Source organism: Porphyrobacter sp. TH134, from assembly GCF_002855495.1.
Lineage (GTDB): Bacteria > Pseudomonadota > Alphaproteobacteria > Sphingomonadales > Sphingomonadaceae > Erythrobacter.
Genome location: NZ_PKRO01000027.1, coordinates 1 through 41,932, shown reverse-complemented (window position 1 = coordinate 41,932; position 41,932 = coordinate 1). Strand labels below are relative to the sequence as shown.

Here is a 41,932-nt window from a genome sequence, read left to right as displayed (position 1 = left end):
CCGGAAGACCATCCGCCGGGAAATCGATCAGGCCAAGGCGACACCTCGTAAAGCTGGATGTCGCCTTACGGCTCCTGTGAACTGTCCTTCAACAGCGTGATCTTGTAAACGGTGGGGGTCACCTGTTCATACGAGAAGGGCACCTGGTCCTTGTCCATCACGCCGGTTTTTGATCCGGCGATATTCAGGCTGCCAACGCGCGCTTCGCGGCGTTCTTTCTTCTCCATCAGGTTGATCAGCGAAAATTCGTTGGGGCTGATGACCGCATTGCCGAAGCCGGTTGAAAACACGGCCGACTGGTTATCACCGGGCGCATCGAAGAAGACATAGAAGGTCGGCTTACGCGCGCCTGTCTGGGTCTGCGCGGTCGCACCGGGCAGCACGGCCTTGAGACTGGCCGAAGCGATCCCGCCCGTCAGCGCATAGCCCAAAATCCCGCCGGTCTTGGTCTGGGTCGAAGCGATCGGATCGATCTTCAGCATTCTGGGCTGGCCCGCGGCCTCGTCCAGCATGTAAAACCCCGGCGTGTGCGGCACCGTAGGATCGGGCGAGGTATCGTTGTAACGGATTGTCCCGTTCGCACTTTTCACCATCGCCGCAATCACCGGGCTTGGCACGCCCTTGGCCCGCAGCGCGAGCAGGGTCTTGGTGTCGGTCACAAAATCGCCGTCGCTGGTTTCGATCTTGGCGATCACCGCCTCTTCGCCCAGCCCTGCTTCAAGCAGTGCAACCACATCATCGTTGCGCAGGGTTTCAGCCCGCGCGGTGCCTGCCAGACACAGCGCAAGGGCTGCTGCAACACAGCGCAATTCCACAGAAAATTTCATTCGCCCCTCCCAATCGGCGCGGCTCGATCGCGTGCCGCACCGTCTGTTCCGTCAACTTACTGCTCCAAACCACAATCCTATACAAGGTGGTTAATCCAGCGCAGTTAAGCCCATGCCAGCAACGCTCTGACTGACCGCAGACCTGCCGCACAAGTGTTCGACGATTATCCGATTGAACGCAGGCGGCAGCGCGTCCAAGGCGGCGACGGTCCCCTCGCACCAGCTGAGATTTCCAAACGCATGACCACCAAATTGCTGACCGGCTTGCTTGCCAAGCAAAGCGACGCCAACTTGGCTGCGCGCCGCACGCGCGGCGAGCAGGTGTTCCAGATTGCCTTTGGCCTGGTCCAGTGGCCGTGGCTGCTGCGCAGTCTCTATGGCGGCACGCAGGCCCAGAAGCAGGCCCTGCTGGAACGGCTGGGGCTGGCACCGGACGCGCTGCCGCATCTGGGGAGCTGGAAGGCGGATACCTATCTGCTGCACCGGATCGTCGACACCATCGAGACCACCCGGCCCGCCACCGTGCTGGAGCTGGGATCGGGCGCAACCTCGCTGGTGATCGCCAAGGCGCTGGCCCAGCACGGCGGTGGACGGCTGCATTCCTACGACAGCTACGCGCCGTTTGTTGCAGCAATGGATGGCTGGCTGGCCGAGAATGATTGCACCGCCGCGTTCCACCACGCGCCCTTGGTGCAGCGCGATGCCCGTTGGCCGGGGCTGTGGTATGATCTTGCCGATGTGCCCGGTTCCATCGATCTGCTGGTGATCGACGGCCCGCCCTGGGCCGTCCACCCCTTTGCCCGCGGCATGGCCGAACGCCTGTTCCCCCGCATTGCGCCGGGCGGCATGGTGCTGCTGGATGATGCCGCGCGCCCGGGTGAGCGTTATGTGGCGCGGCGGTGGAAGAAGGCCTGGCCCGACTTTGCATGGCATTATGAAGGCGCGGGCACCAAGGGCCTGCTGGTGGGCCGCCGCGCGCAAAGCCCGGACGCCTAGAGCTTGCCTCTCAGCGCCTGATAGGCCGCCGCCGACACGGTGTTGGCAAGGTTCAATGACCGGATCACATCGGAACGCATCGGCAGCTTGAACAGGCGGTCCGGGTGCTGCCCGATGATCGGTTTGGGAATGCCCTTGGTCTCCTGCCCGAAAACGAGGAAAGCATCCTCGGGATAGTCAGGCTCGTAGAAAGACCGCGCACCGAATTCCTCGAACAGGAACAACTGGTCGGGCCGCGGGGCGCGCGCTTCGAGAAACGCGGCCCAGCTGGCATATTCGGTCAGGTGGACGTGCGGCCAGTAATCGAGGCCCGAGCGCTTGACCCGCTTGTCGCTGATGTCGAACCCGAGCGGGTGGATCAGGATCAGCTCCAGTCCCAGCGCCACACAGGTGCGCCCCACCGCCCCGGTGTTGCCGGGGATTTCGGGCTGGATCAGGACGATGGAGAGCCCCACGCGGGCGCTTCGCCTCAGCCCAGCTTGTCCTTGAGCAGCTGGTTCACCACCGCCGGATTGGCCTTGCCCTGCATCGCCTTCATGGTCTGGCCCACGAAGAAGCCGAACAGGGCCTCCTTGCCGCCGCGATATTGTTCGACCTTGTCGGCATTGGCGGCGATGATCGCGTCGACCGCGGCTTCGATGGCGTCGGTGTCGCTGACCTGCTTGAGGCCTTCCGTATCGGCGATCTCGTTGGGGTCGCGGCCGGTCTTCAGCACGATCTCGAAGATCTCCTTGGCCTGACCGCCGCTGATTTCGCCTTTGTCGGCCATCGCGAGGATGCTCGCCTGCGCGGCGGCTGTGGCGTTGGCGGGGTCAGCGTCATCGCTGAGCGCCTTCATCACGCCCGGCGCGACCGAGAGCGACCAGTTGGCGACCTGCGTGGCGACCTTGGCTTCATCCTTGCCCGTGACCGTAGCGGTTTCAGCCAGCAGCGTTTCGAAGCGCGCAAAGGTCTCGACCTCGGCGGTCAGCTCGCGCGCGTTGTAGGGCGTGAGACCCAGCACTTCGACGTAACGCTTGCGCTTGGCATCCGGCAATTCGGGCAGCGAAGCGCGGCATTCGGCGAGGAAGTCTTCCTCCAGAACGAGGGGCAGCAAATCAGGATCGGGGAAGTAGCGGTAATCGTGCGCGTCTTCCTTGCTACGCATCGTGCGCGTGGTGCCGGTGCCGGGGTCGAACAGGCGGGTTTCCTGCACGATGGTGCCCCCGCTTTCGAGCACATCGACCTGGCGCATCGCCTCATGCTCGATCGCCTGCATGACGAAGCGCACGGAGTTCACGTTCTTGGTCTCGGTCCGGGTGCCGAAGGGCTCGCCCGCCTTACGCACCGAAACGTTCACGTCGGCGCGCATCGAGCCTTCTTCCATGTTCCCATCGCAGCTTCCGACATAGCGCAGGATGGCCCGCAGCTTGCGCAGGTAAGCCCCGGCTTCGGCGGGCGAGCGCATGTCCGGCTTGGAAACGATTTCCATCAGCGCCACGCCCGAACGGTTGAGGTCGACATAGGACATGGTCGGGTGCTGATCGTGCATCAGCTTGCCCGCGTCCTGTTCCACATGGATGCGCTCGATCCCGATGACCTTGTCCTCGGGAATGCCCGCCTTCTCGTCCGCTTCAATCAGCAGCGAGCCTTCGCCCACGATCGGGTGGTAGAGCTGGCTGATCTGGTAGCCCTGCGGAAGATCGGCGTAGAAGTAGTTCTTGCGGTCGAAGCGGCTCCACGCGTTGATCTGCGCCTCGATCGCCATGCCGGTGCGCACCGCCTGCCGGATGCATTCGGCATTCGGCACGGGCAGCATCCCCGGCATCGCAGCATCGACGAGGGAGACCTGCGAGTTCGGCTCCGCGCCAAACGCGGTCGCCGCGCCCGAGAACAGCTTGGACTGCGAGGTGACCTGCGCGTGGACTTCAAGGCCGATCACGACCTCCCATTCACCCGTGGCACCCTGAATGCGGTAGTTGCTCATTTCGTTTCCTCGTCCTCGATCACCTTGCCGTCAGGCCCGAAGCGCATTTCGCCGTGATCAACGTGTTTTCTGACCCAGTTGGCGACCATGAAAGTCACCGGCACCGCGAGGGCGATGCCGATCCCGGCAAGCCACAGCGCGGTATCGGGGGTCACCACCACTTCTCCGGTTTGGCCATGAACCCGGCACGCTGCTGGATCGCGAGGCCTGCGTTGAGCACGCCCTGCTCGTCGAACGGGCGGCCGACCAGCTGGAGGCCGAGCGGCAGGCCATCGGCGTTGATCGTCGCGGGCACGCTCATCGCAGGCAGGCCCGCGAGGCTGGCAGGCACGGCGAAGACATCGTTGAGATACATCGTCAGCGGGTCTTCGTTCATCGAACCCAAGGGGAACGAGGCCGTCGGCGTGGTCGGGGCGAGGATCACGTCGCACTGTTCAAAGGCCAGCGCGAAATCGCGGGCGACCAGTGCGCGGACCTTCTGCGCCTGGGTGTAATAGGCGTCATAGAACCCGGCCGAGAGCACATAGGTGCCGATCAGGATGCGGCGCTTGACCTCGTCGCCGAACCCGGCGGCGCGGGTGGCAGCGTACATGTCTTGCAGGCCCACGCCCTCAGGCAGATCGCGCAGGCCATAACGCACCCCGTCATACCGGGCGAGGTTGGACGACGCTTCGGCGGGCGCAACGATGTAATAGGCGGGCAGCGCGTATTTGGTGTGCGGCAGCGAGACATCGACGATCTCGGCGCCTGCGTCCTTCAGCCATGCCTTGCCCTGTTCCCAGCAATCGAGGATCGCCTGATCGGTGCCCTCCATCCGGTATTCGCGCGGGATGCCGACCTTCTTGCCGCGCAGGTCGCTGCTGAGCGCGGCTTCCCAATCGGGCACAGGCATATCGAGGCTGGTCGAATCCTTCGGGTCGAACCCGGCCATCGCGCCCAGCATGATCGCGCAATCCTCGACGCTGCGCGCCATCGGCCCGGCCTGATCGAGCGAGGAGGCGAAAGCGACGATGCCCCAGCGTGAACACCGGCCGTAAGTCGGCTTGATCCCGCAGATGCCGGTGAAGGCGGCGGGCTGGCGGATCGAGCCGCCGGTATCGGTCCCGGTCGCGGCAGACGCAATGCGCGCGGCAACGGCGGCGGAGGAACCGCCCGAGGAGCCGCCGGGCGACATGGCGGCGTTTGAGCCGGCCTTCTTCCACGGCGAGGTGACGTTGCCGAAATAGGACGTCTCGTTGGACGAGCCCATCGCGAACTGGTCAAGGTTGAGCTTGCCCAGCATCCCCGCGCCTGCATCCCACAGCTTTTGCGAAACAGTGGATTCGTAGCGGGGGGTGAAGCCTTCAAGGATGTGGCTGGCAGCCGTGGTCTGCACGCCATGGGTGGCGAACAGATCCTTCATGCCGATCGGCACGCCCGCCATCTTGCCCAGCGGCTCGCCCGCAGCGCGTGCGGCGTCGACTGTGTCGGCGGCAGCCAGGGCGTGATCGGGCGTGGTGACGATGAAGGCGTTCAATGCGGCGGCATCAGCCACGGCAGCGTTGAACGCGGTTGCCACTTCGCGCGCGGTGAAGCTGCCGTCGCGCACACCGTCGCGGAGGTCTTTTACGCCGAGAGAGGTCAGTTCGGTCACTAGCAAACTCCGTTCGTGCTGAGCTTGTCGAAGCCCTGTCTTTTATCCTCGACCGTCGCACGGAAAGAAAGGCAGCCCTTCGACAAGCGCAGGGCGAACGGGAAGAAGCGCAAGCGCTCGCCCCTTATTCGATCACCTTGGGCACGCCAAAAAAGCCGTGCTCTGCCGCGGGCGCATTGGCGAGAACATCGCTTTGCCGCCCGCCGCCTGTCAGCGGATCGGCGTCGATCACATCGGCGCGCAGGCGCAGCGTGTTGGGGATCACTGCCGCCATCGGCTCGATCCCGGTCACATCCACCTCGCCCAATTGTTCGACCCATTGGAGGATGCCGTTCAGTTCCGGCACCATCTGTTCGAGCGCCGCATCATCCATGCGGATGCGCGCGAGGCTGGCGATCTTGGCCACGGTTGCCTTGTCCACCGACATGCTCAGCGCGCCCCTTACTGGCCTGGAACAGGCGCGGGCGCAGCCTGAGGCGCCGGTGCCCCCTGCGGCGCGCCCTGCGGTGCACCACCTTGCTGGCCCATCTGCGACTGCATGGTCTGCTGAAGCAGCTTGAGATTGCGGTCGAAGGTATCGCGGCTCATGATGTCGATCACCTCGATCTCGAACTCCAGATCGGCGTTGGCCGGGATCGGGGAACCGGGCGGCGGCGTGGCGCCATAGGCCAGATCGGCCGGGATGAAGAGCGTGTACTTGCCGCCCTTCTGCATCTGCTGAAGCCCCTGGAAGAAACCCGGCACGGTCGCGCCTTCTTCCAGCGGGAACGGCGTGCCTTCGGGGAACAGGCCTTGCACGGGGAGCGGAATGTTCTGCGATTCGTCGAACATCGTGCCGTCAGCGGCCAGCTTGCCCTTGTACTTGACCCACACGACCTCGCCCATCTGCGGCAGCGGCCCGGTGCCGGCGACCTCAGTATCGATATTCAACCCGCGCGGCACGGCGGCCCAGGCGAGACCCGCCCCCACCAGCACGGCCAGGATCACGCCGATCCACAGCTTGGTCAGCGAGCCCTTGGCGACGGGCTTGATCGGAACGCGGGTAATCTCGGTCATGGTACGGTCCTGCTGGGCGGCGACATGGCGCCGGATAATGACGGCAAAAGGGCGCGGGAATTAGCCGCGCCCTGATGACTGATCGGAAAAGGGGATTCAAGCAGTTCCGTATCCGGAAACCTGCCTGGCAACGGGATTACTTGCTCCCGTCGCGCTCCATCCGCTTGCGCTCCATCTTGCGGGCGCGGCGCACGGCAGCAGCCTTTTCGCGGGCGCGCTTTTCCGACGGCTTTTCGTAGTGGCGACGCAGCTTCATTTCGCGATAAACGCCTTCACGCTGCAGCTTCTTCTTGAGCGCGCGCAGGGCCTGATCGACATTGTTATCGCGAACCATGATTTGCATAAACGACGACTACCTCAATTTTCCAAACGCCAGAGCCCGCCCGAATCATGCGGGGATACGCGGTGAATTGCCTGTGAAACACCAATGATACGCGGGCGATTCCTTTGCAGGACCGCCCACCAAACCGCGCCCCGATAGTCCAACACCGCCGCAAAGGCAACCCGCCAGCGTGCCGTGCCCGGCGCAATCGTTCTTCGGCTACGCTAGGCAGATCGCCTGAGGCTCGCTAAAGGCCGGGCGATGGCCGGTGAAATCTCCCCCCTGGTAGCAAGTCTCAACGTCGCTTTCGGCGGCGCGGTCGGCTCGGTGCTGCGTTATCATGTCGGCCGGGTGGTGACCAATCTTGCCGGGCCGGGCCATGCGTTTCCGTGGGGTACGCTGGCCGTGAACATCTTCGGCAGCTTGCTGATGGGCGCGCTGGTGGGCTGGCTGGCGCGCGGCAGTATGGCAGCGCCTCTGGCCGATTCCATGCGGCTGCTGCTCGGCGTCGGTCTCTTGGGCGGCTTTACCACCTTCAGCGCCTTCAGTTCCGAGCTGGTTACCATGCTTCACCGCGGGCAGGCGCTGATGGCGCTGGGTTACGGTGCGGCCTCGCTCATCGCCGGTATGGCGGCAATCCTTATCGGCCTTGTCGCCGCACAGAGTGTTCAATGACCCAAACATCCGCCGACGAACCCGCTGACCTTTCCGCCGATAAGGCCGCCACCGATAACGTGCGCCAATTCACGGTATCCGAGGATGACGGTGGCATCCGGCTGGACCGCTGGTTCAAACGCAATCTGCCGCAGATCGGCTTTGCCACGGTATCGCGCTGGGCGCGCACTGGGCAGATCCGGGTCGATGGCAAGCGGGTGAAGCCGGAAGATCGCGTGGAAGCCGGGCAGGTGCTGCGCGTTCCCCCCGGCGGCGAAGATGCGCCGGCGGCCAAGAAAGCCGCGCCCCGCGTTCGCACCCTCAGCCCCGAACAGATCGCCGAGGCCAAGGCGATGGTGATCCGCGAAACGGCGAGCGCGATCGTGCTGAACAAGCCCCCCGGCCTCGCCACGCAAGGCGGCAGCAAAACCACCAAGCATGTCGACGGGCTGCTCGATGCCTTTGTCGAGACCGAAAAGACCCCGCGCCCGCGCCTCGTCCACCGGCTCGACAAGGACACGAGCGGAGTCCTGTTGATCGCCCGCACGCCGGGGGCCGCGGCGAGCTTCTCGAAGCGCTTCGCCGGTCGCAGCGCACGCAAGGTCTATTGGGCGCTAGTGGTTGGCGTGCCGAAACTGTCCGAAGGCGTGATCGATGCCCCGCTCGCCAAGCAGCCGGGCACCGGCGGCGAGAAGATGCATATCGACGAGGAAAACGGGGCGGCGGCCAAAACCCGTTACCGCGTGGTGGAACGGGCGGGCCAGCGCGCCGCCTGGGTCGAGCTTGAGCCGCTGACCGGCCGCACCCACCAGCTGCGCGTCCACATGGCCGCGATCGGCCACCCGATTGTGGGCGACGGCAAGTATGGGGGGCCGGACAGCTTCCTGACCGGCGCGGTCAGCCGGAAGATGCACCTCCATGCGCGCCGCCTTATCATCTCCGAACCCAAGGTGGGTGAAGGAACCGGCGGCAAGCTGGATGTGACCGCCGAACTGCCCCCGCACTTTGCCATGAGCATGGACGTGCTGGGCTTCGATCAGAGCCTGTCCGATGCGTCCCCCATGGGCGACGAAGCACCGGAGCGGACGGGCGAGGAAAAGAAGCAGGCCGCCCGCCGCCACTTCAAGCAGGCGCGCAAGGAAAGCCGCGCGCCGCGCCGTGCCCGCGGTGATGCGGCGGCCAAGCCCAAGGCGAAGGGCAAACCCAAGAGCAAGGGCGCCAGGCCCGTTGGCAAACTCGCCGGAAAGCCGGTTGTCGGGAAGGGTAAGCTTGCCTCCAAGGGACCGGGCAGGAAGCCCGCACGCTGATGCATCCCAATCCGCTGTTCCGAGGCGATGATGCCGCGGCTGACGCTGCGCTGGTGGGCCAGATCGGCTTCGGCATGGTCTTCGCCGCAACGCCTGATGGCCCGCGTGTGGCGCATACCCCGCTGCTGATGACGCAAGATGGCGCCGTGCAGTTCCACCTCGCCCGCGCCAACGCGCTTGTCCGCCACCTTGACGGGGCGACGGCGCTGATCGTGGTCAATGGCCCTGACGCCTATGTCTCCCCGCGCTGGTATGATGATCGCAACACCGTGCCGACCTGGAATTATGTCGCGCTGGAGCTGGAAGGCCCCGTGCGGCGGATGGACGATGATGGGCTGGAAGCCTTTCTCCACGCTGCCATCATCAAGCATGAAACACATCTGGGCGGTGAGCCGTGGCGGGCGGAGGAATCCTCGGAAAAAATGTGGGCGGGCCTGTTTCGCGGGATTGCGGGCTTTGAACTGACGGTGGCGGCCCGGCGGCCGACGCACAAATTGTCGCAGAACAAGCCGCCCGAAACGCGCACGCGGATCGCCGACGGGCTGGCCAATACCGGTGCCAGCGCGCTCGCCGAGTGGATGCGGAGCATAGCTGAATGAGGCTGGCTGTCTTCGATTGCGACGGAACACTGGTCGATGGGCAGGCCGATGTTTGCTGGGCGATGGACCGCGCCTTTGCCCGCGCAGGTCTTGCAGCGCCTGATCCATCGGCGGTGCGGCGTATCGTCGGATTGAGCCTGCCGGCCGCCGTGCGCGCACTGGCCCCGGCGCTGACCGACGATCAGAACCAGGCCGTGACCGAATATTACCGATCGAGCTTTCGGGCGCGGCGCGAAGAAGGTCTGCTCGACGAGCCGCTCTATGATGGCATCGCCGATCTGCTGCGGGATTTGCGCAGCACGGGCTGGCACCTGGCGGTCGCCACCGGCAAGTCCGACCGCGGACTCGCCGCGTGCCTTGCCACCCACGGGATCGCCGATCTGTTCGTCTCGCTCCAGACCGCCGACCGCCACCCATCCAAGCCGCATCCGGCGATGCTTGAAGCTGCCTTGTTTGAGGCCGGGGCGAGCCGCGAAGAGGCGGTCATGATCGGCGACACCAGTTTCGACATGGTGATGGCGCGCAGCATTGGCGTGGCGGCGATCGGGGTGGGCTGGGGCTATCACGCCCCGCCCGAACTGCTGGCAAGCGGCGCGGCCCGCGTCGTGGCCACCCCCGCCGCCCTGGCCGCGGCGCTGGAGGAGACCCTGCCATGACCAGGTCCGAACGCACCACCGCCGAAACCCGCGCGCGCAATGGCTATATCATCGTCACGCTGGTGCGGTTTGGCGGGATTGCGCTCATCATGCTGGGCTTTGCGATTGTGCGCGGCGTGATTGATCTGCCGCGCGCAGCCGGGGCTGTCCTGGCGGTGGCGGGGTTCTTTGAATTCTTCTTCCTGCCGCGCTTTATCGCGCGCCGCTGGAACGCCGGAGCCGATACGCACCCATGATCCGCCGATTTTACAAGGACGTAACGCTGGGCGCGCAGCCCGGTGGCTGGCAGGTCTTGCTGGACGGGCGCGGGGTGAAGACGGTGGGCGGCGCGGTCCAGCTTGTCCCCACCCGCGCGCTGGGCGAGGCATTGGCTGCCGAATGGGCGCGGCAGGGCGAAAAAATCGACCCGGCCAGCCTGCCGCTGCGCGATCTTGCCGATTACGCCATCGATATCGTCACGCCCGGCGCGGCCGCAATCGCGCAAGGCCTCGTCGCTTATGCCGAGACCGACACCCTGTGTTACCGCGCCGATCCGGATGAGCCGCTTTACGCGCGCCAGATGGACGTGTGGGAGCCGCTGCTATCCGCCTTCGAGGCTGCGCATGGGATCGCGCTGGTGCGGGTCAGCGGCGTGCTCCACCGCCCGCAGCCCGCGCCGGCTTTGGCGGTGTTGCACCAGCGGCTGCTGACGCTCGATCCCTTTGCGCTGGCCGGGGTGGAGGCGATGACGAAGCTTGCCGCCTCGCTCGTCACCGCGCTCGCCGCGCTGGATGCGGCTCACGAAGACGAACCGCGTGCGCTGTGGCAGGCGGTGTGTCTGGAGGAAGAATGGCAGGCAGACCTGTGGGGCCGCGACTGGGAGGCTGAAGAACGCCGCGCCCGGCGCGAAGCTGATTTCCTGCGCGCCTGTGCCTTTGCAAAAATGGCGCAGGGCTAGATCAGCCCCCCGCCACCCAATCGGCCACTTCGGCAGCGACCTTATTGGCCGCGCCGTTCAGTGCGGCACCCACAGCCTTGGTTTCTGCCGGAATGCCCGCTTCACGCGCTTCAAACCGGCGGGTGGTGACCGCACCATCCTTGCCGATCTTGACCGCATCGAACCGCACAATGGCCTGCGAGTTTTGCGCATCATAGCCCATGTCGATCAGCGTTCCGCGCAGCGTCATCGTCGCCAGCGTTGCGGTATCATCGCCGTCCACCACCATCGCATTGCCGCGCGCGCGGATCGTCTCGCCCACCAGCCGCCGGAACAGACGCGCGGGCTTTTCCACCCAGAAGGCTTCTTGCAAGTAAGCCAGTTCAGTCTCGCTCACGGCCACGGGCACGCGCAGCACATCGAGCTTGGCGGGCGTGTCGATCGTCAGCACCGCGATCACGGGGCGCTGGGCGCCGCTCACCCCCGGCCCGGCCGGCGCGGTGGCCGCCGGGCTGAGCGTAAGCAGGCTGGCCGGCGGCTCTCCGCCCAGACTGATGCATCCGGGCAGCGCCAGCAGCAGCGCAGGCAGCATGAGCGACCGGGTGGTGATGGTCATGCGAACAATCCCTCTATTCAGGCTTGTAATCGGGCAGCGACTTGCCGCCGACCAATGCGCCTGCGCCTTCGCTTTCGAGCTTTTCGGTGATCGAGCGCAGCGCCCGGCTGGTAGCACGCAGATCTTCCAGCGTGGCTTCGGCATTGGGCAGCGTGCTGGTGCGCAACTGGCGCGCGGCCGGGCGGGTGTCCTCCAGCGTCGCAGACAGCGAAGCGAGCGCGGCATTGGCCGATTTCAACGTGCCGCGCAGTTCCTGCGCCAGTGAACCGCCTTCCTTGCCAAGCAGCGTGTCGGTGGTGGCCACCAGCTTTTCCACCGCATCCAGCGTCTGGTTGAACTCCGCCATGGTGGTGCGGAATTCCTTGAGGTTCTGCGTGATTTCCGGGCTCGCGTCCGCCAGCCCGCCGGTCAGGCGGTTGGTGTTGCGCAGGATCCCGGCGATCTCGGCCTGATTGTCCGGACCCAGAATCGTGTTCAATTGTTCGGTCAGGGTCGCCAGGCGTTCCAGCAGCAGCGGCGCATTGGCGACGATTTCGCCAAAGCCGCCGCGGCCCGGCGGGATTACCGGGCGGCCTTCGGGACAGGCCGTGGTCTCGCAGGTGATCGCCGGATTGTCCTTGCGCGCGCCGTCCAGCAGGATGGTCGACACCCCGGTAAAGCTCGCCTGAATGGTCGCCTGCGTGCCCACCAGAATGGGCACATCATCCTTCACCTTGATCCGCACCCGCACAAATTCGGGATTGTCCTTGGCCAGCGCGATTTCCGTCACCTGCCCCACCGGCACCCCGGCAAAGGTGACCTGGCTGCCATTGGCAAGGCCCGAGACCGACTGGCTGTAGAAGATGTCGTATTCGTCCTTGGCGCCCTCGCCCAGCCGGGCGATCCAGACGATGAAGGCCGCCAGCATCGCCATAAGCAGCAGCGACACCGCACCGACCCACAGATGATTGGCTCTGGTTTCCATGTGCGTTCCCTATGCCGCCCGCAGGCTGCGCTTGTCCATTGCTGTGTGGCTCATGACGCGCCTCGCAAGTGGCTGTCCTGGGCGGCGCGGCCGCGCGGACCGTTGAAATATTCCTCGATCCACGGATGCCCGGTGGCAATCAGTTCCGGGATTGTCCCGACCGCGATGATCTTTTTCTCGGCAATCACCGCCACCCGGTCGCAGATTTCGTAAAGCGTATCGAGATCATGGGTTATGAGAAACACGGTAAGACCCAGCGTTTCCTGCAATTCGCGGGTCAGCCGGTCAAACTTGGCCGCGCCGATGGGGTCAAGGCCCGCGGTGGGTTCATCCAGAAACAAGAGTTCCGGATCAAGCGCGAGCGCGCGGGCCAGCCCTGCGCGCTTCTTCATCCCACCCGACAATTCGGAGGGATATTTTGCCACCGCATCATCCGGCAAGCCCGACAGGATCACCTTGTAACGCGCGATTTCAGCCCGCAGCACCGGATCAAGATCGGGGTAGTATTTTCGCAGCGGCACTTCGACATTTTCGCCCACGGTCAGCGTCGAAAACAGCGCTCCGCCCTGAAACAACACGCCCCAACGGCGGCGCACGCCGATACCCTGATCGAGGTCTGATTCAGTGATGCAGCGCCCCAGCACATCGATCCGCCCCGCGCTGGGCCGTTGCAAGCCGATGATCGAGCGCATCAGCACCGATTTGCCCGTGCCGGAACCGCCAACCACGCCAAGGATTTCGCCGCGCCGCACTGTCAGATCAAGGCCTTCATGGACCGTGACATCGCCAAAGCGGTTGACCAGCCCCTCGATCACGATGGGGGCGTTCTCGTCGTCGGGATGATGGTGTGCCTGCATCGCTCAGCCCCACCCGATTTCTGTAAAGAACACCGCAAAAAACGCGTCGAGCACAATCACGGCAAAGATCGCCGAGACCACCGCCATGGTCGTGCGCCGACCGACCGCTTCGGAATCGCCGCGCACCTGCATCCCGTGATAACAGCCCGCCAGTGCCACGATCAGACCGAACACCGGGGCCTTGATGAGCCCGACCCACAGGTCGTGGATCGGCACGACTTCCTGGATCCGGATCAGAAAGGTCAGGAACGGGATGCCCAGCGTCATGTCGCCGACCACCGCGCCGCCAATAATCGCCACGACCGAGGCATAAAAGCCCAGTAGCAGCATCATGAAGGTCGCTGCCAGAATGCGCGGAATTACCAGCACTTCGACCGGCGACACGCCGATCGTGCGCATCGCATCGATCTCCTCGGTCAGCTTCATGGTCCCGATCTGTGCAGCAAAGGCGCTGCCCGAACGGCCCGCCACCATGATCGCGGTCATCAACACACCCAGTTCGCGCAAGGTGATGCGGCCGACCAGGTTCACCGTCAGCGCCTCGGCCCCGAATTGCTCAAGCTGGACCGAGCCCTGCTGCGCGATGACGATCCCGATCAGGAAGCTCATCAACCCGATGATCGGCAAGGCCGAAACGCCCACCAGTTCCATCTGGTGCACCAGCGCCTTCACTGGAAACCGCGAGGGGTGACGGGCCAGACTGGCGATGCCCAGCAAGATCTGCCCGAAGAAACCGACCACGCCATAAACGCCTGAGCGCGCGGCAAAGACCTTGTCGCCCACCGCCGTTGGCACCCGTTCCCAAAACGGTGGGCGCGGCGGACGCATCGGGCCGGTTGCGTCGATGTCGCGCACCGCGCTTAGCAACCGCTGCGCTGCCTCGCTGGCGCCGGTAATGTCGCAATTGTGCTCGCGCGCGAGGCGGCAAACCACCCATGCGCCGACGGTATCGATGTCGTCCACGCCGGCCAGATCGATGCTGTCCAGCGGCCCTTCAAGGCGGCTGAGGCTGTGTTCCAGCGGGCCGATATGCGCCAGCGTCATATGCCCGGACAGCACCAGCCGGTCGGTATTGGCGCCGGCCTTTTCCAGCGAATATTGCGCGGCGTCCTGCATCGGAATGAGGCTATGGGGAGATTTTTGCCCCCCGGCAAGGCTCTCGCGGCGAACCGCCGCACGCTGGCAGGCCTGTCCGTCATTGCATCGCAACATCGGTGCTGGCATGGCGCAAGGCATTATGACCGACACGCCGCACCCCGCTCTGCCCACCACCTTCGACCCCGCCGAAATCGAGGCGCGCTGGTATCAGCATTGGGAGACGAGCGGGCTGTTCCGCCCGGACCGTCCGGAGGCGGAAGCCTACACCATCGTCAACCCGCCGCCGAACGTCACCGGCTCGCTGCACATCGGCCACGCGCTCGACAACACCTTGCAGGACGTAGTGATCCGCTACGAGCGGCTGCGCGGCAAGGACGCGCTGTGGGTGGTCGGCATGGACCACGCAGGGATCGCGACGCAGATGGTGGTCGAGCGCCAGATGGAAGCTCAGGCGGACAAGCGCACCAACTACTCGCGCGAAGCTTTCGTCGACAAGGTGTGGGAATGGAAGGCGGAAAGCGGCGGCAGCATCACGCGCCAGCTGCGCCGGCTGGGCTGTTCGATGGACTGGAGCCGCGAACAGTTCACGATGGACCCGCATTTCACCAAGGCGGTGATCAAGACCTTCGTCGACCTGTATAATGATGGCCTGATCTACCGCGACAAGCGGCTGGTGAACTGGGACCCGAAGCTCAAGACCGCGATTTCCGACCTTGAGGTCGAGACCCGCGAAATTCAGGGCAACTTCTGGCGTTTCCGCTATCCGCTGGCTGATGGTGTGCGCACCGATGCCGGAGACGATCACCTGATCGTCGCCACCACTCGGCCCGAAACCATGCTAGCCGACATGGCCGTGGCGGTGAACCCGGCGGACGAACGCTTTGCCAGCGTCGTGGGCAAGCACATCGTGCTGCCGATCACCGGGCGGCGCATTCCGATCATCGCCGACGAACACGCCGATCCGGCGCTGGGGTCAGGCTGCGTGAAGATCACGCCGGGCCATGATTTCAACGACTTCGAAGTCGGCAAGCGCGCCGGGATCGCGGCGGGCGAGATGCTCAATATGTTCAACGTCGATGCGGCGGTGGTGCAGGTGGCCGATGGGCTGATCCCTGACGCCTTCCTCGGCCTTGACCGGTTCGATGCGCGCAAGGCGGTGGTCGAGCGGTTGAAGGCCGATGGCTACCTCGTCCCCCACATCACCAAGACCAAGGACGGCGAGGAGATCGAACACGACGCTGAACCGCGCGTGATCCAGACCCCCTTCGGCGACCGCGGCGGCGTGGTGATCGAGCCGTGGCTGACCGACCAGTGGTATGTGAACGCCGCCGAACTCGCCAAGAAGCCGATCGAAGCGGTGCGCTCGGGCGATATCCAGATCGTTCCCAAGACGTGGGAGAAGACCTTCTTCAACTGGATGGAGAACATCCAGCCCTGGTGCGTCAGCCGCCAACTGTGGTGGGGGCACCGGATTCCGGCTTGGTTTGCCGATGATGGCCGCTGCTTTGTCGCCGAGGACGAAGCCGCCGCGCAGGCGCTCGCCGGTGAAGGCATTACGCTGCGGCAGGACGAGGACGTCCTCGACACGTGGTTCTCCTCCGCCCTGTGGCCCTTCGCCACGCTCGGCTGGCCGGAAGACCCTACCTCCGTTCGCCCTGAGCCTGTCGAAGGGCTGCACTTCACTTCATCCGACAGCGCCGAAAAGAAAGACAGTCCTTCGACAAGCTCAGGACGAGCGGAGTTGGAGGATGGTGCCCGAACGGGTCTCTTGCAAAAGCACTTCCCCAACAGCCTCCTCATCTCCGGCTTCGATATCCTGTTCTTCTGGGATGCGCGGATGATGATGATGGGCTTTTACAACATGGGGCAGAAGCCCTGGGACACGCTCTATCTCCACGGCCTTGTGCGCGCGGCGGATGGGGCGAAGATGTCGAAGTCCAAGGGCAATGTCGTCGATCCGCTCGGCCTCATCGACCAGTACGGGGCCGACGCGCTGCGGTTCTTCATGGCGGCGATGGAAAGCCAGGGCCGCGACATCAAGATGGATGAAAAGCGGGTCGAGGGTTATCGCAACTTCGCCACCAAGCTGTGGAACGCGGCGCGGTTCTGCCAATCGAATGGGATCGGGGCGTCGGCTAGCGTCAAGGCTCCTCCTGCACGCCTCGCCGCCAACCAGTGGATCATCGGCGAGGTAGGGTCTTGCGTGACCGAAATCGAAAAGGCGATGGCCGACCTGCGCTTCGACGCGGCAGCCAACGCGATCTACCAGTTCACGTGGAGCAAGTTCTGCGACTGGTATCTTGAACTCGTAAAGCCGGTCTTTTCGGGCGAAGCTGATAGTCCGGCTGCGGCGGAAACCCGAGCGGTCGCCGGCTGGGCGCTCGACCAGATCCTCGTCATGCTCCACCCCTTCATGCCCTTCATCACCGAAGAGCTGTGGCACAAGCTGGGCGCGCGCGAGTACGAGCTGATCGTGGCGCAGTGGCCCAAGCCGGAAGCGGAAGTCAGCAAGGAAGCAACCGACGCCATCGACTGGGTGATCGACCTCACCACCAGCACCCGCAGCGCGAAGAACGAGCTTGGCATTGCGCCCGGCGCGAAACTGGCGGCGTTCCTTGCCGCGCCGTCGGACGTCGCCGCGCGCACCATCGAGCGCTCAAGCGCGGCAATCGAACGCCTCGCGCGCCTGACGCCGGTGACCATCGGCGAAGCGCCCGCAGGCCCCGCCATGCAGGTGACAGCCGGCGAAGACGTGTTCGTCATCCCCTTGGAAGGCATCGTCGACATCGCAGGCGAAAAGACCCGGCTGGAAAAGGCGCTGGCGGCGTCGGAAAAGGAAGCGAAGTCGCTGGGCGGCCGCCTGGCGAACCCCGCCTTTGCCGAAAAGGCCAAGCCCGAAGCGGTCGAAAAGGCCCGCGCCGATCTCGCCCATCATCAGGGCGAGGTGGAACGGCTGACGGCGGCACTCGCGCGGCTGGGATAGCCCCCCCCTGCACCCGTCCGCGTGATTTCCTTTGGGCAGCCAGCGATAGGCTGTTAAGGGCGCGCGCATGCTTACCATTGACGGTGTCACAGTGCGGCTTGGCGGCCGGGCCATTCTTGAACGCGCCAGTGCGACGGTGCCGGTGGGCGCGCGCGTGGGGCTGATCGGCCGCAACGGCGCTGGCAAATCCACGCTGATGAAGGCGCTGATCGGCGAGATCGAGCCTGATGACGGCGAAATCAGCAAGCCATCGCGCGCCAAGATCGGCTATATCGCGCAGGAAGCCCCCAGCGGCAGCATGACGCCTGAGGAGGTGGTGTTGGCGTCTGCCACCGAGCGCGCCGCGCTGCTCGCCGAGCTGGAAACCTGCACCGACATGGACCGGATGGGCGATGTGCACGAACGCCTGCTCGCCATCGACGCCTACAGCGCCCCGGCGCGCGCGGCCAAGATCCTCAATGGTCTGGGCTTTGATGACGAAATGCAGCAGCGCCCGGTCGACAGCTTTTCGGGCGGCTGGAAGATGCGCATCGCCCTGGGCGCGCTGCTGTTTTCCGAACCTGACATCCTGCTGCTGGACGAGCCCAGCAACCACCTCGACCTTGAAGCGACGTTGTGGCTGGAGAACTTCCTCAAATCCTATCCCGCCACGCTGGTCGTCATCAGCCACGAACGCGACCTCCTCAACAAGGTCGTCGATCACATCCTGCACCTGCAAGGCGGGCAGCTGACGCTCTATCCGGGCGGGTATGACGCATTTGAGAAACAGCGGGCCGAACGCGCCGCGCAGCTCGCGGCGGCGAAGGCCTCGCAGGATGCGCAGCGGGCGCGGCTTCAGGATTATGTCGCCCGCAATTCCGCCCGCGCCTCGACCGCCAAGCAGGCCCAGTCGCGCGCCAAGATGCTCGCCAAGATGCAGCCGATTGCGGCAATGATGGAAGACCCGACGCTAAGCTTCGATTTCCCTGATCCGGCGGAAATGAAGTCGCCGATGATTACGGTGGAACAGGCAGCGGTGGGTTACGGCGAGGCGCCGCCGATCCTCAAGCGGCTGAACTTCCGGATCGAGGCCGATGATCGCATCGCCCTGCTGGGCCGCAACGGCAACGGCAAGACCACGCTGGCGCGGCTGCTGGCCTCGCAGCTGACCCCAGCCGAGGGCGCAATCAACGCGCCCGGCAAGCTCAAGGTCGGATACTTCACCCAGTATCAGGTGGAGGAACTGGCGGGCGAGGATACCCCGCTCGATCTGATGAACCGGGCGATGGAAGGGGCCTCGCAAGGCGCGATCCGCGCGCAATTGGGGCGCTTCGGCTTTTCGGGGCCGCGCGCGCAGCAGCGGGTCGACAAGCTTTCGGGCGGGGAGCGCGCGCGGCTGGCGCTGGCGCTGATCACGCGCGATGCGCCGCATCTGCTGATCCTGGACGAGCCGACCAACCACTTGGATGTCGACGCGCGTGAGGCGCTGATCCAGGCGCTCAACAGTTATTCGGGGGCGGTGATCCTCATCAGCCACGATCGCCACATGGTCGAACTGACCGCCGACCGCCTGATCCTCGTCGATAATGGCACCGCGCGCGAATATGCCGGGAGCATGGAGGATTACATCGACTTCATCCTCGGCCGCAATCAACCCAAGGGTGGCGGGGCCAAGGGCAAGGGGGCGCGCGGCAACGCGGGCAGTGACATGCGCAGCGCGCAGTCCGATCTCACCAAGGCGGAAAGCGCCATTGCTCGCCTGTCAGCCGAGGTGGAGCGGCTCGACCAGCAGATCCTTGCCCAAAGCACGGCGCCCAGCGGACCGCAGGGCAGCGCGATGCAGCGGCTGGTTGCCCAGCGGGCCGAAGCCGCCGATGCGCTGGCCAAAGCGGAAGAAGCCTGGCTGGCGGCCAGCACCGTGCTCGAAGCGATCGAGGCGGCGTAAGCCCGGCATGAACCTCACCCTTGCCACCGATGACAACGGCGGGCCGGAGATTTTCGCCAGCCTGCAAGGCGAAGGGCCGTCTGCCGGAATGCCGGTGGCGTTTGTGCGGCTGTCACGCTGCAACCTCGCCTGTACGTGGTGCGACACGGCTTACACTTGGCGGTTTGAAGGCGATAACCGCCCGCACCGCGATGGGATCGCGTTTGATCGCCGCGCCAATCAGGTGACGCTGACCCCTGCCGAAACGGCGGAGCGGATCGCCGCGCTGGGCCAGAAGCGCCTTGTCATCACCGGGGGCGAGCCGCTGTTGCAGGCGGGCGCGCTGGCGGAGATGCTGGCGTACCTGCCGGATATCAGTGTGGAGATCGAAACCAACGGCACCGTCGCCCCGCCAGCGCGGCTGGATGTGCGGGTCGATCAGTACAATGTCAGCCCCAAACTGGCGCACTCGGGCAACCCGGCCGATCTGGCGCTGATCCCCGAGCGGCTGGATGCTTGGGCGACTGATCCGCGCGCGTTCCTGAAGTTCGTGATCGCCGCGCCGGATGATGTCGCAGAGGTTCTGGCGCTTCAGCAGCGCTACCGCTTCAGGCCCAAACGCGTGTTTCTGATGGCCGAAGGCACCGACAGCGCGGCCCAGCGGGAACGGCAGGTGTGGCTGTCAGACCTTTGCCTGAAGCACGGGTTCCGCATGAGCGACCGGCTGCATATCCACCTTTACGGCGATACGCGCGGAACGTAGCTTGTTTGCGCGCCCGCCTCCGCGGGCACGTCCTCGGCGCGTTTCGCACTTCGCGCGAGCGCCTGCGGGCGGGCGGTCGCCCTTGCGGCCCGTCCGTTGGCGGGCCGAGCCAGTTCGCAAGTGTGAGTGTGTGGCGCCTCCCGCAGCGACGCGGCCTTTAGGCCGAGTGAGCGAGGGTTCCGCGCCGCTGACGCGGTGCGGAACACAAATACTCAACCCTGCGATCTCCAGCGCATCACCACGCGTTCGACCAGTTCTTCCTCGCCGCCGTCGGTGCTCCACAATTCAGCGAAGCTCGGGTCTTCGGAAGCGGGGCGTTTGTGTTCTTCAAGGTTGTCGAAGCTGACCCGGATCGGAATCGCCACGCCTTCGCCGCAGATGATGCATTCGCGGTTGCGCAGCGCCGGGATCGAATCCAGGAACCCGCGCGCGCCTTCGGGCATGGCGGACCGCACGAAAGCCTGGTCGCGGTCGTTGTTGAGCCGCATCGCGATAATCGTGCCGCACTGCGACAGCACGCCTTCGGCAAGGTCGGAGGGGCGCTGGGTAATCAGGCCAAGGCTGATGCCGTATTTGCGGCCTTCCTTGGCGATGCGGCTGAGGATCTTGCCGACCGATGATCCATCGGCGTTCTTTTCATTGGGCACGTAGCGGTGGGCTTCTTCGCACACCAGCAGCACCGGCCGGGTCTTTTCCTCGCGGCCCCAGATCGCAAAATCGAACACGAGGCGCGAGAGCACCGCAACCACGGTCGAGGTGATGTCGGACGGCACGCCCGACACATCGATGATCGAGATCGGTCTGCCATGACCCGGCATCCGGAAAATCTTGCCGATGAAGTCGACCATGGTGTCGCCCACCAGCATCCCTGAGAACATGAACTGGTAACGCGGATCGGCCTTGATCTCGTCAAGCTTGCCCTTGATCCGCATATAGGGCGCGGACGAGGTTGCCTTGTCGAGCTTGCCCATTTCGTCTTGCAGGATGTTGCCGAAGTCGGACAGCAGATAGGGGATGGGCGAATCCACGGTGATCTTGCCCATCGTCTGGGCCAGCCGGTTCTTCGAGCGTGCGGCCAGCAGGCACTTGGCCAGAATGTCGCTATCGACCTGGCGTTCGTTGCCGCTGCTCGACAGCAGCACTTCGCAATGCTCCTCGAAGTTCATCAGCCAGTAGGGCATTTGCAGGTTCGACACGTCGAGGATCTGCCCCGTCGTGCGGAACGCGGCAGAGTATTCGCCGTGCGGGTCGATCATCACGATGTGACCCTTGGGCGCGGCTTCGCAGATCCTGTGCAGGATCAGCGCGGCGCTGGTCGACTTGCCGGTGCCGGTCGATCCCAGCAGCGCGAAGTGCTTGCCCAGCATCGCGTCGATATACAGGCCGGCGCGGATATCCTTGGTGGGGAAGACCTTGCCGATGGTGATGCTGGCGCGCCCATCGCTCGCATAGATCTGTTCCAGATCGCGGGTGGTGGCGGGATAGATCATCGCACCGGGGATCGGATAGCGGGTGACCCCGCGCCGGAAGCCGCTGATGCGGCCTGTCAGCTTTTCCTCGCCGCCTTCGCCAAGGAAATCGATATGGGCGATGATCCCGCCGTCGGTGCGGCGGTCCTTGCGCTGATCGCGCACATTGGCCAGCAGCCAGCTGTCGCCAACGCGGATCTTGATCTGGCTGCCCACCTGCCCGGCCATTTGCACCGAGGGATCGGCATCGGCCATGCATTCGTTGATGCGTTGCAGGTCGAGCGCGATTTGCGAGCCTGAGCCGGAGATTTCCAGCACCACGCCAATCGGCAGGCGCGAATTGTCGTGGGCGCCAGTGGCATAGGCCGATGCCACTTCTTCGGCGCCGGTCGGATTGGGTCCGGTGAAGCGCTCAAAATCCTGCCTGCCGTGATCGGTCATTTGCGCCTTTCCCCTGCGCCGCCTTATGCGAGGCCGGGGGGTACGATGGGTTGGGTTAAGATCGGGTCAACGTCTTTGCGGCCCGCTCCGGTTCAGGTGCGCGCAAACAGCCGCCCAGCCAGCCACCCCATCCCCAGCGAAAGCGCGATCGCGCCAAGCCCGTAGAAGAACGACCAGCGCTGTGAGGCAGTGACCACGCGACCTTCCAGCCCGGCCTTCACCACTTCGATCCGGGCCGTCGCACTGGCCAGCACCCGGCCCCGGGCAATCGCAAAGGTTTCCGCGGTGTAGCGTCCGGTGGTGACGTTGGAAGGCAGATCGATGCGGGCCTGATAGAGCACCTTTTCGGCAATGCTCACCCCGCGCGGGTCTTCCTGATACAGCCCCTGGCGCCGCCGCAGTTCGACCAGCCCCCGGGCGAAGCGGGCCTGTTCTTCCGGCTCGATCTGGCCGGACGGCGATAGCTGGATGAAGTCGGTTCCCAGTTCATAGATTGCCGCGGTGCGTTCATCGACGATTTCGCGCACCGGGCGCGAGGATGCTACCGCAAAGAACGCCGGGGCTGACCGGAAATCGCTGGATCCGGCATTGGCCCAGATCCCGGCAACACGTTCCTTTTCGCGGATGCGGACGGCCTCGGACGGGCCTTTGAGCACGACGACGATGTCATAATCCGCGCTGCGCGCGCCCGCCCCCGCCGGATCGATCACCGCACCGTAAAGCAGCAGCCGTGCGCCGGTGAAACCCTGTTGCACCTCGATCAGGGATTGGCTGACCGCCGGCACCAGCACCGGCTCGCGTTGGGCAGAAAGGGTAAGCCACGCCAGCGCGGCCAGCGCCGCCCGCTGCGCCAGCCTCACCGCGCCGCCCTCAAAGCGGCACCACGGTGTAGATCTCGTCCGGCTGCACCCCGAGCCCGTAGAGCATCCGCAGCGCGATCAGCAGCACGAGCGCGGCCAGGGCAAGGCGCAGCAGTTCGGGCCGGGCCTTCAGCGCGATCTGCGTGCCGAACTGCGCGCCCAACACCGATCCCAGCAGCAGCAGCGCCGCCAGCACCAGATCGACCGCCTTGGTCGTCAGCGCGTGGGTCATGGTGGTCACCATCGTCACGAACAGGATCTGGAACAGCGAAGTGCCGACCACCACATTGCCGCTCATCCCGAGGATATAGAGCATCGCGGGCACCAGCAGAAAGCCGCCGCCCACCCCCATCAGCATGGTCAGGATCCCCACCAGCATCCCCAGAATGGCCGGCGCCAGCGGGGAGATATACAGGCCCGAGGCATAGAACCGCCAGCGATAGGGCAGGTTGGCCACCAGCGGGTGGTGGCGGCGTTTCTTGACCTGTGTGCCCATCTTGCCGAGCAGGCCGGGGCGCAGCGTGCTCACCGCCTCGCGCATCATGAGCATCCCGATCGAGCCGAGCATCAGGACATAGAGGATCGAGATGACAACATCGATCTGACCGAGCGATTGCAAAGCGCTGAACAGGCCTGCCCCGATCAGCGCGCCAACAATCCCGCCGCCCACCATCACCCCGCCCATCCGGTAATCCACCCCCTTGCGGCGCGAATGGGCGAGCACGCCCGAAACGCTGGCACCGGTGACCTGGGTTGCGGCCGAGGCGGCGGCGACCGTGGGCGGGATGCCGTAAAAGATCAGCAGCGGCGTGGTCAGAAAGCCGCCGCCCACCCCGAACAGGCCTGACAAAATCCCCGTCAGCCCGCCCAGCAGCACGATGTAGAGGCCATTGACCGACAGATTCGCGATGGGCAGGTAAACGTCCATGCGTGCAGGCCTAGCCCACCGCGCCGCGGGATTAAAGCTGCGCTTGTTCCCGATCCCCGTTTGTCTTTGCCTGTTGGCGTCGGCGCATGGACAGCGGGCTAGAAGCTGGTCGAGAGCGTCGCTGTCAGCCCCGAATAGGGCGCGGCCTGTCCCGCGATCCGTTCGCGCCAGTCAACCGACACGCGCGCAGGCACCGCGCCGATCGCCATATCGAAGCGCAGCGTCGGGCCGATATCCAGCCGCTGTGCATCGCGCTGTGCCCCGCCCCAGGCCGCGGCCCCCAGGCTGACGCGCAGCGTGTTGTCAGTGACCCGCGTGATCTGCGGCAGGGCGGCGGTGATGCTGGCTTGCCCGTCGGCAAAGGCGGTGCGCCCAGCCCCTCCGACCCAGCCCGCCTGTCCATAGGCCTCAAGCCGCGCACCGTGTGGCAGCGGCACCGGCGCGATTTCGGTCACGACATAGGCGGCCGGGCGCAGCGATGTGCCAAAGGGCGTGTCGGTATAGCGCACTTCGCCCGCCAATCGCAGCGGCACAGCCGGCACCGGGCGCAGCGATGTGCCCAGCGCCAGCTCGCTTTCGCCGCCTTGCACCAGCGCGCGGTAAGCGCGGGCATACAGCCGCAGATCGCGCCGGTCGCTAGGTACAAGCCGAAATTGCAGCACCGCGCCGGCCTGACTTGCGCCATAGATCGGCACCCGCCCCTGCGATACCGGCGCCGCATTCGACCCCTGCCGCCAGAACGCCCAGGCATCCAGCGACCAGCGACCGGGCGCAGCGCCCGCCGACCGGGGGGGCGGCATTGGCAGGAACGGGGGAGAAACCTGTGCTGGATCCGGGGCTGAAGCTTGAGCGCGAGCAGAAGCTGACGAAAAGGCAGGGCCGGAAAGGTCACCCATCGCACCGCCCCCCTCAGCCTGCACGCCCGCCAGACGCCCTGCCACGCGGGATCGCCGGGAGCGCACGTCAGCCATCTGCAACAGCGCGGTCATGCCGCCCCGGCCTGGCGCGGTGCCTTGGCGGCGAACGGTTGGCGCTGCATCGCGGCTCGTACCATTGGCGATCATTATGGCAGCCGGCCGCACCGGCGCGATCACGACAAGCCCCTGCTGCGCCAACGCTACGGTGGCAAAGGGATTTTCCCACCAGACCACACGGCCCACGCTCCAACCGCCAATCAGAAGCGCCAGCATGACCAGCGGCCCCCCCTTGGGACGGCTTGCGGGCGGCCCTGTTTTCACCGCCGCGCCTTCATGGCTGGGCCTGGCCCAGCAAAGCAGTTTGCGCCGGGTGTGCGTCGTGATCGGTCTTGTCCCACAGCGCGGCATGCCCGCTCAGCGTTTGGACATAGGCGAGTATCGCGCGCCGTCCCGCGATGATCGCAATGATATTGGCAAGCGGCACCCGCAGCACCGCACGCATGCCTTCGGCAAGACCGTATTCGCGGGCGGTGAAGGCAAACCGCATGGCAATCCGCCAGGCAAAAGCGACGCCATTGGCGATCAGCACCCCCTTGAGCAGCGGGGTCAGCGGGACAGGGCCAGCCACCCCGGTCACGACCATCACCCCCATCACGCCGGTCAGCAACACCAGCCCATAGCCCACCAGCAGCACCAGCGCCGTCATCGGCCCGCGCCGGTCGCGCGCGCGCATCCAGTATTCAGCCACTCCGCCCGCCCAGCCGACCCGGTCCCAGCCCTGCAAGGCGATCCCCAGCACCCACCGGCTTTTCTGCCGCACTGCGGTATCAAAGCGATGCGGGAAAAAGGCGCGGGTCGCGACCAGCCGGCCATCCTCTCCCCGCGCCCGGACAAACCGGCAGCGCCCGCCCGCTGCGGCAATCGCAAGGCCAAGCTCGTAATCCTCGGTCAGCGAATCGCTGGCGAATGGCAGACCCCCGCTCTGGCGCGCCACCAGCCGATCGAGCGCCCGGCGGGACGCTGCACAGCCGACCCCAGCGCCTGGCAAGCCTGCCCCCAACGCATCACGCACCATCATCGCCTTGCCGTGGGCCTCGGCGAATTCTTCGCAATAGTGACTGCCGATCTGCCGGGCGATCCAGCTGCGCTGACGGGGCACGAGGGGCTCGACCGGCAATTGCACGAAATCCGCGCCGGCTGCGATGGTTTCATCAAGCAAGCCCAGCGCGCCGGGATCGACCATATCCTCGGCATCGTGAAACACCGCAAAGGCGAAACGGCGCCCGCTGCGTTCCTCGTCCAGCGCCAGCGCCGCATAGAGCCGGTTGAGGCAATCGGCTTTGGTGGTCGGCCCGTCGTGCCCGAGGATGACCAGCCGCAGGCGCGGATCATTGCGCGCTGCCGCCACGCCTGCGCCCAACGTGGCCGGATCATTGCGATAGCATCCGACATACAGGCGCATGTCAGGCTGCGGCCAGGTTTCGAGCAGATGGCGAATGGTCTGGCCGATCACCGCGGCTTCCTGCCAGGCAGGGATCAGCACGGCGACGGGGCCGGACAAGCTGTGCTGACGCAGCGCGATGCGGCTGCAATGAACGGTCATGGTCCGGCCAGTGGCCCGCAACCACATCCACGCAACATCGACCGCGACATCGTCGAGCGCACCGATAAGGAAGAACACCCCGGCAAACAGCAAGAGTTCGTGCTGTAGCAGTGAAAGCCACTGCCACAGTTCATGCTCCAAGATGGACAAGGCGACCCCCTTCCCCAAGTAAGGCAACAAGTTACCTTGACCGGGGCCGCCATGCAACAGCACTCAATATTTTGTTGGTTTAAATCGCTTTAATTTCAAACCCTGGGTTAATCAGCCAGTTCACCAGCTGCCGATATTGGGCATGCTGACCCACGGTTCTGCCGGTTCGAGATGGCCGTCCTGCAACAATTCGACCGAAATCCCGTCCGGCGATTTGACGAACGCCATATGCCCGTCGCGCGGGGGGCGATGGATGATGTGGCCGGCGGCGGCCAGCGCGGCGCAGGTCTCGTAGATATTCTCGACCCGGTAAGCGAGGTGCCCGAAATTGCGCCCGCCGTCATAGGCCGGCGCCGGACTGCCGTCTTCGGGCGGCCAGTTGTAGGTAAGCTCCACCTCAGCCACGCCCGCCTGTCCCGGTGCTGCCAGGAAGATCAGCGTGAACCGACCCGCCTCGACATCGAACCGCCGGACTTCTTCCAGCCCGATTAGCTTGAAAAACGCGACCGTGGCGTCCGGATCGGTGACCCGGATCATGCTGTGGAGATATTTGACCATGCGAACTTCCATTCAAAAACGGTTCATCGACGTTGATGCACAACTCGTCGCGCCAACGCCTTCAGGGGGAACATGGGATGAGCAGCGATGATGTGCAACCGGTGACTGCGACGAATGGCGCGCTGCGCGAGCCTGCAAGCCTGCGCTGGTTTGGCACGGCAGCAATTCTGGCGGTCGGCATGATTGCGGGCGGATATCTGCTGGGCAACGGCCTGCTGCGCGCCAAGGATGCCGAGCGCGCTGTTACCGTGCGCGGGCTGGCTGAACGCAATGTCACCGCTGACCTTGCCACCTGGACAATCTCATACTCCGCCGCCTCCACCAGCCTTGCCGAAGCGCAAGCGAAAGTGCGCGGCGATACGGCCAGCATCGAGGCCTTCTTCAAGGACTTGGGCTTTCCCGCCGATGCGCTCCAGCCGACCGGAGCGAACGTGACCAGTTTCACCAATGAAGGCATCACCACCTACACCGTGCGCCAGCGCCTGGCCTTGCGCACCACCGATATTGCCCGCGCGCAAAAGGCAGTCGCGCGCCAGTTCGATCTGGTCGGGCGCGGGGTGTTTCTCGAAGAAGGATCCGGCATGGCCTACACCTTCACCAAGCTCAACGACATCAAGCCCGAAATGGTCGCCGAAGCCACCAAGGATGCCCGCGCGTCGGCCCAGCAATTTGCGCAGGATTCCAACTCCGGCGTCGGCAAGATCAAGGACGCGACGCAAGGGTATTTCGAGATCGAAGCGCGTGACGGCGAGGCGGGTGGCTGGGGTTCTGCCGATAGCCCCTACAAGAAGGTCCGCGTGGTCACGACCGTCAGTTTCACGCTCGATTAAGACGGGACCTTTAGCCACTGAACGACAAAATCGCACCACTTGTCGCGCATATCGGAGGGCGAGTTGCACCCGTGCGTGTTGGTGGGTATGCGCGCGGGTCCGCAGGGGAGAGCGGAAGTGCCTGCCCCCTTGCCGCCCCTGTCTGGGCCAATTATCCGGAAAAACGAACTGGTCATGCTTCAGAAATTGCGCGACTTTTTCAGGCCCCCGCCGCCGCCCAAGCTACCGGCCGTGCCCGACGGCACCCGGTATTATGCGATCGGCGATATCCATGGGCGGCTGGATCTGTTTGACGCGATGATTACCGCGATCGAGGCGGAAATTGCGGGCGCTGCGGGGATCGAGCATCGCATCATCCTGCTGGGCGATCTGGTTGACCGCGGCGCCGACAGCGCCGGCGTGGTCGAACGCGCCCGCACCTGGCAACAGTCCCGCGATGTCCGGATCCTGGCAGGCAATCACGAGGACATGTTTCTGCAAGCCTTCGAAAAGCCCGAAGCCTTGCGGCATTTCCTCAAGCATGGCGGGCGCGAAACGATGCTCAGCTACGGTCTGTCGACCCGGCAGCTGTCCACGCTCAGCCTCGAAGACATTTTTGCCCGCCTGCCGCATCTGGTCTCGCAAGCCACCCGCGATTACATCGCCGGGTTTGAAACCATGATCCGCGCGGGCGATTATGTGTTTGTCCATGCGGGGATCGATCCGGCCCGCTCGCTCGATGACCAGAAGCGCAGCGATCTGCTGTGGATCCGTGAGCGGTTTCTGAACCATGAAGGTCCGCTCGAAAAGGTCGTGGTGCACGGTCATACGATCTTCAATCAGGTGATGGATTGCGGCAACCGGATCGGAATTGACACTGGCGCTTTCCGTTCGGGTGTGCTTACCGCGCTCGTGCTGGAGGGCGACCAGCGGCGCATCTTGCAGGCCAGGGCAGGCGACAGGGGCGTGGTGGAGGTATTCCACGGCGACCGGCCGCAATAAGCGACGCGCCTGGCAGCACCGGCGGGCGCCGGATTTCTCGTGAGGGCAGCAGCTTATGAAGATTGCGATGGTGGGTTCGGGCTATGTCGGGCTCGTATCGGGGGCGTGTTTTGCCGATTTCGGGCATGATGTGGTCTGCATCGACAAGGATCAGGACAAGATCGACCGGCTGCACGCCGGCGTCATGCCGATCTACGAGCCCGGCCTTGATGCGCTGGTGGACAGCAATGTGAAGGCCGGACGGCTCAGTTTCACCACCGACCTGGGCGAAGGGATCGCCGGTGCGGCGGCGATCTTCATCGCGGTTGGCACCCCGAGCCGCCGGGGTGATGGCCACGCCGATCTCACCTTCGTTTACGAAGTCGCCCGCGAAGTCGGCGAAAAGCTGAGCGGCCCTGCGGTCATCGTCACCAAATCGACCGTTCCGGTCGGCACCGGCGACGAGGTGGAACGGATCATCGGCGAAACCGGCGCAGCGCACAAATTTGCGGTCGTCTCCAACCCCGAATTTCTGCGCGAAGGCGCGGCGATCGGCGATTTCAAGCGCCCCGACCGCATCGTGATCGGCGCCGAGGACGACTTCGGCCGCGAGGTGATGCGCGAGGTCTATCGCCCGCTGTTCCTCAACGAATCGCCGATCCTGTTCACCAGCCGCCGCACCAGCGAGCTGATCAAATACGCCGCCAACGCCTTCCTTGCGACCAAGATCACCTTCATCAACGAGATGGCGGACCTGTGCGAAAAGGTCGGCGCGAATGTGCAGGACGTCTCCCGCGGGATCGGCATGGACAACCGCATCGGTGCCAAGTTCCTGCACGCCGGCCCCGGCTATGGCGGCAGCTGCTTCCCCAAGGACACGCTCGCCCTGCTCAAGACCGCCGAGGATTACGACAGCCCGACCCGGATCGTGGAAGCCGTGGTCAAGGTCAACGACAGCCGCAAGCGCGCGATGGGCCGCAAGGTCGTCGACGCGCTGGGCGGGTTCGAGGAAGCGCGCGGCAAGAAGGCAGCGCTGCTCGGCCTGACGTTCAAGCCCAACACCGATGATATGCGCGACAGCCCCGCGATTGCGGTCGCCCAGACGCTGATGGACGCGGGCGTTGACGTGGCCGCCTATGACCCCGAGGGCATGGAACAGGCCCGCCCGCTGCTGCCCGGCGTCACCATGAGCGCCAATCCCTACGCCGCTATTGAAGGCGCGGATGTGGTGGTGATCGTAACCGAATGGGACGCTTTTCGCGCGCTCGATTTCGGCCGCGTGAAGGAACTGGCCAATGCGCCCGTGCTGGTTGACCTGCGCAATATCTACAAGCCCGAGGACATGCGCGCCGCCGGGTTCACCTATGTGAGCGTCGGCCGCGCCTGACCGCCGAACCAGTGGCGGCGGTTGGGCCTGTCCGACAGCTGCCACACCGTCACCGCCAGCACCAGCGCGATGCATCCCAGCGCGGTCCAGCCGAGCAACGACGATTGCTGCCCGCCTGCCGCATAGATCGCGATCAGCGCCCAGGCGAATACCAACCCGTAAAGCGGTGCGCCGCGTGACCGGACGGCTGCGATGGCCGCGATAGCGGTGCCGATCACGATCATCATTGTGGCCACCACCGGCGCGGGCTCTCCGCCGCCGATCCCGTAATATCGCAGGCTGGCCGCAATGTTGACGATGCTCGCAGCGGTCAGCCACGCGGCCAGCGCGCTGAAGGCCGGGGCTGCGAAGACCCGCTCCGCCCGCGACAAGGCGGGGGCAGCCACCAGCGCGCGCAGCACGATCAGCAGGCCCGCCAGCGAGACGAGGATGATCATCACCGAAATGGCCGTGAGGTTCGCCACCTGGGTGTAGGCCGACCATACGCCCTGCGCGGCCAAGGCAATGGCTGCCGGCCAGCCGATCCGGGCGAGCAGGGCATTGTTGCGCTGGGCCGGCAGCGCCTGCCACACCGCAAAGGCCACCGACAGGCCGAACAAGGGCCCCCAGATCGCAAATGCCCAGCCCGCCGGCGTAATCAGCGTGCGAACCGCATCGGACCGGTCGCCGATAAACTCGCCGATCCCCAGCCTTGGCAAAAAGCCCGCGCCGATCTGCATCACCACCGCCAGAAGAATGGCGAGGCGCTGACCAAGCGGACGGACGGCAGAGGGGCGCGGCGTGATCGTCGATCCGATGACCTGCATGAGGCTTGGTTCTTTCTCTAAGGCGGCGGGGGATGCCCACCGCCAGAATCATATCAGGGGGCCATCATAAGCCGGGTTCTGTCTCCGCGCACGGTATCCCCAGGGGACCTGCCGCACGGTGGCAGCCATTCATCTGCTCGCCGGATTGCTCCGGCGCTCTAGCAGCCAACCCGGGCCGCTCGGGGCGAAACTCCCCTACCCTGCCATTGCTGACGGGCGCGCGGCCCCTATTCGGCCTTGCTCCGGGTGGGGTTTGCCATGCGGTTGCTGTTGCCAGCCCCCCGGTGCGCTCTTACCGCACCCTTTCACCCTTGCCTGTCCGTCGCCTTTCGGCAGACGCCATCGGCGGTTTGCTCTCTGTGGCACTTTCCCTTGCGCCCCCGAAAGGACGCCGGCGGGCGTTACCCGCCACCCTTGTTTCGTGGAGCCCGGACTTTCCTCGCGCCCCCTAAAGGACACGCGGCTGCCTCAGGCCCCCTGACGGAAGCGCCTATAGGCTTGCACTGCGACAATAGCTAGCGGGTGCGCCCCTGATCCCGGTCGAGCAGCAATTGCCACAGGATGGCCGCGATCTCGCCGTCGGGCACCCCGGTGATATGTTCAGGCCGCCAGCGCCGCTCAAACGCTTCGACCGCCTTGACCTGATCGGTGATATCATAGCCAAACCGTTCCAGCGCGAGGAAGAACGCGCCTTCATTGTGGAACGGATTGCCCGCCGCAAGGCAGGGCGGACGGGGCAGGCACAGGTTGACTTGCGCCAGCCGGTCCCACGGAAACAGCTCGCCCGGATCAACTTTCCGCATCGGCGCGACGCAAGAATGGCCGACCACGTTGGCGCGCGGGATGTCGTAACGCTTCACGATCCGCGCCAGCAGCGGGATCAGCGCTTCGATCTGGCTATCGGCAAAACCGCGATAGCCTCCGTTTTCAGGTGCATGGCCCGGGTGATCGAGTTCGATCCCGATGCTCGCCGAATTGACATCGGGAATGCCGCGCCAATAGCTCGCGCCCGCATGCCAGGCCCGCCGGTCTTCCGGCACCAGCCTGATTACCTCGCCTTCCTCGGTAATGCAATAATGCGCGCTGACCGAGGCGGCCGGATCGCACATGCGGGCCAGCGCTGCCTCGACCGGCTTCATCTCGGTATAATGGAGCACTACCATGCTGACAGGCGCCGTGCGCTCGCCGTGGTTGGGCGAGGGAACTTCGCGGTGCACCAATTCTGCGTCGTCGCCCCCCAACATCAACGCGGCCCTAGCCGATCATGCCTTCAGGTTCAGGCAGCACCGCGCCCAAAACCAGCGCGCCGTCCCCCAGCTTGTACTGGAGCCCGCCCTCCATTTCCTCGGCCAGCACCGCGATCATGTATGCGGCGGCGGTGCGGCTGGTGATCTCGCTTTCGTCCAGATCGCCTTGCAGCGCCCGGCCGATGGTTTCGTCAAAGGCAATCCGGTCACCCCGCGCCCGGGCCACGATCTCCACCGCCCCTTCGCGCCGTTCCGCGCCGATATCGAGCGTTCCGCCGCGCACCAGCGCGTCGAGCGCGATCTGCGCCAGATTGAGCAGCACCTTGACCGCCGGCTTGGGCAGGCTGGCATCGGCAATCGCCCACTGCACCTCAACCCGCTTGGCATCGGAAGCCAGCGCATTGATGACCGCTTTGGCCTCGTCCACAGGGATCGCTTCGCCAAAGCCGCCCGCCGCACCAAAGGCGAGGCGGAAGAACTTCAGCTTGTCCGTGCTGATTTTGGCCGATTGTTCGAGCAGCTCGACAACCTTGGTCCGCATCTGCGGGTCGGTCTCGTCGGCGAGCAGCTCCAACCCATTGGCGAGCGCGCCGACGGGGGACAGCATGTCATGGCACAGGCGCGAACAGAGCATCGCGGCAAGATCGGTCTGGGAAATCATCGCGCTGTCCTAGCCATCGATCAGGCATAAGGGAAGTGCGGCAAAGCCCTGTTCCCCGTCGATCCAGAACCGGACATCGTCTCCGGCGATGATGGCCCACACCTTGCCATCGCGCGCGGCGCAGGCACGGTCGGTGGCCGATGGTGCGGGCGGGCCGTGCGGGTGGGAATGAAAATAGCCGATCAGCTCAGGCCCGCCCGCCCGCGCGGCGCGGTGCGCGCCGATCAGGGCCTGCGGGTCGATCTCGAAATGGGTTTCGGGAGAGGGATGGAGGTTCGCGGTCGGCTGCGCGTCGGTGATGCGTCCGCCCGCGCCCAGCAACAGCCCGCACGCCTCACGCGGATACGCGGCACGGGCCGCCGCGCGCATGGCGGCGATGGCATGAGCGGAAACCTCCAAACCCGTTCGCCCTGAGCTTGTCGAAGGGTCGTTCTTCCTTTTGGCGTGACGCGAAATCGCATCCCAATCGCCGCGGATCAGAGCGAGCTTTTTTGCCCGCGACCAGCCCTTGATCTGCCTCTCCGCCGAGAGCGCCTCGTGCCGGCTGGGAAAATCCTGTGACCACACCAGTTCAACTGGCAGCTTGTTACTCGTGAAGCCTTTGACCAAGCCCGACTGATGTTCACCAATCCGCCGCTCCAGATCATCGGTGTGACCCGTGTAGAACTTGCCGCCGCGGCAATGCAGCATGTAGGCCCAGAACGACATGCCAGACAGCTAAGTGAAAGACGGCCCTTCGACAAGCTCAGGGCGAACGGTTAGAGGCGTGCCATGTCACAGCCCGAAATCATCACCGGCACCATTGCCAGCCACGCCCGTCTCGACAAGGCGCTGGCCGAGGCGACGGGCCTCAGCCGGGCGCGGGTGCAGGGGTTGATTGATGAAGGCCGGGTCGATGTTGCGGGCAAGACCGCCGCGTCGGCCTCGATGAAGGTTGCCGAAGGCGCGCCGTTCCGAATCATCATCGCCGCCGCCATGCCTGCCGAGGCTCTGCCCGAGAACATCCCGCTCACCATCGCCTATGAAGACGCGCATCTGATCGTGGTCGACAAGCCCGCGGGCATGGTCGTGCATCCGGCGGTGGGCAATATCACCGGCACGCTGGTCAATGCCGTGCTGCACCATTGCCGGGGCAATCTGTCGGGCATCAACGGCGTCGCGCGCCCAGGCATCGTCCACCGGATCGACAAGGACACATCGGGCCTGCTGGTGATCGCCAAAAGCGACGCCGCGCACGAAGGGCTGGCCGTGCAGTTCGCCGCGCACACCGTTCACCGCCGCTATATCGCGGTATGTGCCGGACACCCCAGCCCGGGCGAAGGCACGATCAATGCGCGGGTGGGCCGGTCGGACGGTGACCGAAAGAAAATGACCGTGCTGCCCAACAATTCCTCACGCGGCAAAACCGCGGTCACCCATTATACGGTGCAGGAACGGCTGGACGACGCCGCCGTGATCGAATGCCGGCTGGAAACCGGGCGAACCCACCAGGTTCGCGTTCACTGCGCGTCAATCGGTCATCCGCTATTGGGAGACCCTGCTTATGGCCGCACCCCCAAATCCTTGCGCCCCGTGCTCGAACAGCTCGGTTTTGCCCGGCAGGCGCTGCACGCGGCGGAATTGGGTTTCGTCCACCCGATCACGGGCGAATCCATCCGCTTTGGCAGCAATCTTCCGCCCGACATGGCGGAACTGATCGACCAACTGCGACATTGTAATCGATGAAACGCGCATACTTTGGCCGCAAATTCGCGTATATCCCAGACCCGTGGCCCAGTTCGCGGCGATGCCCATCAGGGGTCCCGCGCAGGCGGCTGACACAAGAAAGGTTAGGCAAATGGTGACCAAGTCCCAAACCGTGCGAAAGAAGTCCTCCACGCTCCCGGCCCTGAACGGTGAGCAGAGCCTCAATCGCTATCTCTCGGAAATCCGCAAGTTCCCGATTCTCACCGCCGAGCAGGAATATATGCTCGCCAAGCGGTATCAGGAACACGAAGACCCGGAAGCTGCCGCTCAGCTGGTTTCGAGCCACCTGCGGCTCGTCGCGAAAATCGCGATGGGTTACCGCGGCTATGGCCTGCCGGTCGCCGACCTGATTTCCGAAGGCAATGTCGGCCTGATGCAGGGCGTCAAGAAGTTTGAGCCCGATCGCGGCTTCCGCCTCGCGACCTACGCGATGTGGTGGATCAAGGCGTCGATGCAGGAGTTCATCCTGCGCTCGTGGAGCCTCGTGAAGATGGGCACCACCGCGGCGCAGAAGAAGCTGTTCTTCAACCTGCGCCGGATGAAGAAGCAGCTCGAAGCCTATGAAGACAGCGACCTGAGCCCTGAGGACGTCACCAAGATCGCCACCGATCTGGGCGTGCCGGAGCAGGAAGTCATCAACATGAACCGCCGGATGATGATGGGCGGCGACGGCTCGCTCAACACGCAGATGCGCGGCGGCGAGGAAGGCTCGGGCGAATGGCAGGACTGGCTGACCGACGATCGCCCGTTGCAGGACGAAACCGTGGCCGAGGCTGAGGAATCGCAGATGCGCATGGCAATGCTGGCCGAAGCCATGGGCAGCCTGAACGAGCGCGAACGCCACATCCTCACCGAACGCCGCTTGACCGAAAAGCCGCAGACATTGGAAGAACTGAGCCAGGCTTACGACGTCAGCCGCGAACGCATCCGCCAGATCGAGGTGCGCGCGTTTGAAAAGCTGCAAAAGGCCATGCAGCGCATCGCAGGCGAGCGGCTGCTGCCGGGGATGGCGTAACTGCCCAGCTGCCGTGGCGGCGTAGTTGGTCCGTCATTGCATGATAATCGCGCAATCACGGCGCGGTTCTGAAGGGGCGCTGCGGGCAATCGCAGCGCCCTTTTCCGTATCAGGCCAGCCAATGTTTCACGTGGAACATTTGCGGAACGATTACTTCGCCGGTGCCAGATCCAGCACCGCGGCGACCATCGCCCGCGTGCCCAGCACCACGCTTTCGCGCGGGGCGATCTGGAACAGGGGCGAATGGTGTCCGGCAATCGGCGGGCCGCCGGCCGCGGCCGCGGCGAGGCGTTCCGGCGTCGTCCCGCCGACCGCGAAGTAATAGCCCGGCACGCCCGTATCGGGGCCGACGAAATAGGTGAAGTCTTCCGCGCCCATGTTCTTCTGCTCGAACGGCTGGAACGCGGCGTCACCCAGCTCGCGTTGCATCACCGCATTGAGGCGGCGGGCAAGCGCGGTGTCGTTGATGGTCGTCGGCGTGCCCGACAGGCGCGTCACCGTCACCGGCATGTTATCGGGCAGGCCGTGCGCCTTGCCGATATTGACCGCGATCCGTTCAACCGTGGCGATCACCTGTTCGCGGGTTTCCTCGTCATTGGCGCGCACCGTGACTTGCAGCTTCGCCTCGTCCGAAATGATGTTGTGCTTGGACCCGGCATGGAAAGAGCCGACCGTCACCACCAGCGGCTTGGTCGGCGAAATCTCACGGCTGTCGATGGATTGCAGCGCGGTGACGACCTGCGCAGCGATATACACCGGATCGCGGCCCAGATGCGGCGCTGCCCCGTGGGTGCCGATGCCCGGCACACGGATGTCGAGCGAATCCGAGGAGGAATACTGGATGCCTTCGGACGCGGAAACCTTGCCAGTCTCCAGTTCCGCCGCCACGTGGAATGCGAGCGCATAATCGGGCTTGCCGAAGCGGGTGTAGAGCCCGTCCTCCATCATCGCCTTGGCCCCGCGCACGCCTTCTTCGGCGGGCTGGACGACGAACATCAGCGTGCCCTTCCACTGGTCTTTCATTGCCACCAGCCGCCGTGCGGTGCCGACCATCGATGTAATGTGCACATCATGCCCGCAGGCGTGCATCACGGGATATTCCTTGCCGTCTTCGCCCACCTGCATCGCTTTCGAGGCGTAATCGAGGCCGGATTTCTCCTCCACCGGCAGCCCGTCCATATCGGCGCGCAGCAGGATCAGCGGGCCTGTCCCGTTCTTGAGGATGGCGACCACGCCGGTCTTGCCGACGCCGGTGGTGACCTCCAGCCCGGCGGCCTTCAGCTCCGTCGCCATCTTGGCCGCCGTGCGGTTTTCGAGGAAGGACAGTTCCGGGTTCGCGTGGAAATCGAGGAACAGCGGGGCGAGGTAATTGTCATACTCCGCCTCGATTGCGGCCTTGGTGGCGGGCGCTTCGGCCAGCGCGGGCTGGGCAGCAAGTACGAGCGCGATCGCGTTGGTGGCGGCGCTGGCGGCGGCGGCGTGGAACAGGCGCATGAAAATCTCCCCGGTTGCAGACCCCGTGGTAGCCCCGCCGCTGCCCTGCCTGCAAGCGCCGATGCTTCCCACACGCACCGCCCTGCGCTAGAGCGGCAGGCGTGTTCACTGTCCTGCGCGTCCTGGCCAAAGCCTTTGGTGCCTTCATCGCCCTGACGCTGGTGCTGGTGATTGCCTATAAGTTCGTCCCCGTCCCCGTCACCGCGACCATGCTGATGGACGAAAACGGCATCACCAAGGACTGGGAAAGCCTCAGCAACATCGACCGCAATCTGGTGAGCGCCGTGATCGCGGCCGAGGATTCGCGCTTCTGCGAGCATTACGGCTTCGATGCCGAGGCGATCGAGCAGGCGATGCGGGAAAACATGGAAGGCGGGCGCATCCGCGGTGGTTCCACCATCAGCCAGCAGACCGCCAAGAACGTGTTCCTGTGGCAAAGCGGGGGTTTTTTCCGCAAAGGTCTGGAAGCCTGGTTCACCTTCTGGATCGAGACGATCTGGGGCAAGCGCCGGATAATGGAAGTCTACCTCAACGTCGCGGAAACCGGGATCGGCACTTACGGCGCCGAAGCCGGATCGCAGCGCTATTTCGGCCACTCCGCCGCGCGCCTTTCCGCCGATGAGGCGAGCCGGATGGCCGCGGCGCTCCCCAGCCCCAAGAAACGCAGCGTCAAGAACCCCGGCGGGTGGCTCTCGCGCCACGGTAACCGGATTGAACGCCGGATCGGGATCGTCAGGCGTGACGGGCTCGATGCTTGCGTCTACAACTGATCGCCAATGCACGCCCACGCCCATCATCATCATGGCCGCCCCGCCGGGGCCAGCGACTGCCACGGGCTGCATGATGCCCATGGGCACCATCATGGGCCGCACAATTTCGGCAACGCCTTCCTGATCGGGATCGGGCTGAACATCGTCTTCGTGGTGGTCGAGGCAGCAGCGGGTCTGATCTATGGTTCGATGGCGCTGATCGCGGATGCGGGGCACAACCTGTCCGATGTGCTGGCATTGGCGCTCGCCTGGGTTGCCAGCATCGCCGCCCGCCGCCCGCCGCAGGGCCGCTTTACCTATGGCTACAAAAGCTCGACCATTCTGGCCGCGCTGGCCAACGCGCTGCTGCTGGCCGTGGCGATCGGGGCGATCTTGTTCGAAACCGTCCACCGGATGATGACCCCGCAAGAGCCGCAGGGGATGGCGATGGCCATCGTCGCCGGGATCGGGATCGCGATCAATGCGTTGACGGCCATGTTGTTTCTCAAAGGTCAGGAAGACCTCAACATCCGCGGGGCCTATCTCCACATGGTTGCCGATGCGCTGGTATCGCTGGGCGTGGTGGTGGCGGGTCTGGCGATTGTCGTCACGGGCTTCACGTGGATCGATCCGGTGGTGAGCCTTGTCATCATCGCGGTGATCGCCTGGGGCACCTGGGGCCTCGCGCGCGACAGCCTGACCATGGGCCTGCTGGCGGCACCCGCCGGGATCGATCTGGCTGCGGTCAAAACGCATCTCGCCAGTTTTGACGGGGTGACAGCGGTGCACGATCTCCACGTCTGGCCGATGTCCACCACCGAGGTCGCGCTGACCGCCCATCTGGTGATGCCCGGCCGCCCTGCGCCCGACCGAACTTTGCGCGAAATCGCCGCCTCGCTGGAGGCCCGCTTTGGTGTGGGCCATGCCACGATCCAGGTCGAAAGCGGCGAAAATCCTTGCGCGCAGGGCTGCGGAGGCAGCGCCTGATGGCCGCGCGGCCCCGCCCGACCAGCGATGAAGCGCGTGAGGCGCTGCGCGATGCCATGATCCGGCTGGCCGCAGGCGACCAGTCTGCGCTGGAAGAAATCTATCGCGCCACACGGGTGAAGCTATTCGGCATAACCTTGCGTATCTTGGGCGATCAAAAGGAAGCCGAGGACGCCTTGCAAGACGTCTATGTCAATCTGTGGCAGCGGGCCGACCGCTACGACCCGACCCGCGCGAGCCCGATTGCGTGGCTGGCGGCGTTCGCGCGCAACCGCGCGATTGATCGTCTGCGTACGGGCAAGGTGCGCGGGGGATCGGTCCCGGTGGAGGAAGCCGCCCCCCTGCCCGATGAAAGCCCCTTGGCCGACATCTTGCTGATCGACGCGCAGCAAGCCGCGCAGATCCACAAGTGCCTCGGCGCCCTTGATGCCCGCACGCAGAGCCATATCCGCGCCGCCTTTTTCGACGGCCAGACCTACGCTCAACTGGCCGAAGCGGCCGATGTTCCGCTGGGCACCATGAAAAGCTGGATCCGCCGCGGGCTGCAACGCCTGCGCGCCTGCCTTGAGGCGAGCGAGGCAGCATGAACGGGGCTGACGATACCGTGACCGAACCGGCCCGCGACGATCCGATGATCGCTGCCGAATGGGCGCTGGGCCTGCTCGAAGGCGAGGAACTGCTGGCCGCGCGCGGCAAGGCGGCGACCGACCCTGACTTCGCCTGGCGCAAGCAATGGTGGGATGATTGGTTCGCCCCGCTGACCGACGCCGTGCCCGGCGCCGAGCCAAGCGATGCGGTGTGGGACGGTATCGCCGCCCGCATCGCCGCCCAGCAGGCCACTGCCGATGTTCAAGCCGCATCGCCCGAGGCACCTGCCGTCAACGTGGCCGCGCTCGAAGCGCGGGTGCGGCACTGGCAGTGGGTGGCGGGGATTTCGTCGATGGCGGCTGCGGTGGCACTGGCGCTGTTCCTTTCCTCACCCTTGGGCTCGCCCGTCGCGCCGCCCGTTCAGGTTGCCGCCGCCGAACCGATGGTCGCGACTGTCCCGATCGGGGAGACCGGGCTGCGCCTTGATGTGACCTACATCCCCGAAAGCGAGCGGATGCTGGTCGCCGCCATCGGCCTGACCGCTGACGGCGTGCACGATCACGAATTGTGGCTGGTGCCGGCCGATGGCACCGCGGTGCAATCATTGGGCGTGGTTGCGCCGGGCGAGGTACGCAGTATGACGCTGCCCGCGGCTATCACTGCCAAACTCGGCGACGGGGCGAGCCTTGTGCTCACCCGCGAACCGATTGGCGGCAAGCCTGAAGGTGTGGATGCTGGCCCAGTCGTGGCCAAGGGCGCGTTCACCCGCGTTTGACCTGCCTGCGGCTCATCCCGCAAAAACGGCAATTCATCCGCAATAGCGCCGGATCCGACATCCACTTCTCCGCCTCGGGCGTAGGTCATCATGCAAGCACCTGCTTGCTGAGATACTATAATCCTTTCCGGAGATCCCACCGTGAACCCCAAGAACACCCTGACCGCCGTTGTCGCCGCCGCTCTGGCTGCCACCACTGGCCTTGTTGCCGCCCCCGCGCTGGCCGATCATCACAAGGCGTCGATGGCTGCTGAAGCGAACATCGTCCAGACCGCGCAAAGCACCGGCATGCACAACACGCTGGTCGCCGCCGTGCAGGCCGCGGGCCTCGTCGAAACGCTGAGCGGCCCCGGCCCCTTCACCGTCTTCGCGCCGACCGATGATGCCTTCGCCAAGCTGCCCGCCGGCACGGTAGAAACGCTGGTGAAGCCGGAAAACAAGGCCACCCTGACCACGATCCTCACCTACCACGCGGTTGCCGGCAAGGTGACTGCGGGCGATCTGGTCAAGCTGATCAATGACAATGGCGGCAAGGCCACCATCACCACCGTGGCCGGCGCCACGCTCACCGCGATGCTGGACGGCGACAAGGTCGTGATCACCGACGCCAAGGGCGGCAAGACCACCGTGGTGAAGGCCGACGTGATGACGTCGAACGGCGTTGTCCACGTAACCGACGGCGTGTTCCTGCCCGCCTGAGTGTAAGAACAAGCTAGCGCTGCCGCTCAAGCCCCCATCCCCTTCCACCCGAGGGGCAGCGCTTTTCCTGACCCCGTCCGGCCTTCCTCCAGGGCCGGGCGGGGTTTTGGCTTTTCGGGGTCACCCTGTGATCGGCAGCCACCCAATATCTATCAAAAAGCCATTGAGCCTGTTAGAATAAAACAATCGCATTATTGCACCCGCGCTTGCTAAGAAGACCGCAAGCCAAACCAACCAGAAATCGTATATTAAGAAGAATGCCTTTTCCCAGCGAGTAATAGTTGACGACCAGCTTGATAGGCCTGAAAATGTATCACGCACCTGCCTCGGCAATTCAGGGTCATTTTTGTTGACTATCTTCTGAATCTTTTCGTCATAATATTGGGGGCTCAAAATGAAAGATCCTATCTTTTGCGGATCCTCACTCGCAAATCGAGCCGATCGGTCGCGCAAATTGGGTACTTCGCTAAGGACCCCTTTCAATTGATCCAAATCATTAATCGAAATTTTACTTTCGTTACACAGCTCTTGAATTTTTTCTTGGGCTCTTAAATGAGCGCCGTCGATCTGATCGCGATGCTCAACGAGAATTCGGCGCGCGCTCACAAAATCTTCAAAAGCGCTTTTGTATTCCGATGAGAGATTTTGCTTCAATCCTGCCAACTGATCATCCGGAAAAACAAAATGCTTTGACCAATTTTTCAAGCTCAAGGTTGTCTCTTTTATGGTCTCTTGTAGTTCTGCCGCCGAGGCGCCGTAAACCGCTTGCAAGTTTACGTATCGCAACCGCGCGGCAGCTCGCAAAAACCCAATCATCATAAAAACCATGACGATAGCAGATGAAGTAACTAGGCTCAGGACTCATTGCGGCAGCCAGAAGATGACGATTGCGGCGATGCAGATGGCGGACATGAAGGTATGGGCGCATCGATCGTAGCGGGTGTGG

44 protein-coding genes, 1 other RNA gene and 1 pseudogene are annotated in these 41,932 nt (G+C 64.7%); 20 read left to right on the top strand and 26 right to left on the bottom strand.

Annotation, left to right across the window (positions count from 1 at the left end; all coding sequences use genetic code 11):
• Positions 1-65 precede the first annotated feature (65 nt).
• Entirely contained in the window at positions 66-827 is a 762-nt protein-coding gene (locus tag C0V72_RS11740; protein ID WP_101794326.1) for a hypothetical protein, read from the bottom strand.
• A 240-nt stretch (positions 828-1,067) separates the two neighbouring features.
• On the opposite strand from C0V72_RS11740, the gene C0V72_RS11735 reads away from it, so the two are divergent.
• Positions 1,068-1,823 (top strand): class I SAM-dependent methyltransferase, encoded by a 756-nt coding sequence (locus C0V72_RS11735; protein WP_101794325.1) that lies wholly within the window; start codon positions 1,068-1,070, stop codon positions 1,821-1,823.
• Here C0V72_RS11735 and C0V72_RS11730 read toward each other — a convergent pair.
• From C0V72_RS11730 to rpsU, 7 genes are all read right to left on the bottom strand, one after another.
• Positions 1,820-2,278 carry a tRNA (cytidine(34)-2'-O)-methyltransferase gene (locus tag C0V72_RS11730; protein WP_101794324.1) on the bottom strand — a complete coding sequence of 153 codons (459 nt, stop codon included), beginning with the start codon at positions 2,276-2,278 and terminating at the stop codon, positions 1,820-1,822. The two genes, C0V72_RS11735 and C0V72_RS11730, sit on opposite strands and share 4 nt — an antisense overlap.
• Positions 2,279-2,292: 14 nt before the next feature.
• On the bottom strand, positions 2,293-3,789 hold the full coding sequence (gene gatB / locus C0V72_RS11725; protein ID WP_101794323.1) for an Asp-tRNA(Asn)/Glu-tRNA(Gln) amidotransferase subunit GatB: 1,497 nt from the start codon (positions 3,787-3,789) through the stop codon (positions 2,293-2,295).
• A complete protein-coding gene (locus tag C0V72_RS11720; protein WP_233999919.1) occupies positions 3,786-3,944 on the bottom strand; it encodes a glutamyl-tRNA amidotransferase in 159 nt (52 codons plus the stop codon). The genes gatB and C0V72_RS11720 overlap by 4 nt, the downstream gene beginning before the upstream one ends.
• On the bottom strand, positions 3,941-5,422 hold the full coding sequence (gene gatA / locus C0V72_RS11715; protein WP_101794321.1) for an Asp-tRNA(Asn)/Glu-tRNA(Gln) amidotransferase subunit GatA: 1,482 nt from the start codon (positions 5,420-5,422) through the stop codon (positions 3,941-3,943). Before gatA ends, C0V72_RS11720 begins: the two co-directional genes overlap by 4 nt.
• A gap of 124 nt (positions 5,423-5,546) precedes the next feature.
• Positions 5,547-5,849, bottom strand: a complete 303-nt coding sequence (gene gatC / locus C0V72_RS11710) for an Asp-tRNA(Asn)/Glu-tRNA(Gln) amidotransferase subunit GatC (RefSeq protein WP_101794320.1) — start codon at positions 5,847-5,849, stop codon at positions 5,547-5,549.
• A gap of 14 nt (positions 5,850-5,863) precedes the next feature.
• Positions 5,864-6,478, bottom strand: coding sequence for an FKBP-type peptidyl-prolyl cis-trans isomerase (locus tag C0V72_RS11705; protein WP_101794319.1), 615 nt, complete (start codon positions 6,476-6,478; stop codon positions 5,864-5,866).
• Between the two features lie 136 nt (positions 6,479-6,614).
• Positions 6,615-6,821, bottom strand: a complete 207-nt coding sequence (gene rpsU / locus C0V72_RS11700; RefSeq protein WP_017664771.1) for a 30S ribosomal protein S21 — start codon at positions 6,819-6,821, stop codon at positions 6,615-6,617.
• A gap of 240 nt (positions 6,822-7,061) precedes the next feature.
• Here rpsU and crcB point away from each other — a divergent pair, with 240 nt between their 5' ends.
• From crcB to C0V72_RS11670, 6 genes are read left to right on the top strand one after another with little or no spacing between them, the layout of a single operon-like run.
• A complete protein-coding gene (crcB, locus tag C0V72_RS11695; RefSeq protein WP_101794318.1) occupies positions 7,062-7,475 on the top strand; it encodes a fluoride efflux transporter CrcB in 414 nt (137 codons plus the stop codon).
• Complete coding sequence (locus tag C0V72_RS11690) at positions 7,472-8,761, top strand: RluA family pseudouridine synthase (protein WP_101794317.1); 1,290 nt, start codon at positions 7,472-7,474, stop codon at positions 8,759-8,761. Before crcB ends, C0V72_RS11690 begins: the two co-directional genes overlap by 4 nt.
• Positions 8,761-9,360, top strand: coding sequence for an FMN-binding negative transcriptional regulator (locus C0V72_RS11685; RefSeq protein WP_101794316.1), 600 nt, complete (start codon positions 8,761-8,763; stop codon positions 9,358-9,360). The genes C0V72_RS11690 and C0V72_RS11685 overlap by 1 nt, the downstream gene beginning before the upstream one ends.
• The gene (locus C0V72_RS11680) at positions 9,357-10,016 is read left to right on the top strand and encodes an HAD-IA family hydrolase (protein WP_101794315.1); all 660 of its coding nucleotides are present in this window, start codon (positions 9,357-9,359) and stop codon (positions 10,014-10,016) included. The genes C0V72_RS11685 and C0V72_RS11680 overlap by 4 nt, the downstream gene beginning before the upstream one ends.
• Positions 10,013-10,252, top strand: a complete 240-nt coding sequence (locus C0V72_RS11675; protein WP_101794314.1) for a hypothetical protein — start codon at positions 10,013-10,015, stop codon at positions 10,250-10,252. The genes C0V72_RS11680 and C0V72_RS11675 overlap by 4 nt, the downstream gene beginning before the upstream one ends.
• Positions 10,249-10,953: an ATP12 family chaperone protein gene (locus tag C0V72_RS11670; protein ID WP_324761539.1), complete on the top strand. Its 705-nt coding sequence runs from the start codon at positions 10,249-10,251 to the stop codon at positions 10,951-10,953. Before C0V72_RS11675 ends, C0V72_RS11670 begins: the two co-directional genes overlap by 4 nt.
• A 1-nt stretch (position 10,954) precedes the next feature.
• Here C0V72_RS11670 and C0V72_RS11665 read toward each other — a convergent pair whose 3' ends face one another.
• Genes C0V72_RS11665 through C0V72_RS11650 form a run of 4 tightly spaced genes read right to left on the bottom strand, consistent with a single transcriptional unit; the run spans position 10,955 to position 14,485 of the window.
• The gene (locus tag C0V72_RS11665; RefSeq protein ID WP_101794313.1) at positions 10,955-11,548 is read right to left on the bottom strand and encodes an ABC-type transport auxiliary lipoprotein family protein; all 594 of its coding nucleotides are present in this window, start codon (positions 11,546-11,548) and stop codon (positions 10,955-10,957) included.
• Positions 11,549-11,561: 13 nt separating this feature from the next.
• Entirely contained in the window at positions 11,562-12,512 is a 951-nt protein-coding gene (locus C0V72_RS11660) for an MlaD family protein (protein ID WP_101794312.1), read from the bottom strand.
• A gap of 50 nt (positions 12,513-12,562) precedes the next feature.
• Positions 12,563-13,369, bottom strand: a complete 807-nt coding sequence (locus C0V72_RS11655; protein ID WP_101794311.1) for an ABC transporter ATP-binding protein — start codon at positions 13,367-13,369, stop codon at positions 12,563-12,565.
• A 3-nt stretch (positions 13,370-13,372) separates the two neighbouring features.
• Complete coding sequence (locus C0V72_RS11650) at positions 13,373-14,485, bottom strand: ABC transporter permease (protein ID WP_101794310.1); 1,113 nt, start codon at positions 14,483-14,485, stop codon at positions 13,373-13,375.
• A 121-nt stretch (positions 14,486-14,606) separates the two neighbouring features.
• On the opposite strand from C0V72_RS11650, the gene C0V72_RS11645 reads away from it, so the two are divergent.
• The 3 genes from C0V72_RS11645 (at position 14,607) to C0V72_RS11635 (ending at position 20,116) form a co-directional block, all read left to right on the top strand.
• Positions 14,607-17,450 carry a valine--tRNA ligase gene (locus C0V72_RS11645; RefSeq protein WP_101794330.1) on the top strand — a complete coding sequence of 948 codons (2,844 nt, stop codon included), beginning with the start codon at positions 14,607-14,609 and terminating at the stop codon, positions 17,448-17,450.
• A gap of 67 nt (positions 17,451-17,517) precedes the next feature.
• A complete protein-coding gene (locus C0V72_RS11640; RefSeq protein WP_101794309.1) occupies positions 17,518-19,374 on the top strand; it encodes an ABC-F family ATP-binding cassette domain-containing protein in 1,857 nt (618 codons plus the stop codon).
• Positions 19,375-19,381: 7 nt separating this feature from the next.
• Complete coding sequence (locus tag C0V72_RS11635) at positions 19,382-20,116, top strand: 7-carboxy-7-deazaguanine synthase QueE (RefSeq protein WP_101794308.1); 735 nt, start codon at positions 19,382-19,384, stop codon at positions 20,114-20,116.
• Positions 20,117-20,328: 212 nt separating this feature from the next.
• Here the strand turns inward: C0V72_RS11635 and C0V72_RS11630 are convergent, their stop codons facing one another.
• From C0V72_RS11630 to C0V72_RS11605, 6 genes are all read right to left on the bottom strand, one after another.
• Positions 20,329-22,026 (bottom strand): ATP-binding protein, encoded by a 1,698-nt coding sequence (locus C0V72_RS11630; protein WP_101794307.1) that lies wholly within the window; start codon positions 22,024-22,026, stop codon positions 20,329-20,331.
• A 92-nt stretch (positions 22,027-22,118) separates the two neighbouring features.
• On the bottom strand, positions 22,119-22,886 hold the full coding sequence (locus tag C0V72_RS11625; RefSeq protein ID WP_101794306.1) for a TIGR02186 family protein: 768 nt from the start codon (positions 22,884-22,886) through the stop codon (positions 22,119-22,121).
• 10 nt (positions 22,887-22,896) lie between these two features.
• Positions 22,897-23,814 (bottom strand): sulfite exporter TauE/SafE family protein, encoded by a 918-nt coding sequence (locus C0V72_RS11620; RefSeq protein ID WP_101794305.1) that lies wholly within the window; start codon positions 23,812-23,814, stop codon positions 22,897-22,899.
• Between the two features lie 98 nt (positions 23,815-23,912).
• The gene (locus C0V72_RS11615) at positions 23,913-25,004 is read right to left on the bottom strand and encodes a hypothetical protein (RefSeq protein WP_143704579.1); all 1,092 of its coding nucleotides are present in this window, start codon (positions 25,002-25,004) and stop codon (positions 23,913-23,915) included.
• A 58-nt stretch (positions 25,005-25,062) separates the two neighbouring features.
• Positions 25,063-26,484 (bottom strand): glycosyl transferase family protein, encoded by a 1,422-nt coding sequence (locus C0V72_RS11610; protein WP_101794329.1) that lies wholly within the window; start codon positions 26,482-26,484, stop codon positions 25,063-25,065.
• 120 nt (positions 26,485-26,604) lie between these two features.
• Positions 26,605-27,042, bottom strand: coding sequence for a VOC family protein (locus C0V72_RS11605; protein WP_101794303.1), 438 nt, complete (start codon positions 27,040-27,042; stop codon positions 26,605-26,607).
• Positions 27,043-27,119: 77 nt separating this feature from the next.
• Here C0V72_RS11605 and C0V72_RS11600 point away from each other — a divergent pair, with 77 nt between their 5' ends.
• The 3 genes from C0V72_RS11600 (at position 27,120) to C0V72_RS11590 (ending at position 30,219) form a co-directional block, all read left to right on the top strand.
• Positions 27,120-27,872, top strand: coding sequence for an SIMPL domain-containing protein (locus C0V72_RS11600; RefSeq protein WP_101794302.1), 753 nt, complete (start codon positions 27,120-27,122; stop codon positions 27,870-27,872).
• Between the two features lie 231 nt (positions 27,873-28,103).
• Complete coding sequence (locus tag C0V72_RS11595) at positions 28,104-28,853, top strand: metallophosphoesterase (RefSeq protein ID WP_233999918.1); 750 nt, start codon at positions 28,104-28,106, stop codon at positions 28,851-28,853.
• Positions 28,854-28,908: 55 nt separating this feature from the next.
• On the top strand, positions 28,909-30,219 hold the full coding sequence (locus C0V72_RS11590; protein WP_101794300.1) for a UDP-glucose dehydrogenase family protein: 1,311 nt from the start codon (positions 28,909-28,911) through the stop codon (positions 30,217-30,219).
• Here the strand turns inward: C0V72_RS11590 and C0V72_RS11585 are convergent.
• From C0V72_RS11585 to C0V72_RS16785, 5 genes are all read right to left on the bottom strand, one after another.
• A complete protein-coding gene (locus tag C0V72_RS11585; protein ID WP_101794299.1) occupies positions 30,195-31,025 on the bottom strand; it encodes a hypothetical protein in 831 nt (276 codons plus the stop codon). The genes C0V72_RS11590 and C0V72_RS11585 overlap by 25 nt on opposite strands.
• Before the next feature lie 51 nt (positions 31,026-31,076).
• Positions 31,077-31,504, bottom strand: an RNA gene (rnpB, locus tag C0V72_RS11580) — RNase P RNA component class A.
• Between the two features lie 36 nt (positions 31,505-31,540).
• Complete coding sequence (locus C0V72_RS11575; protein WP_101794298.1) at positions 31,541-32,269, bottom strand: N-acetylmuramoyl-L-alanine amidase; 729 nt, start codon at positions 32,267-32,269, stop codon at positions 31,541-31,543.
• A gap of 10 nt (positions 32,270-32,279) precedes the next feature.
• Positions 32,280-32,933, bottom strand: coding sequence for a histidine phosphotransferase family protein (locus C0V72_RS11570; protein WP_101794297.1), 654 nt, complete (start codon positions 32,931-32,933; stop codon positions 32,280-32,282).
• A gap of 9 nt (positions 32,934-32,942) precedes the next feature.
• Positions 32,943-33,641 (bottom strand): Mov34/MPN/PAD-1 family protein, encoded by a 699-nt coding sequence (locus tag C0V72_RS16785; RefSeq protein WP_101794296.1) that lies wholly within the window; start codon positions 33,639-33,641, stop codon positions 32,943-32,945.
• A gap of 63 nt (positions 33,642-33,704) precedes the next feature.
• On the opposite strand from C0V72_RS16785, the gene C0V72_RS11560 reads away from it, so the two are divergent.
• Together C0V72_RS11560 and rpoH are read left to right on the top strand one after the other, a co-directional pair.
• Entirely contained in the window at positions 33,705-34,658 is a 954-nt protein-coding gene (locus tag C0V72_RS11560; protein ID WP_101794295.1) for an RluA family pseudouridine synthase, read from the top strand.
• Positions 34,659-34,770: 112 nt separating this feature from the next.
• Positions 34,771-35,694, top strand: a complete 924-nt coding sequence (gene rpoH / locus C0V72_RS11555; RefSeq protein ID WP_172439006.1) for an RNA polymerase sigma factor RpoH — start codon at positions 34,771-34,773, stop codon at positions 35,692-35,694.
• A gap of 150 nt (positions 35,695-35,844) precedes the next feature.
• Here rpoH and C0V72_RS11550 read toward each other — a convergent pair whose 3' ends face one another.
• The gene (locus C0V72_RS11550) at positions 35,845-37,188 is read right to left on the bottom strand and encodes a M20 metallopeptidase family protein (protein WP_101794294.1); all 1,344 of its coding nucleotides are present in this window, start codon (positions 37,186-37,188) and stop codon (positions 35,845-35,847) included.
• Positions 37,189-37,289: 101 nt separating this feature from the next.
• Between C0V72_RS11550 and mtgA the strand changes: the two genes are divergently transcribed.
• The 5 genes from mtgA to C0V72_RS11525 all read left to right on the top strand — a co-directional run bounded on the left by mtgA (position 37,290) and on the right by C0V72_RS11525 (position 40,986).
• The gene (gene mtgA / locus C0V72_RS11545) at positions 37,290-37,958 is read left to right on the top strand and encodes a monofunctional biosynthetic peptidoglycan transglycosylase (RefSeq protein WP_101794293.1); all 669 of its coding nucleotides are present in this window, start codon (positions 37,290-37,292) and stop codon (positions 37,956-37,958) included.
• Between the two features lie 6 nt (positions 37,959-37,964).
• The gene (locus C0V72_RS11540; RefSeq protein WP_101794292.1) at positions 37,965-38,924 is read left to right on the top strand and encodes a cation diffusion facilitator family transporter; all 960 of its coding nucleotides are present in this window, start codon (positions 37,965-37,967) and stop codon (positions 38,922-38,924) included.
• Positions 38,924-39,511, top strand: coding sequence for a sigma-70 family RNA polymerase sigma factor (locus C0V72_RS11535; protein ID WP_101794291.1), 588 nt, complete (start codon positions 38,924-38,926; stop codon positions 39,509-39,511). The genes C0V72_RS11540 and C0V72_RS11535 overlap by 1 nt, the downstream gene beginning before the upstream one ends.
• Complete coding sequence (locus tag C0V72_RS11530; RefSeq protein WP_101794290.1) at positions 39,508-40,287, top strand: anti-sigma factor; 780 nt, start codon at positions 39,508-39,510, stop codon at positions 40,285-40,287. The genes C0V72_RS11535 and C0V72_RS11530 overlap by 4 nt, the downstream gene beginning before the upstream one ends.
• Before the next feature lie 141 nt (positions 40,288-40,428).
• Positions 40,429-40,986: a fasciclin domain-containing protein gene (locus C0V72_RS11525; protein ID WP_233999917.1), complete on the top strand. Its 558-nt coding sequence runs from the start codon at positions 40,429-40,431 to the stop codon at positions 40,984-40,986.
• A gap of 120 nt (positions 40,987-41,106) precedes the next feature.
• On the opposite strand, the gene C0V72_RS16250 is transcribed toward C0V72_RS11525, so the two are convergent.
• Positions 41,107-41,802 carry a hypothetical protein gene (locus tag C0V72_RS16250; RefSeq protein WP_172439005.1) on the bottom strand — a complete coding sequence of 232 codons (696 nt, stop codon included), beginning with the start codon at positions 41,800-41,802 and terminating at the stop codon, positions 41,107-41,109.
• Positions 41,803-41,847: 45 nt separating this feature from the next.
• Positions 41,848-41,932, bottom strand: a pseudogene (locus C0V72_RS11520) (IS5/IS1182 family transposase); the annotation flags it as partial.

Excerpts from the sequence above, each read along its gene's own strand:
- C0V72_RS11740 (WP_101794326.1), bottom strand. The coding sequence starts at position 827 with ATGAAATTTTCTGTGGAATTGCGCTGTGTTGCAGCAGCCCTTGCGCTG.
- C0V72_RS11735 (WP_101794325.1), top strand. The coding sequence starts at position 1,068 with ATGACCACCAAATTGCTGACCGGCTTGCTTGCCAAGCAAAGCGACGCC.
- gatB (WP_101794323.1), bottom strand. The coding sequence starts at position 3,789 with ATGAGCAACTACCGCATTCAGGGTGCCACGGGTGAATGGGAGGTCGTG.
- gatC (WP_101794320.1), bottom strand. The coding sequence starts at position 5,849 with ATGTCGGTGGACAAGGCAACCGTGGCCAAGATCGCCAGCCTCGCGCGC.
- C0V72_RS11705 (WP_101794319.1), bottom strand. The coding sequence starts at position 6,478 with ATGACCGAGATTACCCGCGTTCCGATCAAGCCCGTCGCCAAGGGCTCG.
- rpsU (WP_017664771.1), bottom strand. The coding sequence starts at position 6,821 with ATGCAAATCATGGTTCGCGATAACAATGTCGATCAGGCCCTGCGCGCG.
- crcB (WP_101794318.1), top strand. The coding sequence starts at position 7,062 with ATGGCCGGTGAAATCTCCCCCCTGGTAGCAAGTCTCAACGTCGCTTTC.
- C0V72_RS11690 (WP_101794317.1), top strand. The coding sequence starts at position 7,472 with ATGACCCAAACATCCGCCGACGAACCCGCTGACCTTTCCGCCGATAAG.
- C0V72_RS11685 (WP_101794316.1), top strand. The coding sequence starts at position 8,761 with ATGCATCCCAATCCGCTGTTCCGAGGCGATGATGCCGCGGCTGACGCT.
- C0V72_RS11680 (WP_101794315.1), top strand. The coding sequence starts at position 9,357 with ATGAGGCTGGCTGTCTTCGATTGCGACGGAACACTGGTCGATGGGCAG.
- C0V72_RS11675 (WP_101794314.1), top strand. The coding sequence starts at position 10,013 with ATGACCAGGTCCGAACGCACCACCGCCGAAACCCGCGCGCGCAATGGC.
- C0V72_RS11670 (WP_324761539.1), top strand. The coding sequence starts at position 10,249 with ATGATCCGCCGATTTTACAAGGACGTAACGCTGGGCGCGCAGCCCGGT.
- C0V72_RS11665 (WP_101794313.1), bottom strand. The coding sequence starts at position 11,548 with ATGACCATCACCACCCGGTCGCTCATGCTGCCTGCGCTGCTGCTGGCG.
- C0V72_RS11660 (WP_101794312.1), bottom strand. The coding sequence starts at position 12,512 with ATGGAAACCAGAGCCAATCATCTGTGGGTCGGTGCGGTGTCGCTGCTG.
- C0V72_RS11655 (WP_101794311.1), bottom strand. The coding sequence starts at position 13,369 with ATGCAGGCACACCATCATCCCGACGACGAGAACGCCCCCATCGTGATC.
- C0V72_RS11650 (WP_101794310.1), bottom strand. The coding sequence starts at position 14,485 with ATGCAGGACGCCGCGCAATATTCGCTGGAAAAGGCCGGCGCCAATACC.
- C0V72_RS11645 (WP_101794330.1), top strand. The coding sequence starts at position 14,607 with ATGACCGACACGCCGCACCCCGCTCTGCCCACCACCTTCGACCCCGCC.
- C0V72_RS11640 (WP_101794309.1), top strand. The coding sequence starts at position 17,518 with ATGCTTACCATTGACGGTGTCACAGTGCGGCTTGGCGGCCGGGCCATT.
- C0V72_RS11635 (WP_101794308.1), top strand. The coding sequence starts at position 19,382 with ATGAACCTCACCCTTGCCACCGATGACAACGGCGGGCCGGAGATTTTC.
- C0V72_RS11630 (WP_101794307.1), bottom strand. The coding sequence starts at position 22,026 with ATGACCGATCACGGCAGGCAGGATTTTGAGCGCTTCACCGGACCCAAT.
- C0V72_RS11620 (WP_101794305.1), bottom strand. The coding sequence starts at position 23,814 with ATGGACGTTTACCTGCCCATCGCGAATCTGTCGGTCAATGGCCTCTAC.
- C0V72_RS11615 (WP_143704579.1), bottom strand. The coding sequence starts at position 25,004 with ATGCTGGCGCTTCTGATTGGCGGTTGGAGCGTGGGCCGTGTGGTCTGG.
- C0V72_RS11605 (WP_101794303.1), bottom strand. The coding sequence starts at position 27,042 with ATGGTCAAATATCTCCACAGCATGATCCGGGTCACCGATCCGGACGCC.
- C0V72_RS11600 (WP_101794302.1), top strand. The coding sequence starts at position 27,120 with ATGAGCAGCGATGATGTGCAACCGGTGACTGCGACGAATGGCGCGCTG.
- C0V72_RS11590 (WP_101794300.1), top strand. The coding sequence starts at position 28,909 with ATGAAGATTGCGATGGTGGGTTCGGGCTATGTCGGGCTCGTATCGGGG.
- C0V72_RS11585 (WP_101794299.1), bottom strand. The coding sequence starts at position 31,025 with ATGCAGGTCATCGGATCGACGATCACGCCGCGCCCCTCTGCCGTCCGT.
- C0V72_RS11575 (WP_101794298.1), bottom strand. The coding sequence starts at position 32,269 with ATGTTGGGGGGCGACGACGCAGAATTGGTGCACCGCGAAGTTCCCTCG.
- C0V72_RS11570 (WP_101794297.1), bottom strand. The coding sequence starts at position 32,933 with ATGATTTCCCAGACCGATCTTGCCGCGATGCTCTGTTCGCGCCTGTGC.
- C0V72_RS16785 (WP_101794296.1), bottom strand. The coding sequence starts at position 33,641 with ATGTCGTTCTGGGCCTACATGCTGCATTGCCGCGGCGGCAAGTTCTAC.
- C0V72_RS11560 (WP_101794295.1), top strand. The coding sequence starts at position 33,705 with ATGTCACAGCCCGAAATCATCACCGGCACCATTGCCAGCCACGCCCGT.
- rpoH (WP_172439006.1), top strand. The coding sequence starts at position 34,771 with ATGGTGACCAAGTCCCAAACCGTGCGAAAGAAGTCCTCCACGCTCCCG.
- C0V72_RS11550 (WP_101794294.1), bottom strand. The coding sequence starts at position 37,188 with ATGCGCCTGTTCCACGCCGCCGCCGCCAGCGCCGCCACCAACGCGATC.
- C0V72_RS11540 (WP_101794292.1), top strand. The coding sequence starts at position 37,965 with ATGCACGCCCACGCCCATCATCATCATGGCCGCCCCGCCGGGGCCAGC.
- C0V72_RS11535 (WP_101794291.1), top strand. The coding sequence starts at position 38,924 with ATGGCCGCGCGGCCCCGCCCGACCAGCGATGAAGCGCGTGAGGCGCTG.
- C0V72_RS11530 (WP_101794290.1), top strand. The coding sequence starts at position 39,508 with ATGAACGGGGCTGACGATACCGTGACCGAACCGGCCCGCGACGATCCG.
- C0V72_RS16250 (WP_172439005.1), bottom strand. The coding sequence starts at position 41,802 with ATGATTGGGTTTTTGCGAGCTGCCGCGCGGTTGCGATACGTAAACTTG.